This is a genomic window from Rathayibacter sp. AY1C7 (assembly GCF_002931865.1).
Lineage (GTDB): Bacteria > Actinomycetota > Actinomycetes > Actinomycetales > Microbacteriaceae > Rathayibacter.
The window spans coordinates 1-57,671 of sequence record NZ_PSWB01000001.1 but is presented as its reverse complement, the minus strand read 5'-3'; the positions used below and the strand labels follow the sequence as shown (position 1 = coordinate 57,671).

The window sequence follows — 57,671 nt, the reverse complement described above, 5'->3', positions numbered from 1 at the left end:
GGCGTCGTCCTCGAGCGAGGGCGGCTGCAGCAGCGGGATCGACGCCGTGCTCGGGTGCGGCGCGCTCGCGGTGAACAGGCGCGCGGCCGGCTCGTCGGCGCCGGTGCGCTCGAAGCGGCCGGAGCCGGTGATCACGCCGCGGACGGCGGCCTCGCCGAAGACGAGGCGCGCCCGCTCCTCGGGGTCGTCCGCGTCCACCGGGACGTACGCGGCTCCCGCGGCGAGGACGGCCAGGATCGCGAGGTAGAGCTCGCGGGAGCCGCTGGGCATGCGGATCCCGACGCGGTCGCCGCGTCGGACCCCGGCGGCGGTGAGCTCGCCCGCGAGCTGCACCGTACGGGCCAGCAGCTCCCGGTAGCTGAGCGCTCCGGCCGGGTCCTCCAGCGCGGAGGCGTCCGGGTGGCGCTCCGCGGTGTCGCGGAGGACGTCGACCAGCGTGCGGGGAGGAGGGGTGGCCGCTCCGGCGTCGAGCACGTCCTGGGGGCCGGCCGTCTCGGTCACGTCTCGTCTCCGTCCCGGCCGCGCGATCGGGAGCGCGGCGGCCGGGGCGACACCGTAGGGAGGCGGGGTGACGCGGAGGTGAACAGGCGGGGTCGGCCCGCCCGGCTCAGTGCGCCATCGGGAGCGGCGCGTCCGACTCCGCCGGGCGGCGGACGAAGAACGCGGCCACGATCGCGACCGTCGCGATCGACGCGCCCCACAGGAACGCGGAGTGGATGCCGCCGGCGTAGGAGGCGGCCTGGTCGGCTCCGCCCTGCGCGAGCTCCGCCGACCGGATCGAGAGGACGGTGACGAACAGCGCCGTGCCCGACGCGCCGCCCAGCTGCTGCACGGTGCCGATGATCGCGCTGCCGTGCGAGTAGAGCGAGGGGCGCACCGAGCCGAGGCCGGCGGTGAACAGCGGCGTGAAGACGAAGGCGAGGCCCAGGCTGAGGGTCACGTGCAGCGAGAGGACGAACCAGGGCGACGAGTCCGCCGCGAGCAGGGTGTACCCCCACAGTGCGCCGGCGACGACGATCGAGCCGGGCACGAGCAGCACGCGCGGGCCGAAGCGGTCATAGCCGCGGCCGACGAACGGCGCGAGCAGGCCCATCAGCAGGCCGCCGGGGAGCAGGAGCAACCCGGTCTCCAGCGGAGTGAGGCCCAGCACGTTCTGCGTGTAGAGGGGCAGCAGGATCAGCGTGCCGAAGAGCGCCGACATGCTGACCGCCATCATCGCGATGACGATGGTGAAGTTCGCGGAGGAGAAGGTCCGGAGGTCCAGCAGGGCCCGGTCGGTGCGCTGCAGCAGGAGCTGGCGCGCGATGAAGCCCGCGAGGCCGAGGCCCGCGACGACGAACGGGATCCACGGCGCGACGACCGCGGCTCCGCCCTCGCCGAGGCTCGACAGGCCGTAGACGAGGCCGCCGAAGCCGAAGACCGAGAGGACGACCGAGAGCGAGTCGATCGGGATGGAGCGGGGCTCGGTGACGTTCTCGACCTTGCGCAGGCCCAGGAGCAGCGCGCCGATCGCGATCGGCAGCACGATCCAGAACATCCAGCGCCAGCCGAGGAAGTTGAGGATGACGCCCGAGATCGTCGGTCCGACGGCCGGAGCCACCGAGATGACGATCGAGATGTTGCCCATCATCCGGCCGCGGATCGCCGGGGGCACCAGCGTCATCACGGTCGTCATCAGCAGCGGCATCATGATGGCCGTGCCGCCGGCCTGCACCACGCGGGCCGCCAGGAGGACCGCGAAGGTCGGGGCGAGCGCGGCGGTGAGCGTGCCGAGGCTGAAGAGGATCATCGCGGCGGCGAAGAGCATGCGGGTGTGCAGCCGCTGGATCAGGTAGCCCGTGATCGGGATGACGACGGCCATCGTGAGCATGAAGGCGGTCGAGAGCCACTGGCCCACGTGCGCCTCGACGTCGAAGTCGCGCATGAGGTCGGGCAACGCCACGCTCATGATCGTCTCGTTGAGGATCACGACGAACGCCGACACCAGCAGAAGGCTGATGACCAGGCGGCTGCGCGGCTCGAGGGTCGTGGCGGCGGCGGGTGCGGCGGGCCGCGCGGCGGGAAGGGTGCTGCGCTCGGTCACAGGTGTTCTCCGGTCGTGAGGGGGATCGGTGTGAGGGGCGCACCGACGGCTCGACTCGCGGGCGCGGATGCGGGGTACGGAGGGAGAACAGCGGCGGACGCCCCGGACATTCCCGATCGACGGGGATCCGCTGCGAGAGGTCTCAGGTGAGGACCGCGCAGAGCGCGGAGGACGCGGCCTCGGCCTCCTCGAGCGTGGCGCCCTCGCCGAAGCTGAACCGCACGGCGGTCCGGGCGACGTCGGGGTCGAGGCCGAGGGCCAGCAGCGCGGGCGAGGGCTCGTCGCGCCCGGCGGCGCACGCCGAGCCGCTCGAGACGACGACGCCGCGCTCCTCCAGCTCGAGGAGCGTCGACTCGCCGCTGCGCCCGGGGACGGCGTACGCGGCGATCGAGGGGAGCCGGTGCGCCGCGGAGCCCAGCGGCACGGCCCGGGGCGCCAGGGCCGCGACCCGCTCGGCGAACGCGTCCCGGACCGCTCCGACCCGCGCCGCGCGGTCCGGATCGAGCAGGCGCACCGCGGTGCCGAGCGCGACCGCGAAGGCCACGTTCTCGGTGCCCGAGCGCCGCTCCCGCTCCTGGCCGCCGCCGTGCAGCAGGGGCTCGAACGGGAGCCGGCTGCGCAGCAGCAGCGCCCCCACGCCCTTCGGGGCCCCGAGCTTGTGCCCGGAGACCGAGACCGCGTCGGCGCCCCAGCCCGCGACGTCCAGCCAGCCGGCGGCCTGGACGGCGTCCACGTGCAGCGGCACGCCCCGCGATCGGCAGAGCGCCGCGATCGCCGGCACGTCCTGCACCGTCCCGATCTCGTTGCTCGCCGCGAGCACCGAGACCAGCGCGGTGTCCGGCCGGACCAGCGCGGCGAGCGCGTCGAGGTCGAGCAGGCCGGTCGCGTCGACGGGGGCCGTCGACACCTCGAAGCCGTGCAGGCGCCGGAGGTGGTCGGCCGACTCGACGGTCGCCTCGTGCTCGAGCGCCGAGATCACCAGGTGCCGTCCGCGCGGCGACCCCAGCGCGAGGCCCTTGATCGCCGTGTTGATCGACTCCGTGCCGCCGGAGGTGAAGAGCGTCTCAGAGGTGCGGCCGCCGAGGAAGCGGGCCACGTGAGCGCGCGCCGCCTCGAGCGCGCGCGCCGCGGCGTCGCCGAGCGAGTGGCTGCTCGACGGGTTGCCGTACTCCGCGGTGAGGAACGGCCACATGGCCTCCAGCACCTCGCGGCGCACGGGCGAGGTCGCGGCGTGGTCGAGGTAGATCACTCGACCGCGATGTCCAGGCCGAGGTCGAGCGAGCGGACGCTGTGGGTGAGCGCGCCGACGGAGATCACGTCGACCCCCGCCTCCGCGATCGCGCGCACGGTCGTGAGGTCGACGCCGCCGCTCGCCTCGACCACGGCCCGCCCGCCGATGAGGGCGACGCCCTGGCGGAGCAGCTCGGGGGTGAAGTTGTCGAGCATGATCGTGTCCGCGCCTCCCGCCAGCGCGGGCTCGATCTGGTCGAGCCGGTCGACCTCGACCTCGAGGTGCGCCGTGTGCGGGATCGAGGCGCGCGCCGCCCGCAGGGCCGCGGTCAGGTCGATCCCGCGCGCGGCGAGCACCGCGAGGTGGTTGTCCTTCGCCAGCACCGCGTCCGAGAGCGAGAAGCGGTGGTTGCGGCCGCCGCCGCTGCGGACGGCGTGCCTCTCGAGCGCGCGCAGGCCCGGCGTGGTCTTGCGGGTGTCGACGATGCGGGCGCGCGTCCCCTCCACCGCGGCGACGTACTGCGCCGTCAGGGTGGCGATGCCGCTCATCCGCTGCACGAGGTTGAGCGCGACGCGCTCGCCGCGGAGCACGCCGCCCGCGGGGCCCTCGATCCGGGCGAGGGTCTGCCCGGCCTCGAAGACCGCGCCGTCCTCCACGAGCACCGAGCAGCGGATCCGGGAGTCGACCTGCCGCATCGTGCCGACGAGGACGGCGCCGCCGCTGAAGACGCCGGGCTCGCGGGCCACGAGGGCGGCGCTCGCGGTGGCGTCCGCGGGGAGGAGAGTGTCGGAGGTCAGGTCGCCCCAGGGCGCGTCCTCCTCGAGGGCGAGGGTGACGACGCGGTCGATGCTCTGGCGGGTCAGCACGGAAGGGCCGCCTCTCTGGTGGGGGCGGCGGCGCTCGCCGTCGCGGGGTCGGGGGAGTCGGTGCGGTGGTGGGCGCCCACGGAGTGCGTGCGCGCGAGCGCGGCGTCGATCAGAGCGAGGGCGCAGGTCAGCAGGTTCGCGTCCTCGAGCGTCCTCAGTCCGAGCGGAGCGGGCGAGGCGGAGGCGACGAGCGCGTCGCGCGCCGCCGTGAGCCCCGCCGCGTCCCGGGAGAGGCCGGCTCCCGCCCACATCGCGTCCTGGAGAGCGGTGCGGTCGAGCGTCATCGGGACGACGGCGCGGGGAGGGGCGACCGGGCCGCCGCTCCAGGAGAGGGAGTCGAGGGCGAGCGCCGCGCGGCGCGCGAACACGACGCCCTCGAGCAGGCTGTTGGAGGCGAGGCGGTTCGCGCCGTGGACGCCGGTGCGGGCGACCTCGCCCACTGCGAGCAGCCCGGGGAGGCTGGTGCGCCCGTCCAGGTCGGTCGCGATCCCGCCCATCCAGTAGTGCGCGGCCGGAGTCACGGGCAGCAGGTCGTCGGCGAGCGAGAGCCCGTTCTCGCGGCAGGCCGCCGAGATCGTCGGGAACCTCTTCGCCAGCACCTCGGGGTCGATCGCCCGGGCGTCCAGGTGCACGGGCAGTCCGCCCTGCATCCGCATCCGCTCCGCGATCGCGCGCGCCACGACGTCGCGCGGCGCCAGCTCGGCCTCGGGGTGCACCCCGGCCAGGAACCGCTCGCCGGCGGCGTCGCGCAGCACCGCGCCCTCGCCGCGCACCGCCTCCGAGACGAGGAAGCCGCCCGGCAGCGCGAGCGTGGTCGGGTGGAACTGGTAGAACTCCAGGTCCGCCGTCTCCGCTCCTGCCCGCAGGGCCGCGGCGAGCCCGTCCCCGGTCGCGACGGACGGATTGGTGGTGTGCCGGTAGAGCTGCCCGGCGCCTCCGGTGGCCAGCACGACCGCGTCGGCCGTCAGGCGCTCGAGCACGCCGTCGTGCAGGACGTCGGCGCCCGTGACCGAGCCGCCCTCCCGCACCACGTCGACCAGGGCGGCGTGCTCGCGCACCTCGACGGACGAGGCCCGCACCGCCGCCACGAGAGCGGCCTCGATCGCGGCGCCCGTCGCGTCGCCGCCGGCGTGCAGGATCCGCGGACGCGAGTGGGCGCCCTCGAGTCCCCGCGCCAGCTCGCCGCCCTCGCGGTCGAAGCCGACGCCCCACTCCTGCAGCACCGCGACCGCCTCCGGCCCCTCAGCGCAGAGCACCTCGACCGCCGAGCGCACGGCGAGGCCCGCACCGGCGGTGAGCGTGTCCTCCACGTGCAGCGCCACGGAGTCGCCCGGCGCCGTGACCGCGGCGATCCCGCCCTGCGCGGCGCGCGTCGACGACTCCGCCAGCGTGCCCTTGGTGACGAGCAGCACCTCGTGGCGGTGCTGCGCCGTCAGCGCGGCGACCAGCCCGGCGATGCCGCTGCCGACGACGACGACCCGCGCCATGTCAGACCGCCGCCGGCCCGGCGGGCGGAACGGCCGCGAGCATCCGCTCGAGGGCGATGCGCGCCTCGGCCTGCACCGATTCCGCGACCTCGATGCGGTTGAGCACCGTCCCCGCGACCAGTCCCTCGAGCACCCAGGCGAGGTAGCCGGGGTGGATGCGGTACATGGTCGAGCAGGGGCAGACCACGTCGTCGAGGCAGAAGATCGTGTGCTGCGGGTACTGGACGGCGAGGCGCTGCACCAGGTTGATCTCGGTGCCGATCGCGAAGGTCGATCCCGCGGGTGCCGCCTGGATCGCCTTCACGATGTAGTCGGTCGAGCCGTACTCGTCGGCCGCATCGACGACCGCCATCGGGCACTCCGGGTGCACGATCACGCGCACGCCCGGGTGCTCGGCGCGCGCCTTCGCGATCTGGGCCGTCGTGAAGCGCTTGTGCACCGAGCAGAAGCCGTGCCAGAGGATCACCTGCGCGTCCAGGAGCGTCGCGGTGTCGGAGCCGCCCTGCGGCTTCCGCGGGTTCCACATCGGCATCCGCTCCAGCGGCACGCCCATCGCCTTGGCGGTGTTGCGGCCGAGGTGCTGGTCGGGGAAGAACAGCACCCGCTGCCCGCGCGCGAACGCGTCCTCGAGCACGGTCGCCGCGTTCGAGGAGGTGCAGACCACGCCTCCGTTTCGGCCGCAGAACGCCTTCAGCGCGGCGGAGGAGTTCATGTACGTGACCGGGACGAGCGGCACGCGGCCGTCGGCGTCCGGCTCGGTGCCGTAGAGCTCGGTGAGCTCGGCCCAGGCGTCCTCGACGGAGTCGATGTCGGCCATGTCCGCCATCGAGCATCCGGCCGCCAGGTTCGGGAGGATCACGGCCTGTTCCGGTCCGGAGAGGATGTCGGCCGTCTCCGCCATGAAGTGCACGCCGCAGAAGACGATGGCCTCGGCGTCGGGCCGGCTCGTCGCCGCCTTCGCCAGCTGGAACGAGTCGCCCACGTAGTCGGCGTACTGCACCACCTCGTCCCGCTGGTAGAAGTGCCCGAGCACGACGACCCGCTCGCCGAGCGTCTCCTTCGCCGCGAGGATGCGGTGGTGCAGCTCGTCGGCGCTCGCCGTCGTGTACTCCTCCGGCAGACGTCCCTGGACCGGGGCGTCGGCCGGGATCGGGTCGGCCTGGGAGGCGCCGGGCCCGTAGGCGGGCAGGCCGAGGTCGAACGACCAGGGGGCCTCCGCGAGCTCGGGCGCGCAGGTGGCGCCGGGCGCGGAGCCGCCCTCGATGAGCCGGATGGTGCTGTCGACGGATGTCACGGTGTTCTCCTCGTGAGGCGGGTGGGGGAGTCGGGCGGCGCGCTCAGACGGGCAGCGGGCCGTTGTCGACGAGCGCCGCCGACTCGTCGTAGCGGTAGAGGCGCGGGGGACGGTGGCGGGTGCCCGTCAGGCGCTCCCCGGTGGGCACCACGGTGCCGGAGCTCTCGATCGTCCGGCGGAAGTTGGCCGGGTCGAGGGGCTTCTGCAGGACGGCCTCGTGGACCTCCCGCAGCTGGGACAGGGTGAAGGCGCCGCCGAGGAAGGCCTGCGCGATGCGGGAGTACTCCATCTTGTTGCGCAGGCGCCAGAGGGCGTAGTCGACGATCAGTCCGTGGTCGAAGGCGAGCTCGAGCGGCAGATCGGTGCAGAGCCAGGCGACGTTCTCTCCCACGATGGCCTCGTCGGCCTCGGCGGAGCGCACGAGCGCCCAGTAGACGATCGACACGACGCGGTCCTCACCGGGGGAGCGGTCGGTGCCGCCGACGGCGTAGAGCTGCTCGAGGTAGCGCGGAGCCAGGCCCGTGGTCTCGCGGAGAGTGCGGCGGGCCGACTCGGCGAGGTCCTCGTCCGGATGCAGCGGTCCGCCGGGCAGTGCCCAGAGTCCCTCGAACGGCTCGCGGATGCGCCGGACGACGGGGATCCAGACGGTGCTCGCTCCGGTCTCCGGGTGCGGCCGCAGGGCGAAGATCACCGTCGACACGGCGAGCTGCACGTCCGGCATCCGATGCCCCCTACTAAGAGTCGCACCGACTGTAAGTGCTGGGATCACCTTAGTGTCACCAACACCTGAACACCTAGCGGGAGAAGCGACACGCCGCTACGGGCCCGCCCCGCCCGCTAGGCTGACCGCACAACCGAATACCGGGCCGCAATACGCGACGCGGGAGAGCCGACTCCGGTCGGCACCGAAGGAGCAAGCCTCCCCGCCAATCTCTCAGGTCTTGTACCGCGTCGAACTGGCCACTCTGGAAAGCGATCCGCTCGGATCCGCCCATGGTGAAAGCGCTCGACCCCTCGGGGCGGCGCGAATCTCTCAGGCTCCACGACAGAGGGGGAGTTCCCACGGCACTGCTGTGCTCTGCCGCGAACGCGGCGCGAGTCCAGCACTGCGACGAAATGGAGAACTCATGTCCGAGACCCCGACGACCAGCCCCGAAGCCCGCTACTCGCCCCTGCACGAGGTGCACGTCGCCGCCGGCGCGTCCTTCACCGACTTCGCCGGATGGCAGATGCCGGTCCGCTACTCCGGCGACCTCGCCGAGCACCACGCCGTGCGCACCGCCGCCGGCCTCTTCGATCTCTCGCACATGGCCGAGATCCTCGTCGTCGGCCCTGAGGCGGTCGACGCCCTCGACTACGCGCTGGCGAGCGACATCTCGGCCGTCGCCGCCGGCCGCGCGAAGTACACCCTCCTCCTGGAGCGCACGGGCGGCGTGATCGACGACCTCGTCGTCTACCGCACCGGCGAGGACCGCTTCATGGTCGTCGCGAACGCGGCCAACCGGCACATCGTCGTCGAGACGCTCCGCGACCGCACCGCGATGTTCGAGTGCGAGCTGTTCGACGAGAGCGACGACGTCGCCCTCATCGCGCTGCAGGGACCGCACTCGCTCGAGATCCTGCAGAACGTCCAGGGCCTCGCCGTCGAGACCGAGCGGGGAGCGGAGTCCGTGCTCGACACGGACGACGCCGCCCGCCTCCTCGCGGAGCTGCGCTACTACCGCGCCGTGCCCGCGACCTTCGAGGCGCACCCGATCCTGATCGCGCGCACCGGGTACACAGGCGAGGACGGCTTCGAGATCTACGTCTCGCCCGACTCCGCTCCCACGCTCTGGCAGGCTCTCGCCGAGACCGGCGCCGGAGCGGGCCTCGTCCCCGCCGGCCTCGCCGCCCGCGACACCCTCCGCCTCGAGGCGGGCATGCCGCTCTACGGCCACGAACTCTCCCGCGACGTCTTCCCCGCACAGGCCGGCCTCGGCCGCGTCGTCGCCTTCGGGAAGCCGATCGACTTCGTCGGCCGCGCGGCCAGCGAGGAGGGTCCCTCCGGAGACGCTCCCGTGCTCGTCGGGCTCGTCGGCGAGGGCCGCCGCGCCGCCCGCGCCGACTACACCGTCCTCTCCGGCGACGACGAGGTCGGAGTGGTCACCAGCGGCGTCCTCTCGCCGACCCTGGGCGTCCCGATCGCGATGGCCTACGTCGCCCCCGCCTCCGCGCAGCCCGGGACGGCGCTCGCCGTCGACATCCGCGGCACGCGCCTCCCGATGACCGTCACCGAGCTCCCCTTCTACTCGAGAAAGAAGAACTGACATGGCCGTGCCCACCGAGCTGCAGTACACCTCCGACCACGAGTGGATCCGGGTCGACGGAGAGGTCGCGACCGTCGGCATCACCGCCTACGCCGCGGACAAGCTGGGCGACGTCGTCTTCGTCGAGCTCCCCGAGGCGGGAGCCCGCGTCGAGGGCGGCAGCGTCGTCGGCGAGATCGAGTCGACCAAGTCGGTGGGCGAGCTGTTCGCCCCCGTCGACGGCGAGGTCCTCGAGGCCAACACGGCCGTCGTCGACAGCCCCGAGCTCGTCAACTCCGACCCGTTCGGCGAGGGGTGGCTGATCCGGGTCCGCTTCGACGCCCTGCCCGACGGCCTCCTCGACTCCGCCGCCTACATCGAGCTGGTCGGCGAGTAGATGGCGGCCACCAGGACCCCCGGCGCCTTCGAGTCCCGCCACATCGGGACCGACGCCGACGCGCAGCGCACCATGCTCGCGGCTCTCGGCTACGACTCCGTGGAGGAGCTCGTCACCGCCGCCGTCCCCGAGTCGATCCAGGTCCGCGACCTCCCGCGGGTGCTGCCCGCTCCGGCCACCGAGACGGAGGCGCTCGCCGAGCTGCGCGCACTCGCCGCGAAGAACACGGTGCGTCGGCCGATGATCGGCCTCGGCTACTACGGCACGCACACCCCCGCCGTGATCAAGCGCAACGTGCTCGAGAACCCCAGCTGGTACACGGCCTACACGCCGTACCAGCCCGAGATCTCGCAGGGGCGCCTGGAGGCGCTGATCAACTTCCAGACGATGGTCTCCGACCTCACCGGCCTCGACACGGCCGGTGCGTCGATGCTCGACGAGGGCACCGCCGTCGTCGAGGCGATGCTGCTCGCGCGCCGTGCCTCGAAGGCGCGCACCGACGTCTTCGTCGTCGACTCCGACGCTCTCCCGCAGACCCTCGCGCTGCTGCGCGGCCGCGCGGAGGCCGTCGGCATCCGCATCGTCGAGCTCCCGCTCTCGCGCACCGCCGCGGCGGAGGTGCCGGAGTGCTTCGGCGCCCTCGTGCAGTACCCCGGCGCGTCCGGGCACCTCTGGGACCCGTCGGCGGTGCTCGCCGCGGCGAAGGCCCACGGAGGCCTGGCGGTCGTCGCCGCCGACCTGCTCGCGCTGACCCTGGTGCGCTCGCCGGGCGAGCTCGGCGCGGACGTCGCCGTCGGCACCACGCAGCGCTTCGGCGTCCCGCTGGGCTTCGGAGGACCGCACGCCGGCTACCTCGCCGTCCGCAAGGGACTCGAGCGCCAGCTGCCCGGCCGCCTCGTCGGCGTCAGCCAGGATGCGGACGGCCACCCCGCCTACCGCCTGTCCCTCCAGGCCCGCGAGCAGCACATCCGCCGCGAGAAGGCCACCTCGAACATCTGCACCGCGCAGGTCCTCCTGGCGGTCATGGCCGCGATGTACGCGGTCTACCACGGGCCGGACGGGCTCGCCGCGATCGCCGAGCGCGTGCACGGCCGGGCCGCGCTCCTCGCGCGCCTCCTCCTCGACCGGGGCCACTCCCTCCGGCACGCCGACTTCTTCGACACCGTCTCGGTCGTCGTGCCCGGCGGTGCGGAGGCGGCGGTCGCCCGCGCCCGCGAGGCCGGCTTCGACGTGCGCCTGGTCGACGCCGACACGGTCTCGGTGTCGATCGACGAGACGGTCACCGACCTCGAGGTGATCGCCGTCGCGACCGCCGTCGGGCAGCTGGACTCGTCGTTCGGCTTCCTCGGCGGCTCCGCGCGGAGCATCCCCGCCGAGCTCGACCGCCGCACGCCCTTCCTCGTGCACCCGGTCTTCAGCAGCCACCACAGCGAGACCTCGATGATGCGCTACCTCAAGCGCCTCGCCGACTCGGACTACGCGCTGGACCGCGGAATGATCCCGCTCGGCTCCTGCACCATGAAGCTCAACGCCGCCACCGAGATGGAGGCGGTCAGCTGGCCCGAGTTCGCGGACCTGCACCCGTTCGCCCCCGAGGCGGACGTGCAGGGCTCCCTGGCGCTGATCGACCAGCTGGAGGGGTGGCTCGCCCACCTCACCGGCTACGACTCCGTGTCGCTCCAGCCCAACGCCGGCTCGCAGGGCGAGCTCGCGGGCCTGCTGGCTATCCGCGGCTGGCACCGGTCGAACGGCGACGAGGACCGCACGGTCTGCCTGATCCCCTCGAGCGCTCACGGCACCAACGCCGCGAGCGCGGTCCTCGCCGGCATGCGCGTCGTCGTCGTGGCCTGCGACGAGCTCGGCAACGTCGACCTGGACGACCTCCGGGCGAAGATCGCCGAGCACGCGGGCTCCCTCGCCGCGCTGATGATCACCTACCCGTCGACCCACGGCGTCTACGAGCACGAGGTCGCCGAGATCTGCCGCCTCGTCCACGAGACCGGCGGACAGGTGTACGTGGACGGCGCGAACCTCAACGCGCTCCTGGGCTTCGCCCGCTTCGGAGACTTCGGCGGCGACGTCTCGCACCTCAACCTGCACAAGACGTTCTGCATCCCGCACGGCGGAGGCGGTCCCGGCGTCGGTCCCGTCGCCGCGAAGGCGCACCTCGCGCCGTTCCTGCCCGGCCACCCGCTCGCGCAGCGGCTCGAGCACGGCGTGGGCACGCAGGGCGAGCGGATCGTCCACGGCGGCGCACCGGTGTCGGCAGCGCCCTACGGCAGCCCCGGCATCCTGCCGATCTCGTGGGCGTACGCCCGGATGATGGGCGAGGAGGGCCTGCGGGCCGCGACCGGGGCGGCCGTCCTCTCGGCCAACTACGTCGCCGCGCGCCTCCGCGAGCACTACCCGGTGCTCTACACGGGGGACAACGGGCTCGTCGCCCACGAGTGCATCCTCGACATCCGTCCGCTGACGGCGGCGACCGGAGTGACCGTGGACGACGTCGCCAAGCGCCTCGTCGACTACGGCTTCCACGCCCCGACCATGAGCTTCCCCGTCGCCGGGACCCTGATGGTCGAGCCGACGGAGAGCGAGGACCTCGCCGAGATCGACCGCTTCATCGACGCGATGATCGGGATCCGGGCGGAGGCCGACCGCGTCGGCGCGGGGGAGTGGCCGGTGGACGACAACCCGCTGCGCGGCGCCCCGCACACCGCCGAGTGCCTGACGGCCGAGGAGTGGACGCACCCGTACAGCCGCGAGGAGGCCGTCTACCCGGTCCGCTCGCTGGTGCGCGGCAAGTACTGGCCGCCGGTCCGCCGGATCGACCAGGCCTACGGCGACCGCAACCTCGTCTGCGCCTGCCCGCCCATCGAGGCCTTCGCCTGATCCGCCCGCACGCGCTCGTCCGCAACCGAGGGTGAGAGAGCAGGAACGGAGCCCCGAGCCCGTCCTCGGCTCTTCGACCCTCGGTTGCAGACACGGTCGGTCCCTCACAGGCGCGGAGTGGGTCGCAGTCCTCCCGATCCGGGGGGAACGGCGCACGGCGACCCCGATGCACGAGGGAGCCCGACCGTGGGGAACGCGTGGTGGAGGTGCCGGCAGGGCTCGACGGAGTAGCGACGAGCGAGCAGCTCCACCGTGCGGGCGTCACGCCGCGGCAGTGGAGAGCCGCGGCGCGGTCCTGCGGCTCCTCGGATGCGATCGGTCCGACGTCACGTCCGCGGAGCCGGCGGCGCGAACAGCTCGGGCCAGAGGGCGACGGCCAACGGGTACCCGACGAACGAGACGATGTCGATGATCGAGTGGGCGATCACCAGGGGCAGGGTGCGGCCGAAGCGCTGGTAGAACAGTCCGAACACCAGGCCCATGACCACGTTCCCGATGAAGGGCCCGATGCCCTGGTACAGGTGGTAGCTGCCCCGGAGCAGCGCACTGGTCACCAGGATCCGCCACCGCCCCCAGCCCAGATCGCCCAGGCGGGCGAAGAGGTACCCGATCACGACGACCTCCTCCTGCACTCCCGCCCGGATCGCGGAGAGCACGAGCACCGGCACCGTCCACCAGTACGCGTCCAGCGGCGAGGCCACCACCGCCACGGTGATGCCCAGCGCGCGTCCGACGGCGTACAGCGCGATGCCCGGCGCGCCGATCGCCACCGCGAGGACGGTCCCGGTCCCCAGGTCCGCGAACGGCCGGCGCAGGTCGAGCCCCAGGCGCCCGAGCGGACGGCCCGAGCTCTGCCAGAGCAGGAACGCGCAGAGGGCCACCGGCACCAGGTCGAAGAAGAGCGCGAGCAGCTGGTAGACGAGGTCGAAGCCCGGGCGGTCGCTGAGGGCGCCGTTGATCGTCGCGGTCTGGTCGGCCAGTGCGGTCGAGCGGGTGAGCCGGTTGGCGATGGAGACCACCGAGTAGACCGCGGAGGCGCCCAGCGAGAGCCCGAGGACCAGCAGGATCTCGATGCGGATCCGGCGCCGTCCGGGCGCGGATCCTGACAGGTCGGTGGACACTCCGTGCGTCTCCTCTGAAGTCGATGTGTTGCGCGACGGCCGCCCGGTACGCACGTTTCGTGCAGAACAGCGCAAGGATTCCACCTCCCGGTTACCGCTGTGTAACGGTTGCCACATGCTTTTGTGCAGATAGCGGGCGAATACATAGTCTCGTTGAAGGCATCCGCGCGACGGCCACCAGTCTCGTGCGCCGCCGCCGTCGCCACGCGCACGGCACTCCACGCGTCAGGGAAACCACTTCTCGCGCGCCCCCACATCACTGGAGGAATAGTGAACATCAGACGTTACGGATTCGGGGCTCTGGCGCTCGTCGCCGCGAGCACGCTGGTCCTGGCCGGCTGCAGCAGCTCGAACGACTCGGGCGGAGGTGCATCGGGAGGCGACGCCGCCGCGATCATCTCCACGAACGGCTCCGAGCCGCAGAACCCGCTGATCCCGACGAACACCAACGAGGTGGGCGGCGGCAAGATCCTCGACGAGATCTTCGCGGGCCTGGTCTACTACGACGCCAAGGGCGCCCCCGAGAACGACGTCGCCGAGTCCATCGAGTCGGACGACGCGCAGAACTACACGATCAAGATCAAGTCGGGCCTGACCTTCACGAACGGCGACCCGGTCACCTCCAGCTCGTTCATCGACGCCTGGAACTACGGCGCCAAGCTGTCGAACAACCAGCTCAGCGCGTCGTTCTTCTCGAACTTCGAGGGCTTCAGCGACACCGAGGACAGCGAGCTCACCGGCCTCAAGGCCGTGGACGACACCACCTTCACCGTCGCGCTCAAGTCCCCGCAGTCGGACTTCCCGATCAGCCTCGGCTACTCGGCGTACTACCCGCTGCCCGCCGCCGCGTTCGACGACATGGCCGCCTTCGGTGAGAACCCGATCGGCAACGGCCCGTACAAGCTCGACGGCGACGACGCGTGGCAGCACGACGTCCAGATCGAGCTCGTCAAGAACGACGAGTACACCGGCCCCCGCGAGGCCCAGAACGGCGGCCTGAAGATCGTCTTCTACGCCACCCAGGACGCCTCCTACGCCGACCTCCTCGGCGGCAACGTCGACGTGATCGACCAGATCCCGGACTCCGCCTTCGGCACCTTCGAGAGCGACCTCGGCGACCGCGCCGTGAACCAGCCCTCGGCCGTGTTCCAGTCCTTCACCATCCCGGGCCGTCTCCCGCACTTCGACGGCGAGGAGGGCCAGCTCCGCCGCCAGGCGATCTCGATGTCCTTCGACCGCAAGGAGATCACCGACGTGATCTTCGAGGGCACCCGCACCCCGGCCTCCGACTTCACCTCCCCGGTGATCGACGGCTACAGCGACGCCCTCTCCGGCGCCGACGTGCTCGAGTACAACCCCGACGAGGCCAAGGCGCTGTGGGCTCAGGCCGACGCGATCAGCCCCTGGGACGGCACCTTCAAGATCGCCTACAACGCCGACGGCGGCCACCAGGGCTGGGTCGACGCGGTGACCAACTCGATCAAGAACACGCTGGGCATCGACGCCGAGGGCGACGCGTACCCGACCTTCGCCGAGGCGCGCACCAAGATCGTCGACCGCTCGATCGAGACCGCGTTCCGGACCGGATGGCAGGCCGACTACCCGAGCCTCTACAACTTCCTCGGACCGCTCTACGTGACCGGCGCCTCGTCCAACGACGGCGACTACTCGAACCCCGAGTTCGACACCCTGCTCCAGCAGGGCCTGTCGGACGCCGACGCCGATGCTGCGAACAAGACGTTCCAGCAGGCCCAGGAGATCCTCCTGAAGGACCTCCCGTCGCTGCCCCTGTGGTACGCGAACGTGACCGGCGGCTACGGCGAGGGCGTGTCGAACGTCGAGTTCGGCTGGAACTCGGTGCCGCTCTACTACGAGATCACCAAGAACTAAGCTCGAACCACTGGGGCGCTTCGCCCGTGCCGTCGGCCACCAGGTCACGGCACGGGCGGAGCGCCCTGTTTCGGTCACAATCGAATGAGGTCCCCATCCATGCGACTCCGGAACCGGCTGGGCTGACATGCTCGCCTACATCGTCCGACGCATCCTGCAAGCCGTCCCCGTGCTCATCGGCACCACGTTCCTCATCTACTTCATGGTCTTCTCCATGCCGGGGAACCCGCTCCTGTCGCTCTTCGGCGACAAGACGCCGAGCCCCGCACTCCTCGCCCGCCTCGAGGAGCAGTACCACCTGAACGAGCCCTTCTTCGTCCAGTACCTGTACTACCTGGGAGGCGTCGTCCGCGGCGACTTCGGCATCTCGTTCTCCGGCCAGTCCGTCAACGAGATCCTCGCCCGCACCTTCCCGGTCACCCTGACGCTCGCCATGATGGCGATCGTCATCGAGATCGTCGTCGCGCTGACCATCGGTCTCATCAGCGGTCTGCGCAAGGGCAGCTTCTTCGACGCGAGCGCGCTGGTCGTCAGCCTCCTGCTCGTGTCGGTGCCGATCTTCGTGCTCTGCTTCATCGCGCAGTCCTTCTTCGCGATCCAGCTGGGATGGTTCCCTCCGACCGTCGGAGCCGACGCGTCGTTCCAGAGGCTGCTGCTGCCCGCGATCGTGCTCGCCCTCTTCGTGGTCGCCTCGGCCATCCGCCTCACGCGCGGCTCGGTCATCGAGACGGCCGGCTCGGACTTCGTCCGCACCGCGTACAGCAAGGGGCTCTCGCGACGCCGCGTCATCCCCGTGCACGTCCTGCGCAACTCGCTCATCCCGGTCACGACGCAGTTCGGAGCCGACTTCGGCCTCCTGATCGTCGGCGCGACCGTGACCGAGGGCATCTTCAACGTTCCCGGAGTCGGGAACACGCTCTATCAGGCGATCATCCGAGGTGAGCGGCCGACCGTCGTCTCCTTCGTCACGGTCATGGTGCTGTTCTACCTCGTGGTGAACATCCTCGTCGACCTGCTCTACGCCGTACTCGACCCGAGGATCCGCTATGCCAAATGAGTCCACCGGCGGCGCGCAGAAGGCCCGCCGCATCGACCACTTCGTGGCCCCGCTCGAGGAGACGCCGATCGCGTCGGTCGACGCCGTCAGCCTCGACGAGAAGCCCAGCAACCTCTGGACCGACGCGTGGCGCGACCTGCGCAAGCGGCCCATGTTCTGGATCTCGGGCGTCCTGATCCTCGTCATCATCGCCGTCGCGCTGTTCCCGGGCCTGTTCACCTCGGTGGACCCCCGCCAGTGCGCGCTCTCGTTCAGCAACCAGGGCCCCGGCGACGGCAGCCTGCTCGGCTACACCAAGCAGGGGTGCGACGTCTTCTCGCGGATCATCCACGGCACGTCCACGTCGCTGACCGTCGGCCTCATCGTGATCGTGATCACGACGGTCTCCGGCGTCATCGGCGGCGCTCTGGCCGGCTTCTTCGGCGGCTGGGTCGACACCGTGATCATGCGCCTCGGCGACATCTTCTTCTCGATCCCCTACATCCTCGCCGCGGTCGTCATCATGTCCGTCTTCTCGGCCTACCGGAACGTGTTCGTCATCGCCCTGGCGATCGGCGCGTTCGCCTGGCCGACGACGGCGCGCGTCCTGCGCTCCGAGGTCCTCCGCGTGAAGCAGGCCGACTTCGTCGGCGCCGCCACCGCGACCGGCCTCTCCCGCATGGCGATCCTGTTCCGGCACGTGCTGCCGAACTCGATCGCTCCCGTCATCGTCGTCACGACGATCTCGCTCGGCGCGGCCATCACCGCGGAGGCGACGCTGTCGTTCCTCGGCGTCGGCCTTCCCGGCTCGGTCATGTCGTGGGGCAACGACATCAGCCAGGCCCAGCGCGATCTGCGCACCAACCCGCAGACGCTGATCTACCCGTCGATCGCCCTGACGGTCACGGTGCTGAGCTTCATCCTCCTCGGCGAATCGCTCCGCGACGCGCTCGACCCGAAGGCGAGGGCCCTCCGATGACCGCCACGACACCGAACGCACCGCACGGCCCGCTGCTCGAGGTCACCGACCTCGAGGTCGGCTTCCAGACCGGCAGCGGACTGGTCCCCGCCCTCCGCGGCGTGAGCCTCACGATCGAGCACGGCCAGACCGTCGCGATCGTGGGGGAGTCGGGCTCCGGCAAGTCGACGACCGCCGCCGCGATCATCGGCCTGCTCCCCGGCACCGGCCAGGTCACCGCCGGCTCCGTGCTGTTCGACGGCAAGGACCTCGCGAAGGCGACGAGGACCGAGCTCGAGGACATCCGCGGCCGCCGGATCGGCTACGTCCCGCAGGACCCGATGTCGAACCTGAACCCCGTGTGGTCGGTCGGCTTCCAGGTCGAGGAGACCATCAAGGCCAACGGCCTCGCGACCGGTCGCAAGGAGGTGCGCGCCAAGGCGATCGAGGTCCTGCAGAACGCGGGCCTCGCCGACGCGGAGAAGCGCCTCAAGCAGTTCCCGCACCAGTTCTCGGGCGGCATGCGCCAGCGCGTGCTGATCGGCATCGGCCTGGCCGCGGCTCCCCAGCTGCTGATCGCCGACGAGCCCACCTCGGCGCTCGATGTCACGGTCCAGCGCCGGATCCTCGACCACCTCGAGACGCTGACGAAGACCGACGGCACCGCGCTGCTCTTCATCACGCACGACCTGGGCCTCGCCGCCGAGCGCGCCGAGAAGCTCATCGTCATGTACAAGGGCCGCATCGTCGAGTCCGGCGCCTCGGTGGAGGTGCTGCAGAACCCGCAGCACCCCTACACGCAGCGCCTGATCGCGGCGGCGCCCAGCCTCGCGTCGCGCCGCATCCAGTCGACGGCCGGCCGTGCCGTGGAGTCGGTCCCCGGCGAGTCGGAGGCCGTCCGCGAGGTCGACCTGGTCGGCGCGGGCGCCGCGCACCACGCCGGCGCGGTCGCCTCGGGCGCCCCGATGATCGAGGTCGACGGCCTCACCAAGGTCTTCAAGATCCGCCGCGGCGGCCTGAAGGCCGAGGACTTCACCGCCGTCGACAACGTGTCGTTCTCGATCCCGAAGGGCACCACCACGGCGCTCGTGGGCGAGTCCGGATCGGGCAAGTCGACGATCGCCCGCCTGGTGCTGGGCCTCGAGACGGCGACGTCCGGAGCGATCTCGATCGCCGGCCGACGGACCGAGAAGCTCAAGGGCCGCGACATGCTGGCGCTCCGGCGCTCCATGCAGCCGGTGTTCCAGGACCCGTACGGCTCGCTCGACCCGCTGCACAACATCGGCAACACCATCTCGGAGCCGCTGCGGGTGCACAAGGTCGGCGACCGGACGTCGCAGCGCGAGCGCGTCCTCGAGCTGCTCGACCAGGTGTCCCTCCCGCGCGTGATCGCGAGCCGGTACCCGAACGAGCTCTCCGGCGGCCAGCGCCAGCGCGTGGCGATCGCCCGCGCGCTCGCGCTGAAGCCGGAGATCGTGGTGCTCGACGAGGCCGTGTCGGCTCTGGACGTCCTCGTCCAGGCGCAGATCCTCCGCCTCCTCGCCGACCTGCAGGCCGAGCTCGGGCTGACCTACCTGTTCATCACGCACGACCTGGCGGTGGTCCGCGTGATCGCCGACGACGTCTGCGTGATGCAGAAGGGCAGGATCGTCGAGCACGCCCCGACGGACACCGTGTTCGACTCGCCGCAGCAGGAGTACACCCGCGAGCTGCTCGACGCCATCCCCGGCGCCGGCATCGAATTCGCGGTCTGACCGACCGTCACCAGGGCCCCGGCCCCGCCTGGAGCGCTCCTCGGAGCCCTCCGGAGCGGGGATCCGGGGCCCTTCGCCGTGCGGACGCCTCGCTGCGGTACGATGGATGGTCCCCCTTTTGCACGAGAACACGAGACGAGTCCGTATCCATGGCAAGTGCCACCCGCTCCGACCTGCGCAACGTCGCGATCGTCGCCCACGTCGACCATGGCAAGACCACGCTGGTCGACGCCATGCTCAAGCAGACGAACTCCTTCGACGCGCACGCCCACGTGGACGAGCGCGCGATGGACTCCAACGAGCTCGAGCGCGAGAAGGGCATCACGATCCTCGCGAAGAACACCGCTGTCTCGTACAGCGGCAAGCACGCGAGCGACGGTCCCATCACCATCAACGTCATCGACACCCCGGGCCACGCCGACTTCGGCGGCGAGGTCGAGCGCGGCCTGTCGATGGTCGACGGCGTCTGCCTCCTCGTCGACGCGTCCGAGGGCCCGCTGCCCCAGACCCGCTTCGTGCTGCGCAAGGCGCTCGAGGCGAAGCTCCCCGTCATCCTCCTGGTCAACAAGACCGACCGCCCCGACGCGCGCATCGACGAGGTCGTCGCCGAGAGCCAGGACCTGCTCCTCGGCCTCGCCTCCGACATGGCCGACGACGTGCCGGACCTCGACCTCGACGCGATCCTCGACGTCCCCGTGGTCTACGCCTCCGGCAAGGCCGGCCGCGCCTCGGCGAACAAGCCCGAGGACGGCACGCTGCCGGACGCCGAGGACCTGGAGCCGCTGTTCGAGGCGATCCTCAAGCACATCCCCGCGCCGACCTACGACGACGACGCGCCCCTCCAGGCCCACGTCACCAACCTCGACGCGTCGCCGTTCCTCGGCCGCCTCGCCCTCCTCCGCGTCTTCAACGGCACGATCAAGAAGGGGCAGACGGTCGCCTGGGTCCACCACGACGGCACCCACACCAACGCGCGCATCACCGAGCTGCTGATCACCAAGGCGCTCGACCGCTACCCGGCCGAGTCCGCGGGCCCCGGCGACATCGTCGCGATCGCGGGCTTCCCCGAGATCACCATCGGCGAGACCATCGCCGACCCCGAGGACATCCGCCCGCTGCCGGCCATCACGGTCGACGACCCGGCGATCTCGATGACGATCGGCACCAACACCTCGCCGCTCGTCGGCAAGGTCAAGGGCCACAAGCTCACGGCGCGCATGGTCAAGGACCGCCTCGACCGCGAGCTCATCGGAAACGTGTCGCTCAAGATCGTCGACATCGGACGTCCCGACTCGTGGGAGGTCCAAGGCCGCGGCGAGCTCGCGCTGGCCATCCTCGTCGAGCAGATGCGCCGCGAGGGCTACGAGCTGACCGTCGGCAAGCCCCAGGTGGTCACCCGCCAGGTCGACGGCAAGACGCACGAGCCCTTCGAGCACCTGACGATCGACGCTCCGGAGGAGTACCTCGGCGCGATCACGCAGCTCCTCGCCGCCCGCAAGGGCCGCATGGACGGCATGTCGAACCACGGCACCGGCTGGGTCCGCATGGAGTTCATCGTCCCGTCGCGCGGCCTGATCGGCTTCCGCACCGAGTTCCTCACCACCACCCGCGGCACCGGCATCGCGAACGCGATCCTGCACGGCTACGAGCCGTGGGCCGGCGCGATCGTCACCCGCAACAACGGGTCGATCGTCGCGGACCGCAACGGCGTCGTGACCCCGTTCGCCATCATCGCGCTCCAGGAGCGGATGACCTTCTTCGTGAACCCCACCGAGGAGGTCTACGAGGGCATGGTGATCGGCGAGAACTCGCGCAACGACGACATGGACGTCAACATCACCAAGGAGAAGAAGCTGACCAACATGCGTCAGTCCACCTCCGACACCTTCGAGTCGATGACGCCGTCGCGTCAGCTGACGCTCGAGGAGTGCCTCGAGTTCGCCCGCGAGGACGAGTGCGTCGAGGTCACCCCCGAGGTCGTCCGCATCCGCAAGGTGGAGCTCGATGCGAACGCCCGCGCGCGCATGACGAGCCGCCTCAAGAAGCAGGGCTGAGCCCCGGGCGCCTCGGCGCCCGCCCACGACGAGACCGGCCGGAGCGATGCTCCGGCCGGTCTCGTCGTCTCCGCCCGGTGCTGCAGTGTGCAGCGCCGATCCCGTCCCTCGCGGTCCGGATCAGCCCGCCGGACTCGGAGAGGGAGAGGGGGTCGAGGACTCCGCCTCGAGCGTCGAGGTGACGAAGGAGACGAACGCCGCCGCGTCGTCCGGCTTCCCCGTGTACTGCTCGCCGTTCACCAGCACGGTGGGCGTCGACTCGAGCTTCGGCAGCGAGGAGTTAGCGAGGGGGAGCGAGGTGGCCCGCTCGGTCGCGGCCTTCACCCAGGGCCGGAACTCGCCCCCGGTCATGCAGGCGAGGACGTCGTCGTCGGTGACGCCCGCTCCGGTCACCAGCGCCCGCAGAGCGTCGTCGTCGAGGCCCGTCGTCCCCTCCGCCGGCTGCTGCGCGAAGAGCGCCGCGTTCACGGCGAGGAAGCGGTCCGGATCCTCGTCGGCGACGCACGCCGCGGCGTTCGCGGCCCGGCTGGAGTACTCGGAGCCGGCCGAGGAGGAGTCGAGGATCGCCACCGGATGGATCTCGAGCGTGATCGCCCCCTTCGTCAGCCACGACTGCAGCTGCTCGGCGTTCGCCTTCTCGAACTGCCCGCAGTACGGGCAGAGGTAGTCGACGTAGAGGTCGACGGCGACGACTCCGCCTGCTTGTGTGGCGCTCTCGTCGGTCGGGACGGGGGAGGCTCCCGGAGCGAGTGCCGCGGTCGTCGTCGCCGACACGGCCGAGCCGTCGCCCGCGAGGACGATGCCGTCGCTGAGCATGTTCGCCGGGCCGGCGCTCGCGACCTCCTGCTGCGACCAGACGTTCCAGCAGACCAGGGCCACGACCGCGAGGAGCCCGACGACCGCTCCGCCCTGCCCGAGCAGCCGGTTCCGGCGCCGCCGGCGCCTCTCCGCTTCGCGGCGCTCCCGCGCCTGCGCTCGGGCGAGCTCCTGGCGCTCGCGCTTGGTCAGGCCGCTTCTCGCACTGTTCCCGGACATCGCCGACGACGCTACGGGCGCAGGCTTCGGCGCGCAGTGGAGTGCGCCCGCCGGATCCTGGGACGGAGTGCGGGTCCTCTCAGGGATCAGGCGAAGAGGCCGGAGCCGAGGAAGTCGGTCTCGTCGCGGGCACCGGGCGGCACCGCGAACACGGCCGAGCCGACGTGCTTCACGTACTCGTTCAGCGCGTCCGTCGCGAGGTTCCGCTGCACGGTGACGAACTGCTCCGGGGAGCGCTGGAACGAGAGGAAGAACAGCCCCGCGTTCAGGCGTCCGAGCTCGTCGTTTCCGTCGACGAAGTTGTAGCCGCGCCGCAGGAGCCGCACTCCGTTGTTCACGCTCGGATGCGCGAGGCGCACGTGCGACTCCTGATCGATCAGCGGGGCACCGGTGGCGCCGGCCGCTGCGAAGTCCGGCTCGGTGGACTCCGTGCCGCCCGAGAGCGGCGCTCCGGACCCCTTGCTGCGGCCGATGACCCGCTCCTGCTCGCCCAGCTGGCTGCGGTCCCACGTCTCGATGATCATCCGGATCTTCCGCGCGACCAGGTAGCTGCCGCCGACCATCCACGCGGGGCCGTCGGAGGAGGGGACCCAGACGTGCTCCTGGACGGCGTCGGCCTCCTCGGACTTCACGTTCGCCGTGCCGTCCTTGAAGCCGAAGAGGTTGCGCGGAGTCGCCTGGGCGGTGGACGTCGAGGAGGTGCGGCCGAAGCCGAGCTGAGACCAGCGGAGCGAGGCCCGGCCGAACGCGATCCGGCTCAGGTTGCGGATGGCGTGCACGGCGACCTGCGGATCGTCGGCGCAGGCCTGGATGCACAGGTCGCCGCCGCCGGCCGAGGGGACGAGCGCGTCGCCGCGGAAGCGGGGCAGGGCCTGCAGCTCAGGAGGCCGGCGGTCGGCGAGGCCGAAGCGGTCGGCGCCGGACTCGTCCGTGAAGAGGGTGGGTCCGAAGCCGACCGTGACGGTGAGCGACGCGGCGTCGAGCCCGAGCGCCTCCCCGGTGTCCTCCGGAGGAGCCGTGTCCGGCCCGTCCACCGCGCCGTTCTCGCCGACCTCGAAGCCCTGGGTCATCCGGGAGGCGGCGAGCGTCCAGTCCTTCAGGAGCTCGACGAGGTCCTCGCGCGTGGTGCCCGCGGCGAGGTCGAACGCGGCGAAGTGCAGCCGGTCCTGCGCGGCGGTGGTGATGCCCGCCTGGTTCGCGCCGAAGAACGGCACGGTGCGCGGGGCGGAGGAGGCCGTCGCGCTCGCGGACGATGTGACGGCCACCGTGCCGCCCACTCCGGCGGCCAGCCCGGCCGTCCCCGCCGAGACGAGGCCGAGCAGCCCGCGCCGCGAGAGGCGGCGGGGTTCGTCGGCGTGCTGCTCGGACTCCGTCGGCCGGGCTCCCTCGTGCTGCTCGGCGTCCACTATGCGGTCGGCTCCTCGACGCCCAGCACCGTGTGGGTCAGCTGCGAGAGCGGCTCGGAGAGAGCGTTGACCGCGTCCGAGAGCTCCTTCTTCTGCTCCGCGGTGACGGTGGAGTACGCGGCGAAGCCGGAGTCGATCGAGCCGTACTGCGCGAGCAGAGCGTCGAGCTCGGAGAACCGCTGCGTGATCCGTCCGGTGAGGTCGGCGCCCTCGTCGCCGCTGGCGGTCGCGATCGGCTCGACGTTGCCGAACGCCACCTCCGCGCCCTGGACGTTCGCGGCGAAGTCGGTGAGGTCGGTGCTCGACCACCAGTCCTCCTCGCCCGTGATCTTGCCGGCCGCGACCTCGTCGAGCAGGCCGATGGCGCCGTTGGAGATGTCGCCCACCGAGACGGTGAAGCCGGGTGCGTTCACGAGGTCGGCCAGGCTCTGCACGTCGTCGACGAGGCCCTGGCCGAACTGCGCGCGCTGCTCGGGGGTGGAGGGCGCCCAGTCGAGGAGCGCGCTCGTGCCGTCGGAGTTGAGCGCACCCTCCGCGGGGGCCCACAGGTCCTTCTCGATGCGGTGGAAGCCGGTCCAGTCCAGGCCCTCGGCGACGGCGTCGACCTCGCGGTAGTCGATGCGCGGGTCGAGGTCGCCGAACGCCTCCGCGGTCGGCTCGATCCGCTCGTAGAAGACGCGGGTCGACGCGAAGAGGCCGCGCGCCTTCTCGTCGTCGCCGGCCTCGTAGGCCTGCGCGAACTCGGCGACCGCGGGGAGCAGCTCGCCCACCTGCGACTTCACGTACGCCACGTAGTTGGTGACCGCCGCCTCCGTCGCCGCCTTCTCGTCCGCCGACTGCGCGGTGGCCTCACCGGTCACGGTGAACTCGCTCAGCCCCACCGGGGCGCCGACCTGCTGGAACTTGCAGGCGGTGTAGTAGGTGCCCGGCTCGAGCTGAGCGACGTAGGAGACGCTCTGGCCCGGGGTCACGTTCTCCTTCTCGCCCACGATCCGCAGCTTGTCCTCGGCCAGGATCTCGAACTCGTTGACGTCCGAGCCGCCGTTGGTCAGTGAGAACGTCACCGCTCCCGCCTCGGCGGTCGCCGTCGACACCTCGCAGGCGTCGTCCCTGATCGCGACGTCGAGCGCGACGGAGGAGGAGGACGCGGGGGTGTTCGGCACGCAGCCCGTGAGGATCAGCGCCAGGGCGCCGGCGCCGGCGAGGCCGAGGGTGACGCGGGGGAGGGTGGGACGAGCGCGCGAGGACATGCTTCTCCTGGATCGGGGCGAGTGCGCCGGCGGTGCCGGAGCGGGTCAGACGGAGGTGGGAGCGGGAGCGGCGACCGGGGCCGCGCTGCCTCGTCGCGGGCCGCGCAGGCGGACCTGGCGGACGAACAGGGCGCCGACGACGACGAGGTAGAGCAGCCAGGCGGCGAACTGCAGAGCGGTCGGCTCGGGCGTGTAGTTGAAGAGGCCGCCGACCACCGCGGTCACGGGCGGCGGGAGGATCGGGCCGAGCGAGAACAGCGGGGTGCCCCAGCCGGGCAGGAGCGACGCCTCCTGCAGGTCGCCGACGCCGTAGGAGAGGACGCCGGCCGCGACGAGGATGAGGAAGCCGCCCGTCCAGGTGAAGAAGCGCCCGAGGTCGATCCGGACGAAGCCCCGGAAGATCAGGTACGCGATGACGACCGAGCTGAGGATGCCCAGCAGCGCGCCGACCGTGCCGACCCACGCGCTGGATCCGGACCCCGCACTGCTCGAGGACACGCTCGCCCAGACGAAGAGCGCCGTCTCGATGCCCTCGCGGCCGACGCTGATGAAGCCGAGGACCACGATGCCGAGGGCCGAACCCGCGACGGCGCCGTCGAGCCGGGACTCGAGGTCGCCCTTGAGGCTGCGGGCGTTCGCGCCCATCCAGAAGATCATCCAGGTGACCAGGCCGACCGCGAGGATCGAGAGGCCGCCGCCGATGAGCTCCTGGGCCTGGAACGACAGGGTCGAGGGGCCCCAGGTGAGGATCGCACCGGTGACGAGCGAGATCGCGATCGCCGCGGCGATGCCGGTCCAGAGCCGCGGCAGCACGTCGCGCCGGCCGAGCTTGGTCAGGTAGGCCACGAGGATCCCGACCACGAGGCCGGCTTCGAGGCCTTCGCGGAGGCCGATGAGGTAGTTTGCGAGCACGCGTGTTCTCTTGGTCGATGGTGGACGAGGAGGGGGCGACTCCCGCCCCGAGTCGATCCGGTCGGCGGGCCTCCGTTGTTCGGTAAGCCTTGCCTAACCCGGGTCGACTGTAGTCCGCTGCTCGGTCGCTGTCCAGAAGCGCCCGCAGCGGAGGCCGCGCAGGACGAGAGGCGGAGAGTGGACGCGGGCCGGGACGCAGCAGCGGAGCGGGTGGTGGCGGTGCACGCCCACCCCGACGACGAGACGATCACCATGGGCGGGACCCTGGCGCGGCTGGTGGCGCAGGGCGCCTCCGTCACCGTCGTCACCGCCACGCGGGGGGAGTGCGGCGAGGTCATCCCCGAGGACCTCGCTCCGCTCGAGGGCTCGGCCGAGCTGGCCGCGCACCGGACGACCGAGCTCGTCGTCGCCCTGACGGCCCTCGGCGTCGCCGACCACCGCTTCCTCGGCGAGGCGGGTGCCCGCGCACCCGGCCTCGCTCCGCGGGTCTACCGGGACTCCGGCATGCAGTGGGGCCCCGGCCGCGTCCCGGTGCCGCTCGAGCCGGTGCATCCCGCGTCCTTCACCGCCGCGCCCGAGGACGAGGAGGTGGCTGATCTCGTCGCCGTCCTCCGGCAGGTCGACGCGGGCGTCGTGCTGTCCTACGACGCGGGCGGCGGCTACGGCCACCCGGACCACGTCCGCACCGCCCGGGTCGCCGAGCGCGCCGCCGAGCTGCTGGGCCTGCGCTTCCTCGCCGTCCTCCCCGACGCGGCCCCGCCCCTCCCCGGGGACGTCGTGATCGAGCTGTCCGCCGAGGACCACGCCCGCAAGCGCGCGGCCCTCGAGGCGCACGCGACGCAGCTGGTGGTCGAGGGCGACGATGCCCGCCTCTCGAGCGGTCCGCCGTTCCCCATCGGCCGCATCGAGCGCTTCCGCCCGGTCGCGCAGGCGGGGCGTCCGGCGCCGCTGCCGGAGGAGCGTCCGACGCTGGGATCGCGCGTGCTCTCGGGCGTCGCCGGAGTCCTGGTCGGCGCGGTGGTCGGAGCGATCACGACCGTCGCCCATCAGAGCACCGTGTCGGTCGGCGGTGTCGTCCTCCCGGTCGGCCTCGCCGCCTCCCTCGCCGGCGTGCTGCTGCTCCTGCTCGGGCTGCGCCTCGTGCTCATCGACCGGTTCGTCGCGTTCTGCACCGCGATGGGCCTGCTCGGGATGATCGGGCTGCTCGCCCTGCGCAGCACCGGCGGATCCGTCCTCGTCCCGGCGAACGGCCTCGGCGTGGCCTGGACCTTCCTCCCCGCCCTCATCGCCCTCGTCGTGATCGCCTGGCCGCGGCTGCGGGCGGCCGCTCCCGCCGCCGCCCCGCGGCCAGCGGACGCCGACGCCCCGTCGGCCCCCGTACGATAGAGACACTGTTCGAAGGGACCTGGAGCACCGTGACCTACGTGATCGCACTTCCGTGCGTCGATGTCAAAGACCGCGCCTGCATCGACGAGTGCCCGGTCGACTGCATCTACGAAGGCGAGCGCTCGCTCTACATCCACCCGGACGAGTGCGTGGACTGCGGTGCCTGCGAGCCGGTCTGCCCCGTCGAGGCGATCTACTACGAGGACGACCTCCCCGAGGAGTGGTCCGACTACTACAAGGCCAACGTCGAGTTCTTCGACGAGATCGGCTCCCCGGGCGGAGCCGCCAAGGTCGGCGTGATCGCCAAGGACCACCCGGTCATCGCGGCGCTGCCTCCGCAGAGCCACTGAGGCCGCTCCCGTGGCCCTCTGCGCGCTGCCCGACTACCCCTGGGACCTGATGGCGCCCTTCGCCCGCACGGCGGCGGAGCACCCCGGCGGGATCGTCGACCTGTCGATCGGCTCGCCGGTGGACCCGACGCCCGCCCCGATCCGCGACGCGCTCGCCCGCGCGACGGACTCGCACGCGTACCCCACGACCGTGGGCACCCCCGCTCTGCGCGAGGCGATCGCCGCCTGGTACGCGCGGCGGCGCGGAGTCGAGGGCCTCGGGATCGACGAGGTCCTGCCGACGATCGGCTCCAAGGAGCTCGTCGCCTGGCTGCCCTTCCTCCTCGGACTCGGGGAGGGGGACGTGGTCGTGCATCCGCGCGCCGCCTACCCGACGTACGCGATGGGCGCGGCGATCGCCGGCGCCGAGGCGCTCGCCTCCGACGACCCCGCCGAGTGGCCCGCGACGACACGCCTGGTCTGGCTCAACTCTCCCGGCAACCCCGACGGCGCCGTGCTCGACGTGCCCGCCCTGCGGCGCGCCGTCGCGCGTGCCCGTGAGCTGGGCGCCGTGATCGCGGGGGACGAGTGCTACGCCGAGCTCGGCTGGGACGGCCGCTGGGCCGACGAGCCGATCCCGAGCGTCCTCGACCCGCGCGTGGTGGGGGAGGACCGCACCGGGGTCCTCGGCGTCTACTCGCTGAGCAAGCAGTCGAACCTCGCCGGGTACCGCGCCGCCTTCGTCGCCGGGGACGCGGCCCTGATCGCGCGCCTGGTGACCGTCCGCAAGCACGCGGGCATGATCGTGCCCGGTCCGCTGCAGGAGGCGATGATCGTCGCCCTCGCCGACGACGAGCACGTCGCCGCGCAGAAGGAGCGCTACCGCTCCCGCCGCGACCGCCTCCGGCCCGCCCTCGAGTCCGCGGGCTTCCGGATCGACCGCAGCGAGGCCGGCCTCTACCTGTGGGCGACCGAGGGCCGCCCGGCCTGGGAGTCCATCGACCGGCTCGCCCGCCTCGGCGTCCTCGCGGGCCCCGGCGTCTTCTACGGGGACGGCTTCCCCGAGCACGTGCGCCTCTCGCTGACGGCCTCCGACGAGCGGATCGACGCGGCCGTCGAGCGCCTGTCCGGCGGCCTCTGAGGCGCTCGACCCGGCCGATCCTGGCGGGTTCCGACAAGGCCCCGGCCCCAGCGCTGGGCGATGTCACAGTGCCCCCGCTTTGCCCATAGGCTGTATGTGGTTCGGTCGACGGCGCCTCGCGAGGCCCCGGCTGCACCACGATCCAGACCCGGCGCCGCCCGCTCCGCGCGAGCGCTTCCGGGGTGCGACCGCGACGACCTGGGAGGCGTTGTGACCGAATCCGGCACGCAGAGCGACGGAACCGCGACGGTGGGCTCCACGGAGCCCGCGACCGGGAGCGCCACGACGCCGCCTCCCGCGCCGGCGGAGCAGGAGCTCCCCGAGAAGGTCACGCTCACCTTCGGCGACCGCACCGCGGACTTCCCGGTCCTGCGCAGCGTCGACGGCTCCTCGAGCATCGACTTCTCGACCCTGTCGAAGCAGACCGGCTTCATGTCGCTCGACTACGGCTTCGTGAACACGGCGGCGACCAAGTCGCAGATCACCTACATCGACGGCGACCAGGGGATCCTCCGCTACCGCGGCTACCCGATCGAGGAGGTGGCCACCAACGCGACCTACCTCGAGGTGGCCTGGCTCCTCATCTACGGCGAGCTGCCGACGGCCGACGAGCTCGCGGGCTTCGACGAGCGCATCCGCCGCCACACGCTCCTCCACGAGGACCTCAAGCGCTTCTTCGACGCGCTCCCGCACAGCGCGCACCCCATGTCGGTGCTCTCGGCCGGGGTCTCGGCCCTGTCGACGTACTACGAGGACAGCTCCAACCCGAAGGATCCGGAGGCGGTGGAGCTCACCACGATCCGCCTCCTGGCGAAGCTGCCCGTGATGGCGGCGTACGCCCACAAGAAGGCGATCGGCCAGGCGTTCCTCTACCCGGACAACTCGCTGAGCTTCGTCGACAACTTCCTCCGCCTCAACTTCGGAACGATGGCCGAGCAGTACCAGGTCGACCCGGTGCTCTCGAAGGCGCTCGACCGCCTCCTGATCCTCCACGAGGACCACGAGCAGAACGCGTCGACGTCGACCGTCCGCCTCGTCGGCTCGACCGAGGCGAACCTCTACGCCTCCGTCTCGGCAGGCATCAACGCCCTGTTCGGCCCCCTGCACGGCGGAGCGAACGAGGCGGTGCTCACCATGCTCGGCCGGATCCGCGAGTCGGGCGAGAGCGTGTCGACGTTCGTCGAGCGGGTGAAGAACAAGGAGGAGGGCGTGCGCCTGATGGGCTTCGGCCACCGGGTGTACAAGAACTACGACCCGCGCGCGAAGCTGGTCAAGGAGAGCGCCTCCGAGGTCCTGCAGGCCCTCGGCGTGAAGGACCCGCTGCTCGACATAGCGATGGAGCTCGAGGCCCTCGCTCTCGAGGACGACTACTTCAAGGAGCGGCGCCTCTACCCGAACGTCGACTTCTACACGGGCGTCATCTACAAGGCGATGGGCTTCCCGACCCGGATGTTCACCGTGCTCTTCGCGATCGGCCGCCTGCCCGGCTGGATCGCCCACTGGCGCGAGATGAACACCGACAAGCAGACCAAGATCGGCCGCCCGCAGCAGCTCTACATGGGCTCGCCCGAGCGCCACTGGCCGACCGACCGCTGACCGGTCCCCGAGAGCCCGTCCCCGCCGGGGAGGCGGGCTCTCGCCGTGCGGCGCACCCGCCTCTCGTCGGCCGTCCGAGGCTCGAACCTCTCCTTCGAGGCGGGACGCAGAGCGGCGTGGTCGCCGCGGACTCGATCAGCACGGTTCGTCCCAGGGTGCCGCCTGCTGGGCCCGGCGGCGCCGGACGCCCGCCCTCAGGCGTGCAGGGCGGCGTTCAGCTCGATGCCGGCGCCGGTGCGGGGGAGGACCTCGACGGCACCGGTGAGGGAGTTGCGGCGGAAGAGCAGGTTCGGCACGCCCGAGAGCTGCACGGCCTTCACGGTCTGCGGGGCGCCGTCGGCGCGCGGCGCTCCGCCGACCACGACGACCTTGGTGCCGGCGGTCACGTAGAGGCCGGCCTCGACGACGGTGTCGTCGCCGAGGGAGATGCCGATGCCCGAGTTCGCACCCAGCAGCGCCCGCGCGCCGATCGAGACGCGCTGCACTCCTCCGCCCGAGAGGGTGCCCATGATGGACGCGCCGCCGCCGATGTCCGAGCCGTCGCCGACCACGACGCCCTGCGAGATGCGCCCCTCGACCATCGAGCTGCCGAGGGTCCCGGCGTTGAAGTTGACGAAGCCCTCGTGCATCACCGTCGTGCCGGGTGCCAGATGCGCCCCGAGGCGGACGCGCGAGGTGTCCGCGATGCGCACCTTCGCCGGGGTGACGTAGTCGGTCAGCCTCGGGAACTTGTCGATGCCGGTGGCCTGGATGCCGTGGCGCCGGAGCGAGGGGCGCAGGCGAGTGAACGACTCCGGCGAGACCGGACCGGCGTTCGTCCACACCACGTTCGGCAGGTGGGCGAAGACGCCGTCGAGGTTCACCTCGTTCGGGCGGACCAGGAGGTGCGAGAGCAGGTGCAGCCGCAGGTAGGCGTCGGACGTGGAGGCGGGCGGCGCCTGCACGTCGATCTGCAGCGTGACCACGTCGATGCGGACCTCGCGGCGCGGATCCTCGCCGGCCTGCTCCTCGAACTCCGCCGGCACGATCCAGGGGTCGCGGCCGGCCGGGATGGTGCCGAGGCGGGGCTCCGGGAACCAGGTGTCGAGGACGGTGCCGTCGGCGGCCACGGTGGCGAGCCCGTAGCCCCAGGCGGAGGCGGGCGCGGAGGAGTCTGCGGAGTGCTCGAGGGTCATGCCGATCAGGGTAGCGCGGAGCGTCCGGCCGCTACCCTGGGGCGCATGGCCGATCCGACCACCGCCCCTCCGCTCGATCTGCGCACCGATCCGGTCGCCCTGACGCGGATCCTCTGCGACATCCCGTCCGTCTCGGGCGACGAGCTCGAGATCGCGGACGCGGTGCAGTGGGCGCTCGAGCAGTACGACCACCTCGAGGTCATCCGCGACGGCCACACGGTCGTGGCGCGGACGAACCTCGGCCTCGCCCAGCGCGTCGTGATCGCCGGGCACCTCGACACGGTGCCGGTCAACGGCAACCTGCCCGTCGTCGCCGAGACGATCGACGGCGTCGAGCACCTCATCGGCCGCGGGACCGTCGACATGAAGGCCGGAGTGGCGGTGCAGCTCGTCCTCGCCGCCGAGCTCTCCGATCCGGCCGTCGACATCACCTGGATGTGGTACGACAACGAGGAGGTCGCAGCGGACCTCAACGGCCTCGGCCGTCTCTCCCGGCACCGCCCCGACCTCTTCTCCGCCGACTTCGCCGTGCTCGGCGAGCCGACCAGCGGAGCAGTGGAGGGCGGCTGCAACGGGACGCTCCGGGTCGACGTGGTCACCCGCGGCGTCCGCGCCCACTCCGCCCGCAGCTGGGTCGGCGAGAACGCGATCCACGCGGCGGCGCCGATCCTCGACCGCCTCGCCGCCTACGTGCCGCGCGAGGTCGAGGTCGAGGGCCTCGTGTACCGCGAGGGCGTCAACGCCGTGCGCGTCACCGGCGGGGTCGCGGGCAACGTGATCCCGGACCTCTGCACTGTGCAGGTCAACTACCGCTTCGCCCCCGACCGGTCCGGGGAGGAGGCGCTCGCCCACCTCGAGGAGCTCTTCGAGGGGTTCGAGGTGACGGTGGACGATCTGGCCGAGGGCGCCCGCCCGGGGCTGGACGCACCTCTGGCCCAGGCCTTCCTCTCGGCCGTCGGAGCCGAGGCGAAGCCCAAGTACGGCTGGACCGACGTCGCGCGGTTCTCCGCCATGGGCATCCCGGCTGTCAACTACGGACCGGGCGACCCGCTCCGGGCCCACGCCGACGACGAGCGCGTGGCGGTGCACGAGATCACCGAGTGCACCGAGGGCCTCCGCCGCTGGCTGACCGCGTCCTCGTGAGCGCGAGCGCCACGGCCGTCCCCGTCCGCCTCCGCCTGCGCCTCGTCCCGTGGTGGGCGCGGGTCCTCCTGGTGTACATCGCGACCCGCGTGGTCACGACGGTGATCCTGCTGCAGTTCGCCGCGCACCAGCTCGCGAACCCGTGGACCGGACCCTCCCCGTCCTACTCGGCCTTCGCGTCGATGTGGGACGGCCGCTGGTACGAGATCATCGCGGCCACCGGGTACCCCGGCTTCCTGCCGATCACGCAGGACGGCCACGTGGGGGAGAACGCCTGGGCCTTCATGCCGCTCTACCCGGGCGTCGTGAAGGCGCTGATGGCGCTCACCGGCTTCACCTGGGCTCCGGCCGCCGTGACCGTCTCCGTCCTGTGCGGAGCCGGAGCCTGCCTCGTCCTGTACCGCCTCTTCCGGCACTCCCTCGGCGAGTCGCAGTCGCTGACGGCGGTGCTGCTGTTCTGCGTGGCGCCGACCTCGCCGCTGATGCAGCTCGCCTACGCGGAGTCGATGGCGATGCTGCTGACCGCGGTCACGCTCCTCCTCCTGGTGCGGCGGCGCTGGCTCGCGGTCGTGCCCGTCGTGCTGCTGCTGGGCCTGACGCGGCCGAGCGGGCTCGCCTTCGCCGCCGCGCTCGGCCTGTACGTCGTCTACCGGTTCGTCCGGCGCCGCACGGAGCCGTTCCCGCGGTCGGAGTGGCTGCCGGCCGTGGGCCTGACGGCGTGGGGGCTCGTGGTCGGCTTCCTCTGGCCCGCCGTGGCGTGGGCCGTCACCGGGTCGATGACCGCGTACACCGACACCGAGCTGGCGTGGCGTGCGGTCTACATCGGCTACCAGGAGCTGCTCCCGCTGACCCCGTGGTTCCAGGGCGGCGCCTGGTGGGGCTCGTGGTGGTTCGGTGCTCCGGCCGTCGGCGTCGTGCTGGTGGTGCTCCTGCTGGCGGCGTTCGTCGGGATCCTCGCCGCACCGTGGACACGGCGGCTCGATCTCTTCAGCCGGGCCTGGGTCGCCGGGTACGGCGTCTACCTGCTGGCGTTCTTCTTCCCGCAGTCGAGCACCTTCCGGCTGCTGGGCCCGATGTTCCCGCTCGTCGGAGCGCTGGCGGTGCCGCGCTCGCCGGTCTTCCGCGTCGCGCTGGTCCTGCTCGGGATCGGCGGCCAGATCGTCTGGATCTCGATCTGCTGGGCCGTCGCCGGATCGGACTGGACCCCGCCGTGATCGTGCCGAGCGCCCGCCCGGCGCGGTGCTCCTCCGGGGACTCCCGACTCCCGCACGGGTATGCTCGTCGGAATGTCTCCCCTCACGCCAGCCGGTGAGCCGCGACACGCGTCGCCCCTCCTCCGGCCGACCCGCCGGCGAGCCGCGGCGACACTCGCCCGCTCCTCGCTGACGACCCCCTCCTCGACGGACCGCGGGCTGCTCGCGTGAGCGCCACCGCGATCGCGCCGGAGACGGAGGACGCCTCTCCGTCCCGCTCCCGCTGGGGTCTGCTCCGGAGGATCCCGTGGTGGATCCAGGTGCTCCTGGTCTTCGCCGTGTCCCGGGTCGTCACGACCGTGATCATGCTCCGTGTCGGCGCCGTGCGTCAGGGCGTCGAGTGGACGGGACTCCGCGACACCTACGTCCGATTCGCGACGACGTGGGACGGCGGCTGGTACGAGCGGATCGGGATGACGGGGTACCCGTCGGTCCTGCCGCTCTCGCCGTCCGGAGCCGTGGAGCAGAACCCCTGGGCGTTCATGCCCGTCTACCCGTTCACCGTCCGCGGCCTGATGAACATCACCGGGCTCGACTGGGCGAACGCGGCGGTGCTCGTCGCCCTGGTCTGCAGTGCAGCGGCGTGCCTGGTGATCTACCGGCTGTTCCGCGTCTCGCTCAGCGAGGGCCAGGCGCTGATGGGGATCGTCTTCTTCTGCGTCGCTCCGACGTCCCCGATCCTGCAGATCGGCTACGCGGAGTCCGGCGGCATCCTCCTGACGGCCGTGCTGCTCCTCCTGCTGGTGCGCCGCAAGTGGATCTGGACGTTCCCCGTCGTGCTGGTCGTGGGGCTCCTGCGCCCGAGCGGTCTCGCGATCGCGGCGATGACGGGCCTCTACTTCCTCTACCGCGTCTGGCGGCACGTGCGCGGCACCGAGCCGTTCACCCGCCGGGAGTTCGCCTTCACGGTCTCCCTCACGGTCTGGTCCCTCGCGGTGGGGTTCGCCTGGCTGCTCATCGCCTGGGCCGTGACCGGCTCCTTCACCGCCTACACCGACACCGAGCTCGCCTGGCGCAGCGTCTTCATCGGCGAGGGCGAGCTCATCCCCTTCACCTCCTGGTTCGCCGGCGGGGGCTGGTGGGGAGGCCTCTGGTTCGGCTCGCCGATCACGGGCATGGGCATCACCGTCGTGGTGGTGCTCGGATTCCTGGCGATCCTGTTCTCGCGGGCCACGCGCAGCCTCGACGTCTTCTCGCGGCTCTGGGTCGGCGGCTACGCGATCTACCTCTTCGCGTTCTTCTACCCGCAATCGAGCACGTTCCGCATCCTGATGCCGATGTTCCCGCTGGCCGGGGCGCTCGCGGTGCCGCGGTCGACCCTCCTGAGGGTGTTCGTGGTGGCCGCATCGATCGTCGGGCAGATCGTCTGGGTGCTGCTGTGCTGGGTGTTCACCCCGGGCGACTGGTCCCCGCCGTGATCGGCTGACGCCCGACTTCCGGGCGCTGTTCGGAACACCCCCGCGGATGCACGATAATAGGGGGATACGTCACGAAAGGGGAACTCTATGGCGGCCATGAAGCCGAGGACCGGAGACGGACCGATGGAGGCTGTTAAGGAGGGCCGACTCATCGTCGTGCGCGTTCCGCTCGAAGGAGGCGGACGCCTCGTCGTCTCGGTCAACGATGCAGAGGCGAAAGAGCTGCACGACGCGCTCGCGTCGGTGGTGTCTCCCGCCTGATCCGCACCGTCGTGAACGCCCGTCGCACACCGTGCGGCGGGCGTTCCGTCTTTCCCCGGTCGGCCGCGCTCGTCAGGCGCGGCGCTTGTTGGCCTGCAGCAGGCCGTCGCCGATCGGCGAGAGCACGCTGACCACGGCGGGGGAGGCGCAGACCTCGGCCACCAGCGTGCGGAACGCCGTCGCGATCTCGTCGCGCTGCGCGGGGTTGGCCACGCGTCCGCGCCAGAGCGCGTGGGGGACGAGGACCGTCCCGCCCGGACGGACGAGCCGCAGCGCGTGCTCGACGTTCTCGATGACCTGCAGCGGATCGCCGTCGACGAAGACGATGTCGTAGGAGTTCTCGTTCATCCGGGGCAACACCTCGAGGGCGCGGCCCGGGATGAGCCGGAGCCGGTTGGGCGAGATGCCCGCCTCGTGGAACTGGGCGCGCGCGTGCTGCTGGTGCACCGCCTCGGAGTCGATCGAGGTGAGCATCGCCTCGGGGGCGCCGTCGAGCAGCCACAGGCCGCTCACTCCGGTGCCGGTGCCGATCTCGATGATGGAGGTCGCGCGCGCCGCGGCGGCGACCAGCGCGGCCTGCGCGCCGATCGAGGGGGAGACGGCGTCGATGCCCAGCTCGACCGAGAGCCGGCGGGCCGAGGCGATGGCCTCCGACTCGACGACCGCGTCCTCGGCGTACTTCCAGTTGGCATCCTTGTCGGACACGGGGGCGCTCCTCTGATCGGTGCACCGGGCGGATCGCGCCCGGGCATCGTCAGGGTACGGTGGCGCGCGGGCTCCGCGAGGGAGGCGCGGCGGGTTAGTGTTGTCCTCGTGTTCGGTCTGACGTTCGACAAGCTCCTCATCATCGGGGTCATCGCCGTCTTCGTGCTGGGTCCCGACCGCCTCCCGCACTACGCCGCCCAGCTCGGGCAGCTCGTGCGCAAGGTGCGCGGATTCGCCACGCAGGCCCGGGAGCGCGTCAAGGACGAGATGGGCGACGAGTTCAACGACGTCGATTGGAAGAAGCTCGACCCGCGCCAGTACGACCCCCGCCGCATCATCCGCGACGCCCTGCTCGAGGACGATCCGGCCCCCACCGTGAAGCCGCCCACCGCTGTCGCTGCTCCGGTCGTGCCGGGCGGCACCGGCTCCGCGCAGGACAGCTACTACACGACGATGCAGCGCTCCGTCTCGTCCGGCACGCTCTCGAGCGTCGCGCCGCCGCCGATCGACTCCGAGGCCACCTGAGCCCTGCTCCGCGAGGAGCGCCGGGCGGGCGTCCCGACCGACGCCGTCCGCACCAAGCCGCGCGGAGGCGTCAGCCGACGGCGAGCGGAAGCCGACGGCCGGTCAGTCCCCGCGGCCGCGCGGCGAGCGTCGCCGCCAGGGCGTCGATCGCCCGGGCGGCAGGATCCTCCGGATCGCCGACGACGACGGGCACGCCCTCATCGCCCCCCGCCCGCAGCGCGACGGAGATCGGCAGCGACGCGAGCAGCGGCACCTCGTCGCCCGTCGCAGTGAGCCGACGCGCGACCTCGGCCCCGCCTCCGCTGCCGAAGAGCTCCAGCACCGAGCCGTCGGGCTGCGGAAGCCCCGACATGTTCTCGACCACTCCGACGATGCGCTGACCCGACTGGCGGGCGAGCGCGCCGCTGCGCTCGGCCACGTCGGCGGCCGCCGGCTGCGGGGTGGTGACGATGAGGACCTCCGCATGCGGGAGCAGCTGCCCGATGGAGATCGCCACATCCCCCGTGCCGGGAGGCAGGTCGAGCAGGAGCACGTCGAGGTCGCCGAAGTACACGTCGGTGAGGAACTGGGAGATGGTGCGGTGCAGCATGGGTCCGCGCCAGGAGACGGCCGCCCCCCGGGTGTCGCCCTCGAGGAACATCCCGATCGAGATGACCTTCACGCCGTGCGCCACCGGCGGCAGCATCAGCTCGCCGACGCGGGTGGGCCCCGCGACGCGCCCGTCGTGCATCAGGCCGAGCAGGCCGGGGATGGAGAAGCCGTGCACGTCGGCGTCCACGAGGCCGACCGCGAGCCCCCGCCGAGCGAGGGCGACCGCGAGGTTGGCGGTGACGGTCGACTTGCCGACACCGCCCTTGCCGCTGGTGACCGCGTACACGCGGGTGAGCGAGTCCGGGCCGAAGGGCATGCTCCGGCGGCCGCCCTGGAGGCGTTCGGTGAGGGCGGTGCGCTGCGCCGGCGTCATGACTCCGACCACGACGTCGACCGCCGTGACTCCGGGAGCCGAGGCCGCGGCCTCGCGTACGTCGCGCTCGATCGCGGAGGCGGCCGGGCAGCCGACGATGGTCAGCCGGATCGCGACGCGGACCGCTCCGTCGACGGCCGCCTCGACCGACTCGAGCATGTCGAGCTCGGTGATGGGCTTCCGGATCTCCGGATCGACGACCCGGGCCAGCGCCGTCCTGACGGCGGTCTCGATGGCGGCGACGTCAGGCATCGCGCCGCTCGGGCTCCTGCGCCCGATCCTTCTCGAGCTCCTCGAGCAGGCCGCGCAGCTCCGAGCGGATGAAGTCCTTGCTCGCCATGTCGCGGATCGCCAGGCGCAGGGCCACGACCTCGCGCGCGAGGTACTCGGTGTCCGCGAGGTTGCGCTCGGCCCGCTGCCGGTCCTGCTCGATCTGCACGCGGTCGCGGTCGTCCTGTCGGTTCTGCGCGAGCAGCAGGAGCGGCGCGGCGTAGGAGGCCTGCAGCGAGAGGATCAGCGTCAGCACCGTGAAGCCGAGGGCCTGAGAGTCGAAGCGCGCGTCCGCGGGCCCGTAGGTGTTGAACATCAGCCAGAAGACGCAGAAGATCGTCATCCCGACCAGGAACCACGGCGTGCCCATGCCGCGGGCGAACGACTCGGTCAGGCGGCCGAAGCGGTCGCTGCTCGGGCGGTTCCGCCGCGAGAGGACGCGGGTGCGCAAGCCCTTGGGAGCGTCCAGGCGCCGGTCCTGCTTGGTGTCCCTAGCCACGCGCACCCCTCCGTCCCCGTCGTGTCCTGCCTGTCGCCGCGGGTGCCGGCGGCACGAGCGGGACGCCCTGCGTCGCCGTCGTCACCGGCTTCCTCGGTTCGTCGTCGTCGCCGTGGCTGCGCCAGTCGTCGGGGAGGAGGTAGTCGAGGACGTCGTCGATGGTCACGACGCCGACGAGGCGGTGGGACGCGTCGACGACGGGCACCGAGACGAGGTTGTAGCTGGCCAGGATCCGGGCGACCTCGGCCGCCGAGGTCTCGGGCGTGATCGGGTCCATGCTCTGGTCGAGCAGGGTGCCGAGGCGCTCGTGCGGCGGGTAGCGGAGCATCCGCTGGAAGTGCACCATGCCGAGGAAGCGGCCGGTCGGCGGCTCGTAGGGCGGCAGCGTGACGCAGACGGCGGCGCCGAGGGCCGGGGCGAGCTCGTGGCGGCGGATGAGAGCGAGGCCCTCGGCGACGGTCGCCTCGGAGGAGACGATGATCGGCTCCGTGGTCATCAGACCGCCGGCGGACTCCGGAGCGTAGGTGAGGAGCATGCGGACGTCGTCCGCCTCCTCGGGCTCCATCAGCTCCAGGAGCGCCTCGCCGCGCTCCTCCGAGAGCTGGGCGATCAGGTCGGCCGCGTCGTCCGGCTGCATCTGGTCGAGGACGTCGGCGGCGCGATCGTCGTCGAGCCGGCCGAGGATCTCGACCTGCTCGCTCTCGGGCATCTCCTCGAGCACGTCCGCGAGGCGGTCGTCCGAGAGCTCGCCGGCGACCTCGAGCATCCGCTGCTGCGGCAGGTCGAGGAGCGTGCTGGCGAGGTCGGCGGGCTTGAGCTCGGAGAGGCTGGCGACGTACTGCTCGGCGGACTGCGCCTCGGTCGAGACGCTCTCGCGGACCTCGCGCCAGCCGGCGAAGGCGGTCGCGCCCTTGGCGAAGGGGGAGGGGCTGGTCTTGGGCCGGCGGACGAAGAGCTGCGCGAGCTCCCACTCGCCGGGAGCGGCCTCCTCGATCGCGACGTCCTCGACGACCGCGTCACCGGAGCCGTCCACGAAGCTCACCCGGCGGCCGAGGAGCTCGGCGATGACGCGGACCTCGCCGCCCCGCTGCTCGAAGCGGCGCACGTTGATGAGCCCGGTGGTGATGATCTGGCCGCTGCCGATGCTGGTGACCCGGCCGATCGACACGAAGACGCGACGGCGCCCGGGGATCTCGACCACCAGGCCGACCACCCGCGGGGCGTCGTTCTGCCGGTAGACCAGGAGCACGTCGCGGACCTTGCCGACGCGATCGCCGGCCGGGTCGAAGACACTGCATCCGGCCAAGCGCGCGACGAAGACTCTGGCGGAACTCACGGCTACAAACCTAGTCCCGTGCAGCCGGGCGGACGCCGAGCGTTCCCGGCTCGCCCTCGGCCGGTTCTCCGAATCCGTTCAGAGACCTTCAAGTGGCCTGTGCGATTCTGTCCGGGTGACTCAGCAGACGCCGTTCAGCGGCCGAGGGCCGGCCTTCCCCACGATCCCGCGCGGGGAGATCCTCGCCACGTTCGACACGTACCAGGAGGCGCAGGCCGCCGTCGACGTGCTCGCCCGCGCCGACTTCCCGGTGCGCCAGCTCGCCATCATCGGCAACGAGCTCAAGAGCGTCGAGCGGGTGACCGGCAAGCTCACCTGGGGCCGCGTCGCCCTCGCCGGAGCGGCCTCCGGCGCCTGGCTCGGTGTCTTCCTGGGCCTCCTGCTCATCATCTTCTCGCCGACGACGGAGTTCTCCTTCCTCATCGCGGCGGTCCTCCTCGGCGCCGGCTTCGGGATGCTCTTCGGGCTCGCCTCCTACGCCGTGAACCGCCGCCGTCGCGACTTCACCTCGACCATGCAGGTGATCGCGACCAGCTACTCCGTGCTCGTGGACCCCGAGGTGGTCAACCGCGCGCGCAACCTGCTCGACGGCGGCACCTCCCCGGCGGAGGCGCCGCAGACGGCCTGGGCTCCGCCGCCCGCCGCGGTCGGCGACCCGCAGCCGCAGCCCGTCCGCCCCGAGGACGACCCGCGCTGACGATCCTCCGCGAAGGCCCCCGGTCCGCCGGGGGCCTTCGTCGTTCCCGGGGCGGGGCGGATCAGGCGGAGCCGACGGGCGGGAGGACGATGTCGACCGCGAGACCCCGGGGGGAGCGGTTGACCAGGGCGACCGTCCCGCCGGCCGAGAGCACGGTGGTGTGCACCAGGGCCAGTCCGAGACCGCTGCCGCCGGAGGCGAGGGTCCGGGAGTCGTCCGGGCGGGAGAAGCGGTCGAAGGCGACCGGGATGAAGGCGTCCGGCATCCCCGGTCCGTCGTCCGAGACGCTGAGCATCAGGCGCCCGTCCGACTGCGAGAGGGAGGCGACGATCATGCCGCCGCCGTTCATCGCCTGGATCGCGTTCCTCACGAGGTTGTCGATCACCCGGCCGAAGTCCTGGGACGCGACCGCGTAGAGCCGGGCCGGCTCGCGCTCGTCGATCTCGTAGTCGATCTCCACCCCCGACTCCGAGGCGAGCAGGCGGGTGCGGTCGACGGCGCCCACCAGCTCGTCGACGAGCTCGGCGAAGGGAGCGGTCGGGCGGACGGTGCGGCTCTCGATGCGCGAGATGTCGAGCAGGGCGGACGCGAGGCGCACGAGCCGGTCGACGCTCTTCTGCGCGTCGAGGATGACCCGGTCGACCGCGACCGGATCGTCGACGCGGTGGTGGGCGATCTCGAGCTGGGCGGAGAGCGCGGCGAGGGGAGTGCGGAGCTCGTGGCTCGCATCCGACACCATCTGCTTCTCCCGGGCCAGCGACGCGGTCTGCTTGGTCAGGAACGCGTTCAGCGTCACCGCGAGCTCGTCGATCTCGTCGCGCGTGCCGACGACCGGGAGCTGGTCGCCCTGCCCGGGCTCGGCGGCGATCTGATCCGCGCGCGCCCGCATCCGGCGCACCGGGGCGAGGGCCGCGCCCGTCAGGATCCACGAGGCGAGCCCGAACGTGACGACGAGGAAGATCGCGGCGTAGACGAGCACGTGGGCGAAGTCGTCGAGGACGAGCTGCGACGCGGCCTGATCGCGGGCGGAGGCGACCTGCCAGACGCCGCGATCGCTCTCGATGGCCGTGAAGCGGACCAGGTAGCTGCCGTTCGCCGTCGTCACGTCGGCGTACCGGGGCGAGGTGTCGGCCGGCTCCTCCGCCAGTGCGCTGAGCACCTCGCCGCTCAGGCGCGAGGGCATGGTCGAGGTGCTGACGCTCCCGTCGGGCGCGAGGGCGAGGAACAGCTGGCCCGTCGACGAGCCCTGCGTGCGCGGGACGTTGCCCGCCGAGATGTCGCGGTGCACCTCGTCCTCGATCGACATCAGGATCGTCCGCTCGCTGCGGTCGACGATGCCGGTGACCACCTGGTAGAAGAGCAGCGCCGCGAGCGCGAAGAGGGCGGTCGCCACAGCGACCGTTCCCACGGTGATCCTCGCGCGGATCGAGAGCGCGCCGACCCTGCGGCGTGCCGTGCTCATCCGCGACACGGGCTACTCGACCGGGCGGAGGAAGTAGCCCTTGCCGCGGACGGTCACGATGCTGACGCCCGTGTCCTCGGTCGGGAGCTTCTTGCGCAGGTAGCTGACGTACTGGTCGACGATGTTGTTGTCGACGATCTCGCCGCCGCCCCAGATCTCGGAGAGGATCCGCTGGCGGGTCACGACGGAGCCGACGGGAGTGATGAGGAGCTTGAGGAGCTCGAGCTCCTTCGGGCTGACGTGGATGCGCGAGCCGTCGGCGGTGCGCCGGATGCTCGACCCGTCCACGGTGATGCGTCCGACGTCGATCGAGGTGGACATCAGCGACGGGCTGCGGCGCAGGAGGGCCCGGAGGCGCGCGTTGAGCTCGGTGAACGCGAACGGCTTGGTCAGGTAGTCGTCCGCTCCGGCGTCGAGGCCGAAGACGCGGTCCTCGATCGCGTCCCGCGCGGTCAGCAGCATGATCGGCGTGGGCCGGCCGAGCTCGCGGATCCGGCGGCAGATCTCGAAGCCCGACATCGCCGGGAGCATGACGTCCACGATGGCGGCCGAGAACTCGGCGTTGCTGAACGCGACGAGCGCGTCGATGCCGTTCGTGGTGAGCACGGCCTCGTAGCCGGCGTCTTCGAGGCCGCCGACGAGGGCCTCACCCATGGCTGGATCGTCTTCGACGACAAGGATCTTCACGCGCTCACCCTACGGCCCGGCCCTCAGGAGGACGCACTGCGCGGGCCGTGTGTCGATCGGATGCGGGATCGACCCATCCGATCGGCGCTGGGCGACGAATGAGGAGTGACAGACCGCTCGGGGGCGTGGCGGGAGAGGCGCGATCAGTGGCGCAATTCTACTCTTCTCCCCCCGTCGGCCCGATGATACTGTTCGCGAAGTTCACCTCTACCGTCACCCGAAGGCGGCACAAACATGCTCAATATTCTTTCCATCTGGGCGCGTCTCGCGCTGTCGGTCCTCCTGTGGATCGTCCTTCTCCCCGTCATGCTCGTCCTGCTGCCGTTCCGCACGGGCAGGAGCGCCTCGCTCCCCGCCCTGCGACCGGCGCCGGTTCCCGCACAGACGGTGGCGATCGACACCCGGAGCACCAGCGGCGCGTACTAGGCCCACTTCCCGGTCGTTCCGGGCCCGACGCCGCGCTCCCATGAGCTCCGGCGTCGTCCGCCCACCGATCCCCGACACCCGAACAGCCGTGCCTTTCTCCGCCAGGAGGGGGCGCGGCTGCTCGTCGTTCCCCGGGTCGATCCCGACTGACGGACAGATGTCGATTTCGGCTACTCTCGATCGCGAGCCGCGTCAAGCCATTCGCAGAATCTCAGGGACTGGCAATGCAGTACTCGCACATGGTTCACCGATCGGAAGGAACACGGATGCTTCGCGCCACGCTCGACATCGCTGGGATCCAGCTCGATTCGACCACGGGAGCCCCCGTGCGCCCCGACACCCCGGTCTCGGTGGTCGCGTCGGCGCCTCAGAGCCTGATCTCGCGGATGCTCGGATGCCGCCGCTGCGAAGCCTGCGGAGCGGCCTCGGCCCGTCGCCGCGACGGCTTCTGCTCGGCCGACTGCGCCGGCACCTTCCACCTCTACGAGTGAGCCCGACCGGCCGAGTGCCGGTGGTGAACGTCCCGAAGGCCCGTGATCGACGATCGCGGGCCTTCGTGCTGTCCGGGGAGGGTCGGAGCGCCGGGTGAGGAGCGCCACGTTCGGACTCGGTCGCCCACCGGGTGACGCCGCTCGGTCCGTGGTGGAGGGGTGCGCCTCGAGGGGCGTCGAGCACCGGAGCTGAGCGCCCATGTGCGAGGGAGGAGAGCGGAGGACCGCGGATGTGCCCCCAGTAGGATTCGAACCTACGCCCCTGCCTCCGGAGGGCAGTGCTCTATCCCCTGAGCTATGGGGGCCAGGAGTGCCTGACCACATTAGCACCCGGGCGGGGCGGGCCCCGACGCCGGGAGCCGTCCTCGCGCATGCCACGATGGAGCCATGCTGCGCACTGTCTCCGCCTCGCTGGATCTGCGTCTGAACGGCCCGACCGACCTGATCTTCCTGGTGGCGGCGACGCCCACGGGCGACTCGTTCGAGGACTCCTTCACCGTCCGGCTCGACGGGCAGGACGTGCCGGTGCGGGAGTTCCCGGCGCGGCACGGCGCCCGCGTGCACCGCGTCGCGGGGAACGAGGGCGACCTGCGGGTCGAGTACCGGGCGCGGGTCGCCGGCCACGGCGCTCCGGACGAGCCGAGCGAGCTCGAGCTCGTCGAGTACCTGCGGCCGAGCCGGTACGCCGAGGCGGACGTGCTCGGAGGGATCGCCCGGCGCGAGTTCGGGCGGGCCCGGGGCTTCGAGGCGCTGACGGCCGTCGAGGAATGGGTGCACGGCCACCTGTCGTACGTCTACGGCTCGACGGTCGGCACCGGGGGAGCGGCGCAGGTCATCGAGAGCGGCCAGGGCGTGTGCCGGGACTTCGCGCACACGGTCGCCGGGCTCCTCCGTGCTCTCGACATCCCCGCTCGGGTGACAGCGGTCTACGCGCCGGGCCTCGAGCCGCGGGACTTCCACGCGGTCACGGAGGCCTGGGTCGGCGGCGCCTGGCACGTCGTGGACGCGACCCGGCTGGCTCCGCGCGGGTCGATGCTGCGCATCTCGTCCGGCCGGGACACGGCCGACACCGCGTTCCTCAGCAGCTACTTGACGGACCTGCGCCTGACCGGGATGAGCGTGGAGGCCGACTGCGACGCGGCGCTCGTCGACGACCACGTCTCGCCGGTGCGCCTGGGCTGACGCCGGGGCTCAGTCGGCGAGGACGCCGATCGCCGACCGCACGAGCGGCTCGGGGTCCCCCGGCTCGACGAAGGAGGCGCTGGACGCCTCGATCCAGTACTCGCCGACGAAGGCGTCCGCGACGCCCCGCCCCTCGGTCACCTGGTAGTAGCCCTCGATCTCCGGCGGCTTGCCGTAGGTGGGGACGGCCTTGCTGGTGGTGAAGAACTCGTTCTTGAGCGCCTCGATCACCGCGGGGTCGAGGTGGGCCACGGCCAGCTGCAGCTCGGCGCCCGAATCGTCGGACCATCCGCAGACCAGGCCGTCGTACTGGGCGATCTCCTCGGAGACGGCGGTGGTCCCGATGCCGTCGTCCGGGGAGAATCCGCCCCACAGGCCCGCGAGCGCCGAGGCCGGGACCAGCTGCTCGCAGGCGAGGGGGATCGGCGTGCCGCTGACGGCGCCGCTCGCGCTCGGCTCCGGGTCGGCCGCGGGGGAGCAGCCGGAGAGGGCCGCCGCGGCGAGGGCGACGAGGAGGAGGGCGGCGGGACGGCGCATGCGTCGCACCCTAGCAACGCCGCCCTGCCGAGCGGCCCCGCGGTGCAGGAGGGACGGGGGGCGCGGGCGCGGCGGCCGGTAGAATCGCTCCCCGTGACTCCCGAACAGCTCGCCGCCTCCCTGCACGCCCTCGTCCTCGACGCCGTGCAGCGACGGGGGAGCGATGCGGGCGTCGAGCTCTCGGACGTCGTGCTGGAGCGCCCGAAGAACCGCGACCACGGCGACTGGGCCTCGAACATCGCGATGAAGCTCGCGAAGCGGGTCGGCGCGAACCCGCGCGAGCTCGCCGCCGAGCTGGCCGAGGGGCTGGGCGCGGTCGAGGGCGTCGCCACGGTCGAGGTCGCCGGTCCCGGCTTCCTCAACGTCCGGCTCGAGGCCGCGGCCGCGGGTGCCCTGGCCGGCGCGATCGTCGAGGCGGGCGAGGCCTACGGCACCGGGTCCGCCTACGCCGGCGTCCGGATGAACCTCGAGTTCGTCTCCGCCAACCCCACCGGCCCCATCCACATCGGCGGGACGCGCTGGGCGGCGGTCGGCGACAGCCTGGCCCGGATGCTCCTCTCGCAGGGCGCCGAGGTGACCCGCGAGTACTACTTCAACGACCACGGCGCGCAGATCGACCGCTTCACGCGGAGCCTCCTCGCCGCCCACCGCGGCGAGCCGACCCCGGAGGACGGCTACGGCGGCGCCTACATCGGCGACATCGCCGAGCGCGTCGCGGCCGCCTACCCGGGCGACCTCGCCGTCCTGCCCGAGGAGGAGCTCGCCGAGACCTTCCGCTCGATCGGCGTCGAGCTGATGTTCGGCGAGATCAAGCAGAGCCTGCACGAGTTCGGCGTCGACTTCGACGTGTACTTCCACGAGAACTCCCTGCACGAGTCGCGTGCCGTCGACCGCGCGATCGAGCGCCTCCGCGAGCTCGGGCACATCTTCGAGGCGGACGGCGCCACCTGGCTGCGGACCACCTCGTTCGGCGACGACCGCGACCGCGTCATCATCAAGAGCGACGGGGAGGCGGCCTACATCGCGGGCGACCTCGCCTACTACCTCGACAAGCGCGAGCGCGGCTTCGATCGGGCGATCATCATGCTCGGCGCCGACCACCACGGCTACATCGGCCGGATGATGGCGATGTGCGCGGCGTTCGGCGACACCCCGGGCGTGAACCTCGAGATCCTGATCGGCCAGCTGGTCAACCTGCTCCGCGACGGGGAGGCGGTCCGGATGTCCAAGCGGGCGGGGACCGTCGTCACGATGGAGGACCTCACGGAGGCCGTCGGCGTGGACGCCGCGCGCTACTCGCTGGTGCGCTCCTCGGCCGACTCGACCCTCGACATCGACCTCGACCTGCTGACCAAGCGGAGCAACGACAACCCCGTCTACTACGTGCAGTACGCCCACGCGCGCACCCGCCAGGTCGCGGCGAAGGCCGCGGCGTCGGGCGTCCCCGTCGAGCCGTTCGCGCCCGAGACGCTGGTGCATCCGACCGAGTCGGCGCTGCTCGGCGGCCTGCAGGAGTTCCCGCGCATCGTGGCGCACGCCGCGGAGCTGCGCGAGCCGCACCGCGTCGCGCGGTACCTCGAGGAGGTCGCCGGCCTCTACCACCGCTGGTACGACAACTGCCGGGTCGTGCCGCAGGGCGAGGACCCGGTCGAGGCCGTGCACTCGACCCGGCTGCGCCTGAACGAGGCGACCGGGCAGGTGCTCCGCAACGGGCTCTCCCTGCTGGGCGTCACGGCCCCGGACCGGATGTGAGCGCGTCGGGGGCGGCGCCGCGGCGCCGGCGCGGGGGACGCGCGGCCGTGGTGGTCGTCGTGGTGCTGGTGCTGCTCGTGGTCGCGGCGGTGGTGGGCGACTCGCTCGCCCGCCGCGCCGTCGCGGACCGCGCCGCCGCGAGCCTCCGCGAGGCGCTCGCACTGCCCGCGGACCGGGCGGTGGACGTCGACGTCGCCGGCTGGGCCGTTCTCCCGCAGCTCGTCTCGGGGCGGCTGGACCGGCTCGACCTGCGCAGCTCGGACGTGACGTTCGGCGAGCTCGACGGCGACGTCGCCGCGACCCTGATCGGGGTGCCGGTGAGCGGCGTCGGAGCGGTCGAGTCCGGCAGCACGACGGTCGCGATCGACGCGGCCTCGGTCTCGCGGCTCGTCACCGAGCGCAGCACCGTTCCTGTCGACGAGGTGACGCTGGACGCTCCGCTCGTGCGCGTGACCGCCTCCGTCGAGGTGCTGGGCCTCCGGCTCGGCGCGGGCGTGGGGATGGAGCTCGCCGCCGTGGACGGCGCCATCCGGCTGACTCCGGCCGAGGTCTCCGCCGCCGGTGCGACCTTCTCGGCGACCGACTTCCGCGACCGCTTCGGCGCCGTCTCCGGCGACCTGCTCGCTCCGTCGTCCGTGTGCATCGCGGATTCGGTGCCGCGCGGACTGACGCTGACCGGGGTCGAGGTCGCCGACGAGTCGCTGAACGCGAGCTTCGCGCTCTCTCCGACGTTCCTCAGCGACCCCGCGGAGCAGGAACCGGGCACCTGCGCCTGAGCCCGCGCGGCGCCGCCGCCCCGGACCGGTAGGATCGGAGCCCTGTGCCGGCGTCTTCCGCGGGCCGAACACTGACATCGCTGGCTTCAGGGGTCAATCCGGACCCGCTCGCCCCGCAGTGACGCTCCCACTCTCTCCTGTGAGGTCTCACCCGTGGACACCGTCGACGCCCGCGCCCGCGCCCCCCGGCATCCGCTCGCGCCTGAGTGGCTGCTCACGCCCGCCGACCCGAACGCCCTGGCCGACGGCGTGTGGCCGGACAGCGCCGAGCGCGGCGGGGACGGCGGCATCCGGATCGCCGGAGTGCCCGTCGCCGAGCTCGTGCGCGAGCACGGCACTCCTCTCTACGTGGTGGACGAGGCCGACGCCCGCCGCAGGGCCGTCGAGACGCGTGAGGTCTTCGCCCGCGAGCTCGGCCGGATCGGCACCGGCGTCACGGTCTACTACGCGGGCAAGGCGTTCCTCTCGACCGAGGTCGCCCGCTGGATGCGCGACGAGGGCCTGAACCTCGACCTCTCCAGCGGCGGCGAGATGGCGGTGGCCCTCGCCGCAGGGATCGAGCCCGAGCGCTTCGGCCTCCACGGCAACAACAAGTCGCTCCGCGAGATCGACCGGGCCGTCGAGGTGGGCGCGGGCACGATCGTGCTCGACAGCCTCGTCGAGATCGAGCGCGTCGCAGCCGCGGCCGAGCGGCACGGCCGCGTGCAGGCGGTGCGCCTCCGGGTCAACAGCGGAGTGCACGCGCACACCCACGAGTTCCTCGCCACGGCGCACGAGGACCAGAAGTTCGGCCTCGCACTCGCCGACTGCCCGGCCGCGGTCGCCCGCATCCGCTCCTTCTCCTCCCTGCGATTCCTCGGGCTGCACTGCCACATCGGATCCCAGATCTTCGGCTCCGCCGGGTTCGCGGAGTCGGCGTCGCGCCTGCTCGACGTCCACGCGGCACTGCTCGCGGACGGCCCCGTGCCGGAGCTCAACCTCGGCGGCGGCTTCGGCATCGCGTACACCAGTGCCGACCACCCGACCCCGATCGCCGAGATCGCGGCCGCCGTCGCCGACGCGGTCGCCGAGCAGTGCTCCGCCCGCGGCGTCCCGGTGCCGCACATCGCGATCGAGCCCGGCCGCTCGCTGATCGGGCCCGCCGGCGTCACCCTCTACGAGGTGGGCACCGTGAAGGACGTGACGGTCGGCTCCGAGGGCTCGACCGCGGTCCGCCGCTACGTCAGCGTCGACGGCGGCATGAGCGACAACGCCCGTCCGGCGCTCTACGGTGCCGACTACACGGCGCGGATCGCCGACCGCTCCTCCTCGGCCGAGCCCGCCCTCGTCCGGGTGGCCGGGAAGCACTGCGAGTCGGGCGACATCGTCGTCCACGACGACTTCCTGCCCGCGGACGTGCGGCCGGGCGATCTGCTCGCCGTCGCCGCGACCGGCGCCTACTGCTGGTCGCTCGCCAGCAACTACAACTACCTCGGGCGCCCCCCGGTGGTCGCCGTCCGCGACGGGCGCTCGCGCGTCCTCGTGCGCGGCGAGACCGAGGAGGACCTCCTCCGCCGCGACGCCGGCATCGAACGAAAGGCCACCTCCCGATGATCGAGTACCGCAGCCTCCGCGTCGCCCTGCTGGGCGCCGGGTCCGTCGGTGCCCAGGTGGCGCGCCTCCTGCTCGACCACGGCGACGAGCTCGCCCAGCGCGTGGGGGCGCCGCTGGAGCTCGTGGGCGTGGCCGTCAGGGACGTGGACGCGCCCCGCACCGCCGACATCCCGAAGCACCTGCTCACCACCGACGCCGAGTCGCTGATCCTGGGCGCCGACATCGTGGTCGAGCTGGTCGGCGGGCTCGAGCCCGCCCGCAGCCACATCCTCACGGCGATCTCGTCGGGCGCGGACGTGATCACAGCCAACAAGGCGCTGCTCGCCGCCCACGGCAACGAGCTCTTCGAGGCCGCCGACCAGGTGGGCGCCCAGCTCAACTACGAGGCGGCCGTCGCCGGCGCGATCCCGATCATCCGGCCGCTGCGCGACAGCCTCGCCGGCGACCGGGTCCACCGCATCCTCGGCATCGTCAACGGCACGACCAACTACATCCTCGACCGGATGGACACCGAGCACGCGAGCCTCGAGGACGCGCTCGCCCGCGCGACCGAGCTCGGCTACGCCGAGTCCGACCCGACCGCCGACATCGAGGGCTACGACGCGGCGCAGAAGGCGGCGATCCTCGCCCGCCTCGCGTTCCACACCGACGTCCCGGTCACCCTGGTGCACCGCGAGGGGATCACCGGCATCACGAAGGCGCAGGTCGACCAGGCCCGCGACTCCGGCTACGTGATCAAGCTGCTCGCGATCTGCGAGCGGCTGACCGACGCCAAGACCGGCGTGGAGGGCGTGTCCGCACGGGTCTACCCCGCGCTCGTGCACCGCTCCCACCCGCTCGCGGCCGTGCATGGGGCCAACAACGCGGTCTTCGTCGAGGCGGAGGCGGCCGGCGACCTGATGTTCTACGGCGCCGGCGCCGGCGGGATCGAGACGGCCTCCGCCGTCCTCGGAGACGTCGTCTCGGCCGCCCGCCGTCACGTCGTCGGCGGCCCCGGCCTGGTGACCAGCGCGAGCTCCGGACTCGCGGTCCTCCCGATCGGACACGTCACGACCCGATACCAGGTCACCCTCGAGGTGCTCGACCGCCCCGGCGTGCTCGCGCAGATCGCGGGCGTCTTCGCCGACCACGGCGTCTCGGTCGAGACCCTGGTGCAGACCCCGCCCGGTGCCGACCCGCTGGAGGAGCAGGGCGGTGCGGAGCGGCGCGAGCCGACCGCTACCCTGGTCATCGGCACGCACGCCGCGGCGGAATCCGATCTGGCGGCCACCGTCACCGCCCTCCATTCGCATGGTTTCGTCGGCGCCGTGACGTCCGTTCTACGAGTTGAAGGAGCCTGAGATGGCCAAGCAGTGGCGCGGAGTCCTGCACGAGTACGCGGACCGCCTCGATGTCACCGAGGCGACCCCGGTCATCACTCTCGGCGAGGGCGGCACGCCGCTCATCCCCGCAGCGGCCCTCTCGGCGCGCACGGGCGCGAAGGTGTGGGTCAAGTACGAGGGCATGAACCCGACCGGCTCCTTCAAGGACCGCGGCATGACCATGGCGATCTCGAAGGCCGTCGAGCACGGCGCGAAGGCCGTCATCTGCGCCTCGACCGGCAACACCTCCGCGTCGGCCGCCGCCTACGCGACGCACGCCGGCATCACCGCGGCCGTCCTGGTGCCGGAGGGCAAGATCGCCCTGGGCAAGCTCAGCCAGGCGATCGCGCACAACGCGCAGCTGCTGCAGGTGCAGGGCAACTTCGACGACTGCCTCGACATCGCCCGCGACCTCGCGAAGAACTACCCGGTCCACCTGGTCAACTCGGTGAACCCGGACCGCATCGCCGGCCAGAAGACCGCGGCCTTCGAGGTCGTCGAGGTGCTGGGCGACGCGCCGGACTTCCACATCGTCCCGGTCGGCAACGCGGGCAACTACACCGCCTACTTCCGCGGCTACTCGGAGGAGCTGGAGCGCGGCGAGTCGACCCGCCTCCCGCGCATGTTCGGCTTCCAGGCCGAGGGCTCCGCTCCGATCGTGCACGGCGCCCCGGTCCGCCACCCCGAGACGATCGCCAGCGCGATCCGGATCGGCAACCCGGCCTCGTGGGAGCTCGCCCTGAACGCGCGCACCGTCAGCGACGGCTACTTCGGCGCGATCAGCGACGAGAAGATCCTCGAGGCGTACCGCATCCTCGCGGGCGAGGTCGGCGTCTTCGTCGAGCCGGCGTCGGCGATCAGCGTCGCGGGGCTCCTCGAGCGCGCCGAGGCCGGAGCGATCCCGAAGGACGCGACCGTCGTCCTGACGGTCACCGGCCACGGGCTCAAGGACCCGCAGTGGGCGCTCCGCACGGCCGACGGCGCGGACATCACGCCGACCGTCGTCCCGGTCGACACCGCCGCGATCGCGGACGTGCTGGGGCTGGCCGGCGCATGACCTCGGCGGTTCCCGTCGGCCGCACCGTCCACGTCAAGGTCCCCGCCACCTCGGCGAACCTGGGCCCCGGCTTCGACACGCTCGGCCTGGCGCTCTCGTTCTACGACGAGCTCGATGTGACGGCCGTCGCGGCCACGGGTGCGCGGGTCACCGTGCACGGAGTCGGCGAGGGCGAGGTGGCGACCGACGAGACGAACCTCGTCGTGCAGGCCATCGCGTACACGTTCGCCGACCAGCGGCAGGAGATGCCCGGCATCGAGGTGATCGCGCGCAACATCATCCCTCACGGCCGCGGGATGGGCTCGTCCGGCGCCGCGATCGTCTCCGGCATCATGGCCGCGAAGGGCCTGCTCGAGGGCGTCGTCGAGCTCGACTCGGACGACCTCCTCCGCATCGCCACCGAGATGGAGGGGCACCCCGACAACGTGGCGCCCGCACTGTTCGGCGGCCTCACCATCGCCTGGGTCGAGCCGCACGCCTCCGGCGCCGACGACTCGCCGCTGCGACCGCGCTCCAAGAAGCTCATGGTCCACCGCGGCGTGTCCCCGGTCGTCTTCGTGCCCGAGCACACCATGTCGACGCGGCTGGCCCGCTCGCTGCAGCCGCAGAGCGTGCCGCACGAGGACGCGGTGTTCAACGTCTCGCGCTCCTCGCTCCTGATCGCCGCTCTCATCCAGAGCCCGGAGCTGCTGTTCGCGGCGACCGAGGACAAGCTGCACCAGAACTACCGCGCGGCCGCCATGCCCGAGACCTCAGCGCTGATCGCGTTGCTGCGCTCGCACGGCTACGCGGCCGTCGTCTCGGGTGCCGGACCGAGCGTCCTGGTGCTCTGCAGCGACCCCGCACAGCGCCTCGCCGCCGCGGATCTGGTGGAGCGGGAGGCCCCCACGCCGTGGCGCGCGCACATGCTGGCCGTCGACTTCAAGGGTGCTACAGTGGGGACCGCATCCCGAGGAACCGCGTAACGAGCGGAATCTGTCCGACGGATCGTCCCGACAACCACGGCCATCACATCGTGTGAAGGGCGCCCCTGCTCCTCTTGCAGACCGGCGCCTGGTCTCCGGGCCCTCTCCTCGCTCTCTGCGGCAGTCGGTCCCGGCGGCCGAGAGCATCGCGTGGATCAGAACACGCGATGGCACCGCACGGTCGATGAGCTCTCCCGGTGAGCACTCGTTCCCGGGGGGAAGGAACCCTCTCCAGTGACAGACGTCAACACCCACGGCTCGACCGTGGACCTCACCGCCGACCTCTCCGGTCTGCGCGTCGCCGAGCTCCAGGCTCTCGCGACGCGGCTCGGCCTCGGCGGCGCCTCCAAGCTCCGCAAGGGCGAGCTGGTCCAGGCCATCTCGGACCTGCGCGCCGCCTCCGCCGAGGACGCGCCCGCCGCGATCGCCGACGCGGTCGCTCCGGACGCCGCAGCGGTCGCCCCGGACGTCGACGCCACCGGCGTCGAGGCCGAGCCGGCCGATGTGGCCGAGCAGTCCGCTCCGCAGCCCGAGGCGCCGGCGGAGCTGCCGACGCCCGTCGAGAGCACCGAGGCCGACACGGCCGACGTCCTCGAGCAGGCCGCGCCCACCGTCGACGAGCCTTCCGCGACGGCCGCCGAGTCGGCCCCCGTCGAGCTCGAGCTCCCCGCGGCGGCCGAGCCGGTCGCCGAGCCCGCCGAGCGCGCGCCCCGCCGACGCAGCTCGCGCCGCGCCTCCAGCGGCACCGTCGCCGCCGGCGAGCACCTCAACATCCCCGGCGGGACCGGCGTCGAGTCGCTGATCCCCGACCTCCCCGTCATCGAGCAGGACCGCGACGCCGACCAGGCCGCGAAGCCCGTCATCGACATCGAGCTGCCCAACGGGCCGGAGTCGGACGACTCCTCCCGCGAGGGCGGCCAGCGCGAGCGCCGCGGACGCCGCCGCAGCCGCGGGGGCGCCTCCGAGCAGAGCGAGCAGGCCGAGCAGGCGCCCGCCGAGAACGACGCCGACTCCTCCGACTCCGGCGACCAGCAGGAGCAGCAGGGCGGAGACCAGCAGCAGAACGGCGACCAGCAGGGCACCGGCCGCGGCCGCAACCGCCGCAACCGGAACCGCAACCGCGGGGACGACCGCCAGAACGATGCTCAGCAGAGCCCCGCCGCGCAGTCCCAGCCGCAGAACGGCCAGGGCGCGCGCGGCGCCGCGCAGTCCGAGGGCCAGCAGGCTCCTCAGCAGAACGGCTCCGGACAGCCCCAGAACGGCCAGCAGGCCGAGGGCGAGGACGGCCGCCGCAGCCGCTACCGCGACCGCAAGCGCCGCGGCGGAGCGATCGGCGACGACTTCGAGCCCGAGATCGGCGAGGACGACGTCCTCATCCCGGTCGCCGGCATCCTCGACGTCCTCGACAACTACGCCTTCGTGCGCACCACCGGGTACCTGCCCGGCGTCAGCGACGTCTACGTCTCCCTCGGCCAGGTCAAGAAGTACAACCTGCGCAAGGGCGACGCGGTCGTCGGCGCCATCCGCCAGCCCCGCGAGGGCGAGGGCGGCGGCCGCCAGAAGTACAACGCGATCGTCCGCGTCGACTCGATCAACGGCCAGACCGTCGAGGAGGCCGCTGCGCGCGTCGAGTTCCAGAAGCTCACGCCGCTCTACCCGACCGAGCGCCTGCGCCTCGAGACCGAGCCCGGCAAGCTGACCCAGCGGATCATCGACCTGGTCGCCCCGATCGGCAAGGGACAGCGCGGCCTGATCGTCGCGCCGCCCAAGGCCGGCAAGACCATCGTCCTGCAGCAGATCGCCAACGCGATCGTGCAGAACAACCCCGAGGTCCACCTGATGGTCGTCCTGGTCGACGAGCGTCCCGAGGAGGTCACCGACATGCAGCGCACCGTGCGCGGCGAGGTCGTCGCCTCCACCTTCGACCGCCCGGCCGAGGACCACACGACCGTCGCCGAGCTCGCGATCGAGCGCGCCAAGCGCCTGGTCGAGCTGGGCCACGACGTGGTCGTGCTGCTCGACTCCATCACCCGTCTCGGCCGCGCCTACAACGTGACCGCTCCTCCCTCGGGCCGCGTCCTCTCGGGCGGCGTGGACGCCTCGGCGCTGTACCCGCCGAAGAAGTTCTTCGGCGCGGCGCGCAACATCGAGAACGGCGGCTCGCTCACCATCCTCGCGACGGCGCTCATCGAGACCGGCTCGAAGATGGACGAGGTGATCTTCGAGGAGTTCAAGGGCACCGGCAACATGGAGCTCCGCCTCTCCCGCCACCTCGCCGACAAGCGGATCTTCCCCGCCGTCGACGTGAACGCCTCCGGCACGCGCCGCGAGGAGATGCTGCTCAGCGCCGACGAGGTCAAGATCACCTGGAAGCTGCGCCGCGCCCTCGCCGGGCTCGACCAGCAGCAGGCGCTGGAGATCATCCTGTCGCGCCTGAAGGAGACCTCGTCCAACGTCGAGTTCCTCATGCAGGTCTCGAAGTCGGCCGTCGGCCCGGCCACCGCAGGCCACGGCAACGGCCACCACTAGCGCCCCGACGTCCGCGGTCGCCCCTGTCACCGGGGGCGGCCGCGGACGTTTTCGCGTCCCCGGGCGATGAGCCCGACCCCGACCACCTCCGGAAGCCAGGACCCCATGTTCGAATCCGTCAGCGTCCTCCTCGCCGAGCACGAGGACCTGCAGACGCAGCTCTCCGACCCGGCACTCCACGCCGATGCCGCCCGCGCCAAGAAGGTCAACCGGCGCTACGCGGAGCTGAGCCAGATCAAGGCGGCCCACTCCGCCTGGATCGAGGCCGGCGAGGACCTCGAGGCCGCGCGCGAGCTCGCCCGCGAGGACGAGGCCTTCGCGGAGGAGGTCCCCGAGCTGGAGGAGTCGCTGCGGGTGGCGCAGGAGAAGCTGCGGCGCCTGCTCATCCCGCGCGACCCCGACGACGGCCGCGACGTCATCATGGAGATCAAGGGCGGCGAGGGCGGAGCCGAGAGCGCGCTGTTCGCGGCCGACCTCCTCCGGATGTACCTCCACTACGCCGAGGCGAAGGGCTGGAAGACGGAGATCCTCGACCGCGACGAGTCCGACCTCGGCGGCTACAAGAACGTGCAGGTCGCGATCAAGAGCAACGCCACCGATCCCTCGCAGGGCGTGTGGGCGCACCTCAAGTACGAGGGCGGCGTGCACCGGGTGCAGCGCGTCCCCGTGACCGAGTCGCAGGGGCGGATCCACACCTCGACCACGGGCGTGCTCGTGTTCCCCGAGGTGGACGCGCCCGAGGAGGTCGCGATCAACCAGAACGACCTGAAGATCGACGTCTACCGCTCCTCCGGTCCCGGCGGGCAGTCCGTCAACACGACCGACTCCGCCGTGCGGATCACCCACCTCCCGACCGGCATCGTCGTCTCGATGCAGAACGAGAAGAGCCAGCTGCAGAACCGTGAAGCGGGCATGCGCGTGCTGCGCGCCCGCATCCTGGCCCGCCAGCAGGAGGAGATCGCCGCGGCGGCCTCGGACGCGCGCAAGACGCAGATCCGCACGATGGACCGCTCCGAGCGCATCCGGACCTACAACTTCCCCGAGAACCGCATCGCCGACCACCGCACCGGCTACAAGGCGTACAACCTCGACGGAGTGATGAACGGCGCGCTCGACCCGGTGGTGGAGAGCGCCATCCAGGCCGACGAGGAGGCCCGCCTGGCCGACATCGGCTCCGAGGAGGCGTGACGCTCGTGACCACCGGCGTCGACGCGCGCACCCTCCTCGCGGACGCGGTCGCCCGCCTCGCCGCCGCCCGCGTCCCCACGCCGGACGTCGATGCGGAGCTGCTTCTCGGGCACCTGCTCGGGCTCGGCCGCGGCCGGCTGCAGGCGCGCCTCATCACGGGGCTGACCGTCGACGACGAGCCCGCCGCGGCGTTCGCGAGCGCGATCGAGCGCCGGTCGGCTCGCGAGCCGCTGCAGCACATCACCGGGATCGCGCCGTTCCGCTCGCTCGAGCTCGCGGTCGGACCCGGCGTGTTCGTCCCGCGACCCGAGACCGAGGGCGTCGCGCAGATCGCGATCGACGCGCTCCGTGCGGTCGTCGACCCGGAGCCGATCGCCGTCGACCTCGGCACGGGCAGCGGAGCCCTGGCGCTCGCGCTCGCGCATGAGGTGCCGCACGCGCGCGTGATCGGCGTGGAGAACGCTCCCGAGGCGTTCATCTGGGCCCGCGGCAACCGCGAGCGGCTCGGGCTCGAGAACGCCCGCATCGTCTTCGACGACCTCGCCCGGGCGCTTCCCGAGCTGGACGGCACCGTCTCGGTCGTCGTCTCGAACCCGCCCTACATCCCGGCCGCCGCCGTCCCGCGCGACCCGGAGGTGCGCCTGTTCGACCCGCCCTCGGCGCTCTACGGAGGCGAGGACGGCCTGGACGTCGTCCGCTCGCTCTCGGCGACCGCCCTCCGGCTGCTCCGCTCCGGGGGAGTGCTGGTGATGGAGCACGGCGAGCTGCAGGGCGCCGAGATCCGCGCCCTGCTCACCGCCGACGGCTGGCGCGGAGCGACCACGCAGCGCGACCTCACCGGCCGCGACCGCGCGACGGTGGCGGTGCGCTGAGGCGTCGCGGAGCTCTGGCCTGTCCGCCCGGGCCGTCCGATCTCAGTCGTCGAAGGTGATGTCGAGGTAGGGGGTGGTGGTGGATTCGCGGGTCTCGATGCGGACGACGCTGCCTGCTGTTCCCGGGGGGAGGTGGGCTTGGTCGAT

At 72.1% G+C, this 57,671-nt stretch carries 50 protein-coding genes, 1 tRNA gene and 1 riboswitch (1 of these 52 running past the window's edge); of the genes, 30 read left to right on the top strand and 21 right to left on the bottom strand.

Annotated elements, in window-relative coordinates; translation table 11 throughout:
* From C5C69_RS00255 to C5C69_RS00225, 7 genes are all read right to left on the bottom strand, one after another.
* Window positions 1-501: the 5' end (the start) of a Pls/PosA family non-ribosomal peptide synthetase gene (locus C5C69_RS00255; protein ID WP_181067733.1), read on the bottom strand. The gene continues 3,438 nt to the left of window position 1, outside the view; 501 of the gene's 3,939 nt are visible here — the first part of the coding sequence; the start codon lies at window positions 499-501; its stop codon lies beyond the left edge, outside the window.
* 106 nt (window positions 502-607) lie between these two features.
* Window positions 608-2,083 (bottom strand): DHA2 family efflux MFS transporter permease subunit, encoded by a 1,476-nt coding sequence (locus tag C5C69_RS00250; RefSeq protein ID WP_104232753.1) that lies wholly within the window; start codon window positions 2,081-2,083, stop codon window positions 608-610.
* Window positions 2,084-2,225: 142 nt separating this feature from the next.
* Window positions 2,226-3,332 (bottom strand): cysteine desulfurase family protein, encoded by a 1,107-nt coding sequence (locus C5C69_RS00245; RefSeq protein WP_104232752.1) that lies wholly within the window; start codon window positions 3,330-3,332, stop codon window positions 2,226-2,228.
* On the bottom strand, window positions 3,329-4,180 hold the full coding sequence (gene nadC, locus C5C69_RS00240; RefSeq protein WP_104237538.1) for a carboxylating nicotinate-nucleotide diphosphorylase: 852 nt from the start codon (window positions 4,178-4,180) through the stop codon (window positions 3,329-3,331). The genes C5C69_RS00245 and nadC overlap by 4 nt, the downstream gene beginning before the upstream one ends.
* A complete protein-coding gene (nadB, locus tag C5C69_RS00235; protein WP_104232750.1) occupies window positions 4,174-5,667 on the bottom strand; it encodes an L-aspartate oxidase in 1,494 nt (497 codons plus the stop codon). The genes nadC and nadB overlap by 7 nt, the downstream gene beginning before the upstream one ends.
* A gap of 1 nt (window position 5,668) precedes the next feature.
* Window positions 5,669-6,961, bottom strand: a complete 1,293-nt coding sequence (gene nadA / locus C5C69_RS00230) for a quinolinate synthase NadA (RefSeq protein WP_104222968.1) — start codon at window positions 6,959-6,961, stop codon at window positions 5,669-5,671.
* A gap of 43 nt (window positions 6,962-7,004) precedes the next feature.
* Window positions 7,005-7,682, bottom strand: coding sequence for an NUDIX domain-containing protein (locus C5C69_RS00225; RefSeq protein ID WP_104222969.1), 678 nt, complete (start codon window positions 7,680-7,682; stop codon window positions 7,005-7,007).
* Window positions 7,683-7,832: 150 nt separating this feature from the next.
* A riboswitch (glycine riboswitch) is annotated at window positions 7,833-7,920 on the top strand.
* 168 nt (window positions 7,921-8,088) lie between these two features.
* Here C5C69_RS00225 and gcvT point away from each other — a divergent pair.
* The 3 genes from gcvT to gcvP are packed head-to-tail and all read left to right on the top strand — an operon-like array spanning window position 8,089 to window position 12,532.
* On the top strand, window positions 8,089-9,267 hold the full coding sequence (gcvT, locus tag C5C69_RS00220; RefSeq protein ID WP_104232748.1) for a glycine cleavage system aminomethyltransferase GcvT: 1,179 nt from the start codon (window positions 8,089-8,091) through the stop codon (window positions 9,265-9,267).
* Between the two features lies 1 nt (window position 9,268).
* A complete protein-coding gene (gene gcvH / locus C5C69_RS00215) occupies window positions 9,269-9,643 on the top strand; it encodes a glycine cleavage system protein GcvH (RefSeq protein WP_104232747.1) in 375 nt (124 codons plus the stop codon).
* On the top strand, window positions 9,644-12,532 hold the full coding sequence (gene gcvP, locus C5C69_RS00210; RefSeq protein WP_104232746.1) for an aminomethyl-transferring glycine dehydrogenase: 2,889 nt from the start codon (window positions 9,644-9,646) through the stop codon (window positions 12,530-12,532).
* Window positions 12,533-12,858: 326 nt separating this feature from the next.
* Here the strand turns inward: gcvP and C5C69_RS00205 are convergent, their stop codons facing one another.
* On the bottom strand, window positions 12,859-13,653 hold the full coding sequence (locus tag C5C69_RS00205; RefSeq protein ID WP_258059269.1) for a CPBP family intramembrane glutamic endopeptidase: 795 nt from the start codon (window positions 13,651-13,653) through the stop codon (window positions 12,859-12,861).
* A gap of 270 nt (window positions 13,654-13,923) precedes the next feature.
* On the opposite strand from C5C69_RS00205, the gene C5C69_RS00200 reads away from it, so the two are divergent.
* The 5 genes from C5C69_RS00200 to typA all read left to right on the top strand — a co-directional run bounded on the left by C5C69_RS00200 (window position 13,924) and on the right by typA (window position 21,345).
* Complete coding sequence (locus C5C69_RS00200) at window positions 13,924-15,543, top strand: ABC transporter substrate-binding protein (RefSeq protein WP_104232745.1); 1,620 nt, start codon at window positions 13,924-13,926, stop codon at window positions 15,541-15,543.
* A 127-nt stretch (window positions 15,544-15,670) separates the two neighbouring features.
* Window positions 15,671-16,600, top strand: coding sequence for an ABC transporter permease (locus C5C69_RS00195; RefSeq protein ID WP_104222975.1), 930 nt, complete (start codon window positions 15,671-15,673; stop codon window positions 16,598-16,600).
* On the top strand, window positions 16,590-17,558 hold the full coding sequence (locus tag C5C69_RS00190) for an ABC transporter permease (RefSeq protein ID WP_104222976.1): 969 nt from the start codon (window positions 16,590-16,592) through the stop codon (window positions 17,556-17,558). The genes C5C69_RS00195 and C5C69_RS00190 overlap by 11 nt, the downstream gene beginning before the upstream one ends.
* Window positions 17,555-19,291, top strand: a complete 1,737-nt coding sequence (locus tag C5C69_RS00185; protein ID WP_104225543.1) for an ABC transporter ATP-binding protein — start codon at window positions 17,555-17,557, stop codon at window positions 19,289-19,291. Before C5C69_RS00190 ends, C5C69_RS00185 begins: the two co-directional genes overlap by 4 nt.
* Window positions 19,292-19,440: 149 nt before the next feature.
* A complete protein-coding gene (typA, locus tag C5C69_RS00180; RefSeq protein ID WP_104222978.1) occupies window positions 19,441-21,345 on the top strand; it encodes a translational GTPase TypA in 1,905 nt (634 codons plus the stop codon).
* 120 nt (window positions 21,346-21,465) lie between these two features.
* On the opposite strand, the gene C5C69_RS00175 is transcribed toward typA, so the two are convergent.
* From C5C69_RS00175 to efeU, 4 genes are all read right to left on the bottom strand, one after another.
* The gene (locus C5C69_RS00175) at window positions 21,466-22,380 is read right to left on the bottom strand and encodes a thioredoxin domain-containing protein (RefSeq protein WP_104232744.1); all 915 of its coding nucleotides are present in this window, start codon (window positions 22,378-22,380) and stop codon (window positions 21,466-21,468) included.
* Between the two features lie 86 nt (window positions 22,381-22,466).
* Window positions 22,467-23,786, bottom strand: coding sequence for an iron uptake transporter deferrochelatase/peroxidase subunit (gene efeB, locus C5C69_RS00170; protein WP_104232743.1), 1,320 nt, complete (start codon window positions 23,784-23,786; stop codon window positions 22,467-22,469).
* Window positions 23,786-25,036: an iron uptake system protein EfeO gene (efeO, locus tag C5C69_RS00165; RefSeq protein WP_104232742.1), complete on the bottom strand. Its 1,251-nt coding sequence runs from the start codon at window positions 25,034-25,036 to the stop codon at window positions 23,786-23,788. Before efeO ends, efeB begins: the two co-directional genes overlap by 1 nt.
* Before the next feature lie 45 nt (window positions 25,037-25,081).
* Window positions 25,082-25,948, bottom strand: a complete 867-nt coding sequence (gene efeU, locus C5C69_RS00160; protein WP_104232741.1) for an iron uptake transporter permease EfeU — start codon at window positions 25,946-25,948, stop codon at window positions 25,082-25,084.
* Between the two features lie 177 nt (window positions 25,949-26,125).
* On the opposite strand from efeU, the gene C5C69_RS00155 reads away from it, so the two are divergent.
* The 4 genes from C5C69_RS00155 to C5C69_RS00140 all read left to right on the top strand — a co-directional run bounded on the left by C5C69_RS00155 (window position 26,126) and on the right by C5C69_RS00140 (window position 30,400).
* Window positions 26,126-27,334, top strand: a complete 1,209-nt coding sequence (locus C5C69_RS00155; protein WP_104257079.1) for a PIG-L family deacetylase — start codon at window positions 26,126-26,128, stop codon at window positions 27,332-27,334.
* 29 nt (window positions 27,335-27,363) lie between these two features.
* Complete coding sequence (gene fdxA / locus C5C69_RS00150) at window positions 27,364-27,684, top strand: ferredoxin (protein WP_104222984.1); 321 nt, start codon at window positions 27,364-27,366, stop codon at window positions 27,682-27,684.
* A gap of 10 nt (window positions 27,685-27,694) precedes the next feature.
* A complete protein-coding gene (dapC, locus tag C5C69_RS00145) occupies window positions 27,695-28,804 on the top strand; it encodes a succinyldiaminopimelate transaminase (protein WP_104232739.1) in 1,110 nt (369 codons plus the stop codon).
* A 210-nt stretch (window positions 28,805-29,014) separates the two neighbouring features.
* Window positions 29,015-30,400, top strand: coding sequence for a citrate synthase (locus C5C69_RS00140; protein ID WP_258059270.1), 1,386 nt, complete (start codon window positions 29,015-29,017; stop codon window positions 30,398-30,400).
* 194 nt (window positions 30,401-30,594) lie between these two features.
* Here C5C69_RS00140 and dapD read toward each other — a convergent pair whose 3' ends face one another.
* The gene (gene dapD, locus C5C69_RS00135) at window positions 30,595-31,575 is read right to left on the bottom strand and encodes a 2,3,4,5-tetrahydropyridine-2,6-dicarboxylate N-succinyltransferase (protein ID WP_104232738.1); all 981 of its coding nucleotides are present in this window, start codon (window positions 31,573-31,575) and stop codon (window positions 30,595-30,597) included.
* A 45-nt stretch (window positions 31,576-31,620) separates the two neighbouring features.
* Between dapD and dapE the strand changes: the two genes are divergently transcribed.
* The 4 genes from dapE to C5C69_RS00115 all read left to right on the top strand — a co-directional run bounded on the left by dapE (window position 31,621) and on the right by C5C69_RS00115 (window position 35,650).
* Entirely contained in the window at window positions 31,621-32,718 is a 1,098-nt protein-coding gene (dapE, locus tag C5C69_RS00130; protein ID WP_104232737.1) for a succinyl-diaminopimelate desuccinylase, read from the top strand.
* On the top strand, window positions 32,715-33,932 hold the full coding sequence (locus C5C69_RS00125; protein ID WP_258065206.1) for a hypothetical protein: 1,218 nt from the start codon (window positions 32,715-32,717) through the stop codon (window positions 33,930-33,932). The genes dapE and C5C69_RS00125 overlap by 4 nt, the downstream gene beginning before the upstream one ends.
* 206 nt (window positions 33,933-34,138) lie before the next feature.
* Window positions 34,139-35,389 (top strand): hypothetical protein, encoded by a 1,251-nt coding sequence (locus C5C69_RS00120; RefSeq protein WP_104257078.1) that lies wholly within the window; start codon window positions 34,139-34,141, stop codon window positions 35,387-35,389.
* An 87-nt stretch (window positions 35,390-35,476) separates the two neighbouring features.
* A complete protein-coding gene (locus C5C69_RS00115; protein WP_068208299.1) occupies window positions 35,477-35,650 on the top strand; it encodes a DUF3117 domain-containing protein in 174 nt (57 codons plus the stop codon).
* 72 nt (window positions 35,651-35,722) lie between these two features.
* On the opposite strand, the gene C5C69_RS00110 is transcribed toward C5C69_RS00115, so the two are convergent.
* Window positions 35,723-36,355, bottom strand: coding sequence for an O-methyltransferase (locus C5C69_RS00110; RefSeq protein ID WP_104222989.1), 633 nt, complete (start codon window positions 36,353-36,355; stop codon window positions 35,723-35,725).
* 108 nt (window positions 36,356-36,463) lie between these two features.
* Here C5C69_RS00110 and C5C69_RS00105 point away from each other — a divergent pair, with 108 nt between their 5' ends.
* A complete protein-coding gene (locus tag C5C69_RS00105; protein WP_146076468.1) occupies window positions 36,464-36,880 on the top strand; it encodes a twin-arginine translocase TatA/TatE family subunit in 417 nt (138 codons plus the stop codon).
* 70 nt (window positions 36,881-36,950) lie between these two features.
* Here the strand turns inward: C5C69_RS00105 and C5C69_RS00100 are convergent, their stop codons facing one another.
* Genes C5C69_RS00100 through C5C69_RS00090 form a run of 3 tightly spaced genes read right to left on the bottom strand, consistent with a single transcriptional unit; the run spans window position 36,951 to window position 39,949 of the window.
* Window positions 36,951-38,096, bottom strand: a complete 1,146-nt coding sequence (locus C5C69_RS00100; RefSeq protein WP_104257077.1) for an Mrp/NBP35 family ATP-binding protein — start codon at window positions 38,094-38,096, stop codon at window positions 36,951-36,953.
* Window positions 38,089-38,613, bottom strand: coding sequence for a DUF1003 domain-containing protein (locus C5C69_RS00095; protein ID WP_104222991.1), 525 nt, complete (start codon window positions 38,611-38,613; stop codon window positions 38,089-38,091). The genes C5C69_RS00100 and C5C69_RS00095 overlap by 8 nt, the downstream gene beginning before the upstream one ends.
* Window positions 38,606-39,949 carry a magnesium transporter MgtE N-terminal domain-containing protein gene (locus C5C69_RS00090; protein WP_104225554.1) on the bottom strand — a complete coding sequence of 448 codons (1,344 nt, stop codon included), beginning with the start codon at window positions 39,947-39,949 and terminating at the stop codon, window positions 38,606-38,608. Before C5C69_RS00090 ends, C5C69_RS00095 begins: the two co-directional genes overlap by 8 nt.
* A 115-nt stretch (window positions 39,950-40,064) precedes the next feature.
* Between C5C69_RS00090 and C5C69_RS00085 the strand changes: the two genes are divergently transcribed.
* A complete protein-coding gene (locus tag C5C69_RS00085) occupies window positions 40,065-40,646 on the top strand; it encodes a general stress protein (protein ID WP_258063423.1) in 582 nt (193 codons plus the stop codon).
* A 61-nt stretch (window positions 40,647-40,707) separates the two neighbouring features.
* On the opposite strand, the gene C5C69_RS00080 is transcribed toward C5C69_RS00085, so the two are convergent.
* A complete protein-coding gene (locus C5C69_RS00080) occupies window positions 40,708-42,108 on the bottom strand; it encodes a cell wall metabolism sensor histidine kinase WalK (protein WP_146083582.1) in 1,401 nt (466 codons plus the stop codon).
* 12 nt (window positions 42,109-42,120) lie between these two features.
* Entirely contained in the window at window positions 42,121-42,795 is a 675-nt protein-coding gene (locus C5C69_RS00075; RefSeq protein WP_258059273.1) for a response regulator transcription factor, read from the bottom strand.
* A 234-nt stretch (window positions 42,796-43,029) separates the two neighbouring features.
* Here C5C69_RS00075 and C5C69_RS00070 point away from each other — a divergent pair, with 234 nt between their 5' ends.
* Together C5C69_RS00070 and C5C69_RS00065 are read left to right on the top strand one after the other, a co-directional pair.
* Window positions 43,030-43,221 carry a hypothetical protein gene (locus C5C69_RS00070; protein ID WP_104232732.1) on the top strand — a complete coding sequence of 64 codons (192 nt, stop codon included), beginning with the start codon at window positions 43,030-43,032 and terminating at the stop codon, window positions 43,219-43,221.
* A 266-nt stretch (window positions 43,222-43,487) separates the two neighbouring features.
* Window positions 43,488-43,712: a hypothetical protein gene (locus C5C69_RS00065; protein WP_104232731.1), complete on the top strand. Its 225-nt coding sequence runs from the start codon at window positions 43,488-43,490 to the stop codon at window positions 43,710-43,712.
* A gap of 233 nt (window positions 43,713-43,945) precedes the next feature.
* Here the strand turns inward: C5C69_RS00065 and C5C69_RS00060 are convergent.
* Window positions 43,946-44,017 (bottom strand) — tRNA-Arg (locus tag C5C69_RS00060).
* A gap of 82 nt (window positions 44,018-44,099) precedes the next feature.
* Here C5C69_RS00060 and C5C69_RS00055 point away from each other — a divergent pair.
* Complete coding sequence (locus tag C5C69_RS00055) at window positions 44,100-44,894, top strand: transglutaminase family protein (RefSeq protein ID WP_104232730.1); 795 nt, start codon at window positions 44,100-44,102, stop codon at window positions 44,892-44,894.
* A 9-nt stretch (window positions 44,895-44,903) separates the two neighbouring features.
* On the opposite strand, the gene C5C69_RS00050 is transcribed toward C5C69_RS00055, so the two are convergent.
* Complete coding sequence (locus tag C5C69_RS00050) at window positions 44,904-45,431, bottom strand: hypothetical protein (protein WP_104257075.1); 528 nt, start codon at window positions 45,429-45,431, stop codon at window positions 44,904-44,906.
* A 93-nt stretch (window positions 45,432-45,524) separates the two neighbouring features.
* On the opposite strand from C5C69_RS00050, the gene argS reads away from it, so the two are divergent.
* From argS to prmC, 9 genes are all read left to right on the top strand, one after another.
* Entirely contained in the window at window positions 45,525-47,183 is a 1,659-nt protein-coding gene (gene argS / locus C5C69_RS00045; RefSeq protein WP_104222999.1) for an arginine--tRNA ligase, read from the top strand.
* Between the two features lie 47 nt (window positions 47,184-47,230).
* A complete protein-coding gene (locus C5C69_RS00040; protein WP_104262485.1) occupies window positions 47,231-47,959 on the top strand; it encodes an LmeA family phospholipid-binding protein in 729 nt (242 codons plus the stop codon).
* Between the two features lie 153 nt (window positions 47,960-48,112).
* Window positions 48,113-49,552 carry a diaminopimelate decarboxylase gene (gene lysA / locus C5C69_RS00035; protein ID WP_104257074.1) on the top strand — a complete coding sequence of 480 codons (1,440 nt, stop codon included), beginning with the start codon at window positions 48,113-48,115 and terminating at the stop codon, window positions 49,550-49,552.
* Window positions 49,549-50,892 (top strand): homoserine dehydrogenase, encoded by a 1,344-nt coding sequence (locus C5C69_RS00030; RefSeq protein ID WP_104257073.1) that lies wholly within the window; start codon window positions 49,549-49,551, stop codon window positions 50,890-50,892. The genes lysA and C5C69_RS00030 overlap by 4 nt, the downstream gene beginning before the upstream one ends.
* 1 nt (window position 50,893) lies before the next feature.
* Window positions 50,894-51,970 (top strand): threonine synthase, encoded by a 1,077-nt coding sequence (gene thrC / locus C5C69_RS00025; RefSeq protein ID WP_104223003.1) that lies wholly within the window; start codon window positions 50,894-50,896, stop codon window positions 51,968-51,970.
* Window positions 51,967-52,935: a homoserine kinase gene (gene thrB, locus C5C69_RS00020; protein ID WP_104223004.1), complete on the top strand. Its 969-nt coding sequence runs from the start codon at window positions 51,967-51,969 to the stop codon at window positions 52,933-52,935. Before thrC ends, thrB begins: the two co-directional genes overlap by 4 nt.
* Window positions 52,936-53,169: 234 nt before the next feature.
* The gene (gene rho, locus C5C69_RS00015; RefSeq protein ID WP_104257072.1) at window positions 53,170-55,464 is read left to right on the top strand and encodes a transcription termination factor Rho; all 2,295 of its coding nucleotides are present in this window, start codon (window positions 53,170-53,172) and stop codon (window positions 55,462-55,464) included.
* Between the two features lie 105 nt (window positions 55,465-55,569).
* Window positions 55,570-56,652 (top strand): peptide chain release factor 1, encoded by a 1,083-nt coding sequence (gene prfA / locus C5C69_RS00010; protein WP_104257071.1) that lies wholly within the window; start codon window positions 55,570-55,572, stop codon window positions 56,650-56,652.
* Window positions 56,649-57,524 carry a peptide chain release factor N(5)-glutamine methyltransferase gene (prmC, locus tag C5C69_RS00005; protein ID WP_104257070.1) on the top strand — a complete coding sequence of 292 codons (876 nt, stop codon included), beginning with the start codon at window positions 56,649-56,651 and terminating at the stop codon, window positions 57,522-57,524. The genes prfA and prmC overlap by 4 nt, the downstream gene beginning before the upstream one ends.
* The last annotated feature ends 147 nt before the right edge of the window (window positions 57,525-57,671 follow it).

Excerpts from the sequence above, each read along its gene's own strand:
- C5C69_RS00225 (WP_104222969.1), bottom strand. The coding sequence starts at position 7,682 with ATGCCGGACGTGCAGCTCGCCGTGTCGACGGTGATCTTCGCCCTGCGG.
- C5C69_RS00030 (WP_104257073.1), top strand. The coding sequence starts at position 49,549 with ATGATCGAGTACCGCAGCCTCCGCGTCGCCCTGCTGGGCGCCGGGTCC.
- C5C69_RS00190 (WP_104222976.1), top strand. The coding sequence starts at position 16,590 with ATGCCAAATGAGTCCACCGGCGGCGCGCAGAAGGCCCGCCGCATCGAC.
- typA (WP_104222978.1), top strand. The coding sequence starts at position 19,441 with ATGGCAAGTGCCACCCGCTCCGACCTGCGCAACGTCGCGATCGTCGCC.
- nadB (WP_104232750.1), bottom strand. The coding sequence starts at position 5,667 with ATGGCGCGGGTCGTCGTCGTCGGCAGCGGCATCGCCGGGCTGGTCGCC.
- C5C69_RS00080 (WP_146083582.1), bottom strand. The coding sequence starts at position 42,108 with ATGAGCACGGCACGCCGCAGGGTCGGCGCGCTCTCGATCCGCGCGAGG.
- prfA (WP_104257071.1), top strand. The coding sequence starts at position 55,570 with ATGTTCGAATCCGTCAGCGTCCTCCTCGCCGAGCACGAGGACCTGCAG.
- C5C69_RS00195 (WP_104222975.1), top strand. The coding sequence starts at position 15,671 with ATGCTCGCCTACATCGTCCGACGCATCCTGCAAGCCGTCCCCGTGCTC.
- efeO (WP_104232742.1), bottom strand. The coding sequence starts at position 25,036 with ATGTCCTCGCGCGCTCGTCCCACCCTCCCCCGCGTCACCCTCGGCCTC.
- C5C69_RS00185 (WP_104225543.1), top strand. The coding sequence starts at position 17,555 with ATGACCGCCACGACACCGAACGCACCGCACGGCCCGCTGCTCGAGGTC.
- C5C69_RS00115 (WP_068208299.1), top strand. The coding sequence starts at position 35,477 with ATGGCGGCCATGAAGCCGAGGACCGGAGACGGACCGATGGAGGCTGTT.
- C5C69_RS00070 (WP_104232732.1), top strand. The coding sequence starts at position 43,030 with ATGCTCAATATTCTTTCCATCTGGGCGCGTCTCGCGCTGTCGGTCCTC.
- gcvP (WP_104232746.1), top strand. The coding sequence starts at position 9,644 with ATGGCGGCCACCAGGACCCCCGGCGCCTTCGAGTCCCGCCACATCGGG.
- C5C69_RS00175 (WP_104232744.1), bottom strand. The coding sequence starts at position 22,380 with ATGTCCGGGAACAGTGCGAGAAGCGGCCTGACCAAGCGCGAGCGCCAG.
- C5C69_RS00050 (WP_104257075.1), bottom strand. The coding sequence starts at position 45,431 with ATGCGCCGTCCCGCCGCCCTCCTCCTCGTCGCCCTCGCCGCGGCGGCC.
- thrB (WP_104223004.1), top strand. The coding sequence starts at position 51,967 with ATGACCTCGGCGGTTCCCGTCGGCCGCACCGTCCACGTCAAGGTCCCC.
- C5C69_RS00100 (WP_104257077.1), bottom strand. The coding sequence starts at position 38,096 with ATGCCTGACGTCGCCGCCATCGAGACCGCCGTCAGGACGGCGCTGGCC.
- C5C69_RS00065 (WP_104232731.1), top strand. The coding sequence starts at position 43,488 with ATGCTTCGCGCCACGCTCGACATCGCTGGGATCCAGCTCGATTCGACC.
- thrC (WP_104223003.1), top strand. The coding sequence starts at position 50,894 with ATGGCCAAGCAGTGGCGCGGAGTCCTGCACGAGTACGCGGACCGCCTC.
- dapE (WP_104232737.1), top strand. The coding sequence starts at position 31,621 with ATGGCCGATCCGACCACCGCCCCTCCGCTCGATCTGCGCACCGATCCG.
- dapD (WP_104232738.1), bottom strand. The coding sequence starts at position 31,575 with ATGACCCTCGAGCACTCCGCAGACTCCTCCGCGCCCGCCTCCGCCTGG.
- gcvT (WP_104232748.1), top strand. The coding sequence starts at position 8,089 with ATGTCCGAGACCCCGACGACCAGCCCCGAAGCCCGCTACTCGCCCCTG.
- gcvH (WP_104232747.1), top strand. The coding sequence starts at position 9,269 with ATGGCCGTGCCCACCGAGCTGCAGTACACCTCCGACCACGAGTGGATC.
- C5C69_RS00055 (WP_104232730.1), top strand. The coding sequence starts at position 44,100 with ATGCTGCGCACTGTCTCCGCCTCGCTGGATCTGCGTCTGAACGGCCCG.